Source organism: Kitasatospora sp. NPDC043949 (assembly GCF_056435365.1).
Genome location: NZ_JBWKEQ010000010.1, coordinates 112710 through 169761 on the forward strand (window position 1 = coordinate 112710; position 57052 = coordinate 169761).

48 protein-coding genes and 1 pseudogene (2 of these 49 only partly in view) are annotated in these 57052 nt (G+C 73.3%); 22 read left to right on the forward strand and 27 right to left on the reverse strand.

Going from position 1 to position 57052, the window contains the following annotated elements; all coding sequences use genetic code 11:
- From AC07AL_RS11120 to AC07AL_RS11150, 7 genes are all read right to left on the reverse strand, one after another.
- Positions 1-1579: the 5' portion of an ABC transporter family substrate-binding protein gene (locus tag AC07AL_RS11120; RefSeq protein WP_400809828.1), read on the reverse strand. Its footprint begins 269 nt before the window's first position; 1579 of the gene's 1848 nt are visible here — the first part of the coding sequence; the start codon lies at positions 1577-1579; the stop codon falls past the left edge of the window.
- Positions 1580-1671: 92 nt separating this feature from the next.
- Entirely contained in the window at positions 1672-4281 is a 2610-nt protein-coding gene (locus tag AC07AL_RS11125; protein WP_478317343.1) for a SpoIIE family protein phosphatase, read from the reverse strand.
- Positions 4282-4535: 254 nt separating this feature from the next.
- Entirely contained in the window at positions 4536-7289 is a 2754-nt protein-coding gene (locus tag AC07AL_RS11130; RefSeq protein ID WP_363585428.1) for a SpoIIE family protein phosphatase, read from the reverse strand.
- A 179-nt stretch (positions 7290-7468) separates the two neighbouring features.
- Entirely contained in the window at positions 7469-7885 is a 417-nt protein-coding gene (locus AC07AL_RS11135; protein WP_363585429.1) for an NUDIX domain-containing protein, read from the reverse strand.
- A gap of 10 nt (positions 7886-7895) precedes the next feature.
- The gene (locus AC07AL_RS11140; protein WP_363585430.1) at positions 7896-8078 is read right to left on the reverse strand and encodes an SPOR domain-containing protein; all 183 of its coding nucleotides are present in this window, start codon (positions 8076-8078) and stop codon (positions 7896-7898) included.
- 145 nt (positions 8079-8223) lie between these two features.
- Positions 8224-9660, reverse strand: coding sequence for a DUF4190 domain-containing protein (locus AC07AL_RS11145; protein ID WP_478317344.1), 1437 nt, complete (start codon positions 9658-9660; stop codon positions 8224-8226).
- 220 nt (positions 9661-9880) lie between these two features.
- Positions 9881-10699: a methyltransferase domain-containing protein gene (locus AC07AL_RS11150; protein WP_478317345.1), complete on the reverse strand. Its 819-nt coding sequence runs from the start codon at positions 10697-10699 to the stop codon at positions 9881-9883.
- Between the two features lie 159 nt (positions 10700-10858).
- Between AC07AL_RS11150 and AC07AL_RS11155 the strand changes: the two are divergent.
- From AC07AL_RS11155 to AC07AL_RS11165, 3 genes and pseudogenes are all read left to right on the forward strand, one after another.
- Positions 10859-12006 (forward strand): annotated as a pseudogene (locus AC07AL_RS11155) (dihydrofolate reductase family protein).
- Between the two features lie 57 nt (positions 12007-12063).
- Positions 12064-12729 (forward strand): HAD-IA family hydrolase, encoded by a 666-nt coding sequence (locus AC07AL_RS11160; RefSeq protein WP_478317346.1) that lies wholly within the window; start codon positions 12064-12066, stop codon positions 12727-12729.
- A gap of 58 nt (positions 12730-12787) precedes the next feature.
- A complete protein-coding gene (locus AC07AL_RS11165; RefSeq protein WP_478317347.1) occupies positions 12788-13063 on the forward strand; it encodes a type II toxin-antitoxin system Phd/YefM family antitoxin in 276 nt (91 codons plus the stop codon).
- Here AC07AL_RS11165 and ychF read toward each other — a convergent pair.
- Positions 13053-14126 carry a redox-regulated ATPase YchF gene (gene ychF, locus AC07AL_RS11170; RefSeq protein WP_363621373.1) on the reverse strand — a complete coding sequence of 358 codons (1074 nt, stop codon included), beginning with the start codon at positions 14124-14126 and terminating at the stop codon, positions 13053-13055. The two genes, AC07AL_RS11165 and ychF, sit on opposite strands and share 11 nt — an antisense overlap.
- A gap of 254 nt (positions 14127-14380) precedes the next feature.
- On the opposite strand from ychF, the gene AC07AL_RS11175 reads away from it, so the two are divergent.
- A complete protein-coding gene (locus AC07AL_RS11175; protein WP_363621372.1) occupies positions 14381-15016 on the forward strand; it encodes a DUF6542 domain-containing protein in 636 nt (211 codons plus the stop codon).
- A 22-nt stretch (positions 15017-15038) separates the two neighbouring features.
- Here AC07AL_RS11175 and ppgK read toward each other — a convergent pair whose 3' ends face one another.
- Both ppgK and AC07AL_RS11185 read right to left on the reverse strand, forming a co-directional pair.
- Complete coding sequence (gene ppgK / locus AC07AL_RS11180) at positions 15039-15785, reverse strand: polyphosphate--glucose phosphotransferase (protein ID WP_478317348.1); 747 nt, start codon at positions 15783-15785, stop codon at positions 15039-15041.
- 156 nt (positions 15786-15941) lie between these two features.
- Complete coding sequence (locus tag AC07AL_RS11185; RefSeq protein ID WP_363585438.1) at positions 15942-16916, reverse strand: 4-hydroxy-3-methylbut-2-enyl diphosphate reductase; 975 nt, start codon at positions 16914-16916, stop codon at positions 15942-15944.
- Between the two features lie 87 nt (positions 16917-17003).
- Between AC07AL_RS11185 and AC07AL_RS11190 the strand changes: the two genes are divergently transcribed.
- Positions 17004-18368: an APC family permease gene (locus AC07AL_RS11190; protein ID WP_363629570.1), complete on the forward strand. Its 1365-nt coding sequence runs from the start codon at positions 17004-17006 to the stop codon at positions 18366-18368.
- A 53-nt stretch (positions 18369-18421) separates the two neighbouring features.
- Entirely contained in the window at positions 18422-19642 is a 1221-nt protein-coding gene (gene xseA, locus AC07AL_RS11195; protein ID WP_478317349.1) for an exodeoxyribonuclease VII large subunit, read from the forward strand.
- Here xseA and AC07AL_RS11200 read toward each other — a convergent pair.
- Positions 19563-20165, reverse strand: a complete 603-nt coding sequence (locus AC07AL_RS11200) for a GNAT family N-acetyltransferase (RefSeq protein ID WP_478317350.1) — start codon at positions 20163-20165, stop codon at positions 19563-19565. The two genes, xseA and AC07AL_RS11200, sit on opposite strands and share 80 nt — an antisense overlap.
- Before the next feature lie 163 nt (positions 20166-20328).
- Here AC07AL_RS11200 and AC07AL_RS11205 point away from each other — a divergent pair, with 163 nt between their 5' ends.
- Positions 20329-20586 (forward strand): exodeoxyribonuclease VII small subunit, encoded by a 258-nt coding sequence (locus tag AC07AL_RS11205; protein ID WP_363585442.1) that lies wholly within the window; start codon positions 20329-20331, stop codon positions 20584-20586.
- Positions 20587-20699: 113 nt separating this feature from the next.
- Positions 20700-21302, forward strand: a complete 603-nt coding sequence (locus AC07AL_RS11210; protein WP_363585443.1) for a malonic semialdehyde reductase — start codon at positions 20700-20702, stop codon at positions 21300-21302.
- 153 nt (positions 21303-21455) lie between these two features.
- Here AC07AL_RS11210 and AC07AL_RS11215 read toward each other — a convergent pair whose 3' ends face one another.
- Positions 21456-22010, reverse strand: a complete 555-nt coding sequence (locus AC07AL_RS11215) for a DUF4245 domain-containing protein (protein WP_363629574.1) — start codon at positions 22008-22010, stop codon at positions 21456-21458.
- 197 nt (positions 22011-22207) lie between these two features.
- On the opposite strand from AC07AL_RS11215, the gene glpX reads away from it, so the two are divergent.
- The gene (gene glpX, locus AC07AL_RS11220) at positions 22208-23248 is read left to right on the forward strand and encodes a class II fructose-bisphosphatase (RefSeq protein WP_063347979.1); all 1041 of its coding nucleotides are present in this window, start codon (positions 22208-22210) and stop codon (positions 23246-23248) included.
- Between the two features lie 87 nt (positions 23249-23335).
- Here glpX and AC07AL_RS11225 read toward each other — a convergent pair whose 3' ends face one another.
- Complete coding sequence (locus AC07AL_RS11225) at positions 23336-23719, reverse strand: WhiB family transcriptional regulator (protein ID WP_371522692.1); 384 nt, start codon at positions 23717-23719, stop codon at positions 23336-23338.
- Between the two features lie 313 nt (positions 23720-24032).
- On the reverse strand, positions 24033-24758 hold the full coding sequence (locus AC07AL_RS11230; protein ID WP_400809888.1) for a DUF1707 SHOCT-like domain-containing protein: 726 nt from the start codon (positions 24756-24758) through the stop codon (positions 24033-24035).
- 205 nt (positions 24759-24963) lie between these two features.
- On the opposite strand from AC07AL_RS11230, the gene AC07AL_RS11235 reads away from it, so the two are divergent.
- The gene (locus AC07AL_RS11235) at positions 24964-26631 is read left to right on the forward strand and encodes a fumarate hydratase (protein ID WP_063347981.1); all 1668 of its coding nucleotides are present in this window, start codon (positions 24964-24966) and stop codon (positions 26629-26631) included.
- 66 nt (positions 26632-26697) lie between these two features.
- On the opposite strand, the gene AC07AL_RS11240 is transcribed toward AC07AL_RS11235, so the two are convergent.
- Positions 26698-27456, reverse strand: coding sequence for a GntR family transcriptional regulator (locus AC07AL_RS11240; RefSeq protein ID WP_363585445.1), 759 nt, complete (start codon positions 27454-27456; stop codon positions 26698-26700).
- Positions 27457-27653: 197 nt separating this feature from the next.
- Here AC07AL_RS11240 and AC07AL_RS11245 point away from each other — a divergent pair, with 197 nt between their 5' ends.
- On the forward strand, positions 27654-27872 hold the full coding sequence (locus AC07AL_RS11245; RefSeq protein ID WP_363585446.1) for a hypothetical protein: 219 nt from the start codon (positions 27654-27656) through the stop codon (positions 27870-27872).
- Positions 27873-28118: 246 nt separating this feature from the next.
- Here the strand turns inward: AC07AL_RS11245 and AC07AL_RS11250 are convergent, their stop codons facing one another.
- Positions 28119-28403, reverse strand: coding sequence for a hypothetical protein (locus AC07AL_RS11250; protein WP_363585447.1), 285 nt, complete (start codon positions 28401-28403; stop codon positions 28119-28121).
- A gap of 215 nt (positions 28404-28618) precedes the next feature.
- On the opposite strand from AC07AL_RS11250, the gene AC07AL_RS11255 reads away from it, so the two are divergent.
- The 3 genes from AC07AL_RS11255 (at position 28619) to AC07AL_RS11265 (ending at position 34771) form a co-directional block, all read left to right on the forward strand.
- Positions 28619-31594, forward strand: a complete 2976-nt coding sequence (locus tag AC07AL_RS11255) for an AfsR/SARP family transcriptional regulator (protein ID WP_363629578.1) — start codon at positions 28619-28621, stop codon at positions 31592-31594.
- A gap of 472 nt (positions 31595-32066) precedes the next feature.
- Entirely contained in the window at positions 32067-32831 is a 765-nt protein-coding gene (locus AC07AL_RS11260) for a class I SAM-dependent methyltransferase (protein WP_363585449.1), read from the forward strand.
- A gap of 80 nt (positions 32832-32911) precedes the next feature.
- Positions 32912-34771 (forward strand): ATP-binding SpoIIE family protein phosphatase, encoded by a 1860-nt coding sequence (locus AC07AL_RS11265; protein ID WP_478317351.1) that lies wholly within the window; start codon positions 32912-32914, stop codon positions 34769-34771.
- Between the two features lie 94 nt (positions 34772-34865).
- Here AC07AL_RS11265 and AC07AL_RS11270 read toward each other — a convergent pair whose 3' ends face one another.
- On the reverse strand, positions 34866-37046 hold the full coding sequence (locus AC07AL_RS11270) for an MMPL family transporter (RefSeq protein WP_478317352.1): 2181 nt from the start codon (positions 37044-37046) through the stop codon (positions 34866-34868).
- Positions 37047-37201: 155 nt separating this feature from the next.
- Between AC07AL_RS11270 and AC07AL_RS11275 the strand changes: the two genes are divergently transcribed.
- A complete protein-coding gene (locus AC07AL_RS11275) occupies positions 37202-37825 on the forward strand; it encodes a TetR/AcrR family transcriptional regulator (protein WP_363585452.1) in 624 nt (207 codons plus the stop codon).
- A 20-nt stretch (positions 37826-37845) separates the two neighbouring features.
- On the opposite strand, the gene AC07AL_RS11280 is transcribed toward AC07AL_RS11275, so the two are convergent.
- Entirely contained in the window at positions 37846-38871 is a 1026-nt protein-coding gene (locus AC07AL_RS11280) for a LysR substrate-binding domain-containing protein (protein WP_363585453.1), read from the reverse strand.
- Between the two features lie 117 nt (positions 38872-38988).
- Between AC07AL_RS11280 and AC07AL_RS11285 the strand changes: the two genes are divergently transcribed.
- The gene (locus AC07AL_RS11285; RefSeq protein ID WP_063347991.1) at positions 38989-39540 is read left to right on the forward strand and encodes a peroxiredoxin; all 552 of its coding nucleotides are present in this window, start codon (positions 38989-38991) and stop codon (positions 39538-39540) included.
- A 3-nt stretch (positions 39541-39543) separates the two neighbouring features.
- Positions 39544-40086: an alkyl hydroperoxide reductase gene (locus AC07AL_RS11290; RefSeq protein ID WP_363629586.1), complete on the forward strand. Its 543-nt coding sequence runs from the start codon at positions 39544-39546 to the stop codon at positions 40084-40086.
- 75 nt (positions 40087-40161) lie between these two features.
- Here the strand turns inward: AC07AL_RS11290 and AC07AL_RS11295 are convergent, their stop codons facing one another.
- The 4 genes from AC07AL_RS11295 to AC07AL_RS11310 form a co-directional block, all read right to left on the reverse strand.
- Positions 40162-41553, reverse strand: coding sequence for an AI-2E family transporter (locus tag AC07AL_RS11295; protein WP_363585454.1), 1392 nt, complete (start codon positions 41551-41553; stop codon positions 40162-40164).
- A gap of 473 nt (positions 41554-42026) precedes the next feature.
- Positions 42027-42767 carry an aggregation-promoting factor C-terminal-like domain-containing protein gene (locus AC07AL_RS11300; RefSeq protein WP_400328322.1) on the reverse strand — a complete coding sequence of 247 codons (741 nt, stop codon included), beginning with the start codon at positions 42765-42767 and terminating at the stop codon, positions 42027-42029.
- A 451-nt stretch (positions 42768-43218) separates the two neighbouring features.
- A complete protein-coding gene (locus tag AC07AL_RS11305; RefSeq protein WP_063347994.1) occupies positions 43219-44553 on the reverse strand; it encodes a PhoH family protein in 1335 nt (444 codons plus the stop codon).
- A gap of 206 nt (positions 44554-44759) precedes the next feature.
- The gene (locus tag AC07AL_RS11310; RefSeq protein WP_208869076.1) at positions 44760-45554 is read right to left on the reverse strand and encodes an isoprenyl transferase; all 795 of its coding nucleotides are present in this window, start codon (positions 45552-45554) and stop codon (positions 44760-44762) included.
- A 443-nt stretch (positions 45555-45997) separates the two neighbouring features.
- Between AC07AL_RS11310 and AC07AL_RS11315 the strand changes: the two genes are divergently transcribed.
- Positions 45998-47617 carry a chitinase gene (locus AC07AL_RS11315; protein ID WP_400809804.1) on the forward strand — a complete coding sequence of 540 codons (1620 nt, stop codon included), beginning with the start codon at positions 45998-46000 and terminating at the stop codon, positions 47615-47617.
- A gap of 205 nt (positions 47618-47822) precedes the next feature.
- Here AC07AL_RS11315 and AC07AL_RS11320 read toward each other — a convergent pair whose 3' ends face one another.
- Positions 47823-48533 carry a prepilin peptidase gene (locus AC07AL_RS11320; RefSeq protein WP_363585480.1) on the reverse strand — a complete coding sequence of 237 codons (711 nt, stop codon included), beginning with the start codon at positions 48531-48533 and terminating at the stop codon, positions 47823-47825.
- A 99-nt stretch (positions 48534-48632) separates the two neighbouring features.
- On the opposite strand from AC07AL_RS11320, the gene AC07AL_RS11325 reads away from it, so the two are divergent.
- Together AC07AL_RS11325 and AC07AL_RS11330 are read left to right on the forward strand one after the other, a co-directional pair.
- On the forward strand, positions 48633-49352 hold the full coding sequence (locus AC07AL_RS11325) for a hypothetical protein (RefSeq protein WP_400809802.1): 720 nt from the start codon (positions 48633-48635) through the stop codon (positions 49350-49352).
- A gap of 100 nt (positions 49353-49452) precedes the next feature.
- Complete coding sequence (locus tag AC07AL_RS11330; RefSeq protein WP_350879977.1) at positions 49453-50667, forward strand: pyridoxal phosphate-dependent aminotransferase; 1215 nt, start codon at positions 49453-49455, stop codon at positions 50665-50667.
- A 219-nt stretch (positions 50668-50886) separates the two neighbouring features.
- On the opposite strand, the gene AC07AL_RS11335 is transcribed toward AC07AL_RS11330, so the two are convergent.
- Entirely contained in the window at positions 50887-52713 is a 1827-nt protein-coding gene (locus AC07AL_RS11335; RefSeq protein WP_363585457.1) for a phosphoenolpyruvate carboxykinase (GTP), read from the reverse strand.
- A gap of 276 nt (positions 52714-52989) precedes the next feature.
- Between AC07AL_RS11335 and trhA the strand changes: the two genes are divergently transcribed.
- On the forward strand, positions 52990-53694 hold the full coding sequence (gene trhA / locus AC07AL_RS11340; RefSeq protein ID WP_380345602.1) for a PAQR family membrane homeostasis protein TrhA: 705 nt from the start codon (positions 52990-52992) through the stop codon (positions 53692-53694).
- Here trhA and AC07AL_RS11345 read toward each other — a convergent pair.
- From AC07AL_RS11345 to AC07AL_RS11355, 3 genes are all read right to left on the reverse strand, one after another.
- The gene (locus AC07AL_RS11345; RefSeq protein WP_400809800.1) at positions 53665-54147 is read right to left on the reverse strand and encodes a hypothetical protein; all 483 of its coding nucleotides are present in this window, start codon (positions 54145-54147) and stop codon (positions 53665-53667) included. The genes trhA and AC07AL_RS11345 overlap by 30 nt on opposite strands.
- Before the next feature lie 326 nt (positions 54148-54473).
- Positions 54474-55322: a hypothetical protein gene (locus AC07AL_RS11350; RefSeq protein WP_363585459.1), complete on the reverse strand. Its 849-nt coding sequence runs from the start codon at positions 55320-55322 to the stop codon at positions 54474-54476.
- Positions 55323-55330: 8 nt separating this feature from the next.
- A complete protein-coding gene (locus AC07AL_RS11355) occupies positions 55331-56005 on the reverse strand; it encodes a papain-like cysteine protease family protein (RefSeq protein WP_350879985.1) in 675 nt (224 codons plus the stop codon).
- A 265-nt stretch (positions 56006-56270) separates the two neighbouring features.
- On the opposite strand from AC07AL_RS11355, the gene AC07AL_RS11360 reads away from it, so the two are divergent.
- On the forward strand, positions 56271-57052 hold the 5' portion of the coding sequence (locus AC07AL_RS11360; protein ID WP_478317363.1) for a hypothetical protein. It continues 151 nt past the right edge of the window; only the first 782 of its 933 coding nucleotides appear in the window; the start codon lies at positions 56271-56273; its stop codon lies off the right edge, out of view.

The following is a 57052-nucleotide window of genomic DNA, read 5'->3' on the forward strand; positions in this document are numbered from 1 at the left end:
CGGGCCGGGGCTTGGCGTAGACGGGCCGCTGCTCGCTCGCCGGGCTGGTGCCGGCGGGCCAGGAGAACAGGGCGAGGTCGTACTCCCCGGCGGCCAGCTGGTCCTGGACGAAGGTGTCGGCGGACGCGGTCACGGCCTTCACCTCGACACCGGACTCGCCGAGGTCGGCGGTGAGCGCGTCGGCGGTCCGCTTGGCGGTCGCGGAGCCGGCCGGGACGAGCAGGGTGAGGGTGAGCTCCTTGTCGTCCTTGGTGCGGGTGCCGCCGGTGTCGGGCCGCTTCCAGCCCGCCTCGTCGAACAGCCGGGCGGCGTCGGCCGGGCCGGCGGCCGCACTGTTGTCGCGGTAGCCGTCCTGGTCGCCGGCGAGCAGGTGGCTGCCCAGCGGGGCGCCGGGCAGGCCGAGCGGGGTGAGCGCGGCGTCGGCGATCCGCCGCCGGTCGACGGCGCGGGTCAGGGCGAGCCGCAGGGCCGGGTCGGCGAGCGGGCCGTGGGCGGAGTTGAGGGTGAGCTGGGTGAGCGAGGCGCCGACGGCCCGGTGCACGATGACGCCGTGCAGTCCCTCGGCCCGCCGCAGGGCCAGCGCCGCGGCCTCGGGTGCGGCGGGCGGGGGCGCCGCCTCGGCGGTCGGCGTATCGGAGGCGCCCGGGGTGGCGGTCGGTGTGGCGGAGGCGGTGGGCGTGGCGGAGGCGGCCGGGGCGGGCGCGGGCACCGCCTGGTCCACCGCCGCGGTGAGCGGGGCGATGTCCAGCCGGTTCTGGTCGAGCGCGTCCAGCCGGCCCTCCGGCGGCGCGGCGATGAACTCGATCCGGTCGGTCTTCGGCTGGTCCCCCCACCACCGCGGGTTGCGGGCGAGGACGACCTGCCCGCCCGCGGGGTCGTACCCGGAGACGGTGTACGGCCCGGCGCTCAGGTGCTCTCCGCCGGTCAGCGCCCGGTTGAACGCGGCCGGGGTGGCCGTCTCGGCCGCCGGGTAGAGCGGGCCGAACAGCGAGCGCCATTCGGCGTACGGGCGCCGGAAGGTCACCCGGACTTCGTGCGGGTCGGCGCCCTGGGCGATCGCGTCGATGGCGTCGTACCCGGCCGGGCGTCCGCCCTGATAGGTCGGGTCGAGGCCGGAGAGGGCGGCCCGCTGGGCGGTCAGGTCGGCGGCCGTGAGCGGGGTGCCGTCGCTCCAGACCGCGCGCGGGTTGAGCCGGTAGGTGACGACCTGCGGCTGCTGCCCGGGCGGGGTGGACTCGGCGCCGGCCAGGTAGTCCGGGTCGGGGACGAGCCGGCCGTGCCCGTCGGGCCGGAACAGCGAGGGGTAGAGGGCGTGCGCGAGCAGTGCCGAGTCGGCGGTCGCGTCACCCTGGTAGACGTTGAGCGTGGCCGGGACTCCGTCCACGGCCCAGCGCAGCCTGCCGCCGCCCCGGACGGCGGTGCGGTCCGCGGCCCGGACGTCCCCGGTGCCGGAGGTGGGGTCGGCCGAGGCCGGCGCGGGGTCGGGGGTACGGGCCGGATCCGGGCCGTCGGAGCAGCCGCCGAGGCCGGCGGCGAGCAGCAGCGCGACGGCTGCGGAGGTGAGCTGGCGGACGCGCATGGCGGCCATGGAACGCCGTCCGGGCGCCCGGGCCCGGGCCGACACGGCGAACCGCCCGCCGACTGCACCCGGACGGCCGAACCGCGACCGGCCTAGAGGCCCAGCTCGAACCAGACGATCTTGCCCTTGGGCGTCCGCCGGCTGCCCCAGCGCTCGGCCAGCAGGCTGACCAGTTGCAGGCCGCGCCCGCCCTCGTCGGTCTCCTGGGCGCGCCGCTGCCGGGGCTGGGCGTAGCCGTCGTCCCAGACCTCGCAGACCAGGCCGCGATCGCGCAGCAGCCGCAGCCGGATCTCGCCCCGGCCGTGCTTGAGCGCGTTGGTGACCAGTTCGCTGACCAGCAGCTCGGTGGTGTCCACGAGCTCCTCCAGGCCGCGGGTCAGCAGCCAGCTGCAGGCCAGCTCGCGGGCCTTGGCGACGGAGGTGGGCTCGGGCGGCAGGAACCAGTTGCCGACGGCGTCCTCGGGGAAGGCGTGCACCTTGGCCATCAGCAGGGCGATGTCGTCCTCGCCGTGGTGCGGGTTGAGCTCGCCGAGGACGTGCTCGCAGAGTTCTTCGAGGCCCTTGCCCTTGGCCGACAGCGCGGTGCGGAAGCCGCGCAGGCCCTCGTCCAGCTGGTGCTTGCGGCTCTCCACCAGGCCGTCCGTGTAGAGGCCGAGGATGGCGCCGTCCGGGAGGGTCAGCTCGACCTCCTCGAAGGGCTCGCCGCCGACGCCGAGCGGCAGGCCGGGCGGGACGTCGAGCATCCGGGCGGGCTCGCCGGGGCTGAGCAGGACGGGCGGCAGGTGGCCGGCGTTGGCGATCCAGCAGCGCCGGGTGACGGCGTCGTAGACCGCGTAGACGCAGGTGGCCAGGTAGACCTCGCGGGCCTCCTCGTCGGCGGCGGAGGTGAGCCGGCCGTACGGGGTGGGCGGGCCGGCCGGCACGGTGTCGCCGCCGAGGCCGCGGGCGATCTCGTCGAGGGCGGTGAGCACCTCGCCGGGCTCCAGGTCGAGCATGGCGAGGGTGCGGACGGCGGTGCGCAGCTGGCCCATGGCGACGGCGGCGCGCAGGCCGCGCCCCATCACGTCGCCGATGACCAGGGCGGTGCGGTTGCCGGGCAGCGGGATGACGTCGAACCAGTCTCCGCCGACCTCGGTGTTGTTGTTGCTGGGCAGGTAGCGGCAGGCGATCTCCAGGCCGCTGGCGGCCGGGTTGCCCGGGGGCAGCAGGCTGCGCTGGAGGATCAGGGCGCGCTCGTGCTCGCGGCGGTAGAGCCGGGCGTTGTCGATGCAGACGGCGGCGCGGGCGACGAGTTCCTCGGCGATGGCGACGTCGCGGGCGTCGAAGGGCTCGCTGCCGATCGCGCGGGAGAGCTGGACGAGGCCGAGCACCTGGTCGCGGGCGACCAGCGGGACGATCAGGGTGGAGCGCAGCAGCGGGTCGGGCCCGGGCTCGGGGACGACGCTGCGGCCGGTGCGCAGCGCCCGGGCGTGCGGGGAGCGTCGCGGGTAACAGAGGGTGCCGCCGGCCTCGGCGATGGGCAGGCCGGTGACCGAGCCGAGCACCGAGGAGGCGCCGCCGATGACGCTGGAGACGGCGACCCGGCGCAGTTCGCCGCTGCCGTCGGTGAGCACGGTGTCGCCGAGCCGGCCGGCGCTGGGCACGGTCTCGCCGGAGAGCAGCGCGGTGTACAGGTCGACGGTGGCGAGGTCGCAGAACGGCGGGACGACGACGTCGAGCAGTTCCTTGGCGGTGGTCTCCAGGTCGAGGGTGGAGCCGATGTGCGCGCTGGCCTCGTTGAGCAGGGCGAGGTTGCGGCGGACGCCGTCGGCCTCGCGCTCGGCGACGTGCCGGCTGGTGACGTCGGAGACCTGCCCGGCGACGCCGATCGGCTGTCCGGCCGCGCCGTTGAGGCGGTACAGCGAGACGGCCCAGAGCCGGTTGCCCTCGCGGGTGGGGACGGCGCCGTGGAAACGCAGGTCGAAGACGGGCTCGCCGGTGGCGAGGACCTTGCGCAGGGCGGCGGTGAGGCGGTCGGCCTCGGACGGCGGGAAGAGGTCGTGCGGGGTGAGGCCTTCGAGGTCGGTGGGGGCCAGGCCCATGCCGGAGGCGAAGGCGTCGTTGACCCGCTGGAGGCGCAGCCGGTCGTCGAACAGGATGAAGCCGGTGGGCGTCTGCCCGAAGACGGCCTCGGAGGCGGCGAGGTCGGTCTCGACCCGGCGCAGCCGCCCGAGGTCGACGGCCAGGCAGGTGGCGCCGGCGGTGGGCAGGGCGCTGTCGGGCATCAGGTAGAGCTCGGCGAGGCCCTCGCCGCCGACGGCGTCCCGGTAGGGGGTGGTGCCGACCCACTCCTCGCCGGCCAGGGCGCGTTCCAGCCGGGCGCGTCCGCGCTGCCAGAGCTCGCGGGGGACGAAGGTGGTGATCGGGTCGGCGCCGACGGCGTCGGGGGCGGGGACGCCGAAGAACTCGGCGGCGCGCTCGCTCCACTGGCTGATCCGGCCGTCGGGGCCGATGGTGAAGGTGGCGACCCGGATGTAGTCGTAGATCGACCCGGGGCCGCCCGCGCCCCGCGGCTGGTCCGCGGCCCCGGGGTGGTGACCGAGGCCCACGGGGCCGGCGCCGGGCGGGTCCGCCGGCGCGGGCAGGTGCGGTGAACCGGCCTGCCCGGGCACGACAGCATGACCGCTGCTGCTCGGCGCGTTCCGCGCCGGGGTGCTGTTCAACGGACCGACCCCTCCAACCCGCGACCGTCCGGATGTCGAGAAGACCGAGTATTCATCATCGAGGGGTACGTTCACACGCCCTCAACATCACAACATCAGATCGGGCGAAGGTTTTTGTCCTACCGCCCGCGCAACCACAATGCCACGTCCGCGCCCCCTTCCGGGCTGCGCGCTCCCCCCGGCCACCTGCTGGCATATGCGGTCCCGCCCTCCTCGCCCCCGCTCGGGCTCGCGCCCCCGACCCGCTGCGCTCCCTATGACTCCTCGGGCTCACTACCCGGCAGCGCCTGCTCGAACCAGACCACCTTGCCGATGCCCTCGGCCCGGGCACCCCAGTGCAGCGCCAGGCGGCGGACCAGTTCCAGGCCCCGGCCGCCCTCGTCGGCCTCGGCCGCGTGCCGCTCCCGGGGCGGCTCGGGCAGCGGGTCGGAGATCTCGACCAGCAGCGTCTCGCCGAGCGTCAGCCGCACGCCGATGGGGGCGCTGGCGTACCGGACGGCGTTCGTGACCAGCTCGCTGACCAGCAGCTCCGCGGTGTCGGTGAGCTCCTCGACGCCCCACTCGGCGAGCGTGGAGCGGACCAGCCGGCGGGCCCGGGAGACGGCGGTGGGCTCGGCGGGCAGGGTCCAGCCGGCCGTCGGGGTACCGGCCTGGCCGTGGCCGAGCCGGGCCAGCAGCAGCGCGACGTCGTCCGGCTCGCGGCCCTGCTCCATGGTGTCGAGCACGGCCTCGCAGGCGGCCTGGATGGAGGCGTGCGGCTCCTGGAGCACGGTGACCAGCCGACCGAGGCCGACGTCGAGGTCCTTGTCCCGGGACTCGACCAGGCCGTCGGTGCAGAGGGCGAGCAGGCTGCCCTCGGGGATCTTCAGCTCGACGGATTCGAACGGGACGCCGCCGACGCCGAGCGGGGCGCCGGAGGGCAGGTCGAGGATCCGGCCGGCGCCGCCGCGCAGCGGGCCGCCGGTCCGGGTCGGCTCCCCGCCCTCCTCGCCCGGCACCACCAGGACGGGCGGGATGTGCCCGGCCTTGGCGACGGTCAGTCTGGCCGTCCCCGGGTCGAACACCGCGTAGACGCAGGTGGCGAGCAGCGCCTCGTCCGGGCCCTGGGCCAGGTCGTCGGCCAGCTCGTGGACGTGCCGCAGCAGGACGTCCGGCGGCAGGTCGAGGGCGGCCAGCACCCGGACGGCGGTGCGCAGCCGCCCCATGGTGGCGGCGGCCCGCAGGCCGTGGCCCATCACGTCGCCGACCACCAGCGCGGTGCGGTCGCCGGGCAGCGGGATGACGTCGAACCAGTCGCCGCCGACCTCGGCGCCGCTGCTGCCGGGCACGTACCGGTAGGCGACCTCGACGCCGGTGGGCTGCGGGACCTGCTGCGGGAGCAGGGTGCGCTGGAGGGTGAGCGCGGCGGTGCGCTCGCGGGCGTACAGCCGGGCGTTGTCCAGCGAGCTGCCGGCCCGGTCAGCCAGCTCGACGGTGAAGGCCAGGTCGTCCCGGTCGAAGCCCTCCCGGTAGCCGCCCCGGCTGACCAGCAGCAGACCGATCACGATGCCGCGGGCGCGCAGCGGGACGACCAGCATGGAGTGCACGCCCAGGTCGTGGGCGGCCTGCGTCTTCGGGTCGCCGGGGTACGTCACGTCGTCGAGCTGGTCCGCGCCGGAGAGCAGTTCGGGGACGCCGGTGCGCAGCACCCGGCCGCAGGCGGAGTCCTCGGCGAAGGTGATCCGGGCGCCGCGGCGGAGCATCACCTCGACCTCGGGGCCGTCCTGGACGGAGGCGGTGCCGAGCTGGAGCAGCGAGGTGCGGCGGTCGTGGCCGTGCCGGGGCAGGTCGTCACCGTGCGCGACGGCCTGCAGCAGGATCACCGCGGAGTGGTCGGTGAGCCGGGGGACGACGGAGCTGGCGAGCTCCTGGGCGATCCGGGCGGCGTCGAGCAGGTCGCCGACCCGGGAGCCGAACTCGTTGAGCAGCGAGAGCCGGCGCCGGGCGTGCTCGACCTTGGCGACGGCGCGGTAGCGCTCGGTCACGTCCATCACGGTGCCGGAGATGCCGAGCACCCGGCCGGAGCGGTCGGTCATCCGACTGTAGGAGATCGAGCGGTAGCCGGAGCGGGCGGTGACCGGGGAGGCGAGGGTGACGTCGATGACCGGCTCGCCGGTGGCCAGCACCTGGCGCTGGATCGCGGTGACCTCGTCGGCGGCCCGCTCGGGCAGGGTCTCGCCGGTGGTCCGGCCGACGTGGTCCGCCAGGGCGACGCCGTTCATCTCGGCCAGGGTCTGGTTGACGGCGGTGTAGCGCAGCTCGGTGTCCATGATCGCGATGCCCAGCGGGGACTGCTCGAACAGCGCGTCACGGACGGCGAGGTCGCGCTCGACGGCCCGGACGGCGGCCGCCTCGGCCATGTTGACCTGGAGGAACGGGGTGCCGTCGCCGTCCACCAGGAGGGAGATCCTGGCGTCCACCGCGATCGGCACGCCGTCCCGGTCGCGCAGTTCGGCGTTGCCGGCCCAGCGGCCGTGGCGCAGGGTGTCCTGGATCGCGGCCCGGATCCGGCCGACCTGCTCCTGGTCGGGGATCAGCTCGTCGATCCGGCGGCCGACCAGCAGCTCGTTCGGCCAGCCGAGCAGTTCCTCGGCGGCCGGGCTCCAGAGCACCACCCGGCCCGCGGTGTCCAGGATCGCGATGGCGACCTTCAGCATGTCGAGCAGGCTGCCCTCGGCCGGCCCGCCGGGGCCGTACGGGGCGTCGGACGGCCCACCGGGGAACGGCCGGGCGGGCCGGCTGCGCAGGCCGGGCTGGGGGCCCGGGTCGGAGACCGGGACGGCCAGGGTCGGCGCCGGCTGGTCGGGCCGCGGGGCTTCGGGGGCATCGGCGGCGTCCCGCCGACGGCGGCCGGCCGGTGGCTGCGGGGCGGCGGGCCGGGCGCCCCGGCGCAGCCGGGCGCGGGCGGCTGCGCTCCCCGCGGCGCCTGTCCGCGGTGCTCCTCCGCCGCCGTTCCCGGTACTCGACACCGACGGGGCCTCCGGCTCTGGTCGGGATCGGCGTCGCCGGCTGGGACGGCTCACCGATGGTGACGAATAGTGCCGAAAAGTGACATACCCAGCAGAACCCAGGCTATCCCGGCCGCCGGGTCGTCTTGTCTGATTGACCTACCCCGTACCCCGCGCGTCGCACACCGGCTCAGGCCGCCCTATGCATGGAGCAACCGGGCGACGTGCGGCAGGACGTCGCGGTCGTGCTCGATCCAGTCGACGCTGTCCAGCTCGGCCGGACCGAGCCAGCGCAGCTCGTCGTGGTCCTCCAGCGGACGGGGGTCGCCGGCCAGCAGCTCGGCCGCCCAGAAGCGCAGCTCCAGACCCGGCCGGACGCTCCACGCGCCCGGCAGCCGCTCCAGCGCCCGCGCCCGGACACCCAGCTCCTCCAGCAGCTCCCGCTCCAGCGCCTGCGCCTCGGTCTCGCCGGGTTCGGCCTTCCCGCCCGGGAACTCCCAGCGCCCAGCCACCGCCGCGGGCGCGCTGCGCCGGGCGGCGAGCACCCGGCCCCCGTGGATGAGGGCGCCGCCGACGACGATCCGGGGCTCGACGGGGTTCTCGCTCGCCTTGTCCATGGGCCCGACCTTAGGTCCTGTCCGGCCCCGCGCCGTCCGCAGCGGCGGCCTCGGCCTCGACCCAGTACAGCTGCTTGTGGCCGCGGGCCTCGAACTCGACCGCCAGCCGCTCCGCCGCGACGCGGTCGAGCCCGGCCGCGACCAGGAAGCGGTTGCCGTTGTCGTCCTGCCGCATCACCCGAAAGGCGCTCATGGCGGGGAGCGTATCCCCGGCCTGCGTGGGGGTCGGGCCGGGGATCCGCCCCCACGACGCTACGGGCGGCTCGCTACCGGGAGGTACGGGTGCGGTTAACGGCGGGTAACCCGGCCGCGCCCGGCGGCCCGGACCCGTCGGCAGCTCAGACCTGGAGGTCGGGCACCTGCTCGCCGGTGGACAGGCCGAGCCCGCGCCGGATCTCGATGCTGAGCGGCACCGACTTGGTCACCAGCGCCCGGGCCCGCCGGACGTCGCCCTCCAGGTCGTCGCCGGAGGCCGCCGCGTCCCAGGCGGTGGCGGCCGCCTCCTGGGCCGCCGCCAGCTTGCGGACCGCCGGCTTGACCTCGGCCGGCCACGCCGCCGACGCCTTGTTCAGCGCCGCGGCCTCCGCGTGGGAGGCGGTGGACATCCGCCGGGCCCAGGTCCGGTACTCGGACGACGCGTCCGCGAAGCCCTTGCTCGGCTGCTCCGCGTAGGCGTCGTTGAAGCCCCGGACGGCCTCCAGGTAGGCCAGCTGGGCGGGGTTCAGGCTGCCCCGGTCGGTGCGGACCGTCCCCAGGTGCTCGCCGTCGCGGTCCTCGAACGCGCAGGTGACGTAGCGGTCACCGGACCTCCAGTTGCCCCGGGTCGGGTAGAGGTAGACGTCGTCCATGCCGTCCGGGATCGCCCACTGGTCGAGGGCGTAGTCGTCGAGCACCGTGCGGCACAGTTCGGCGGCCCGCAGGCGGACCGTCGCCTCGCCCGGGTAGGACGGGCCGTCGCCCGCCGGGATCCGGGCGGTGCCGGCCACCTCGCCGTGGTGCGGGGCCGAGCACGGCACCCGGCGGACCCAGTAGAGCGTCTCGTCGCCGCCGTCGGGGTCGGCCCGGCTGCCGTTGTCGGGGGTGTTGTAGCAGTCCCCGGACTTCAGCGCGGCCCACGGGACGGACCCGGCCGGAGCCTTCGTGGACTGGCCGAACCGGCCGCCATCGGGGGACTCGAAGGTCGAACCGGCCACGACGAGCGACAGCAGCACCGTGCCGACCACGCCGAGCACCAGCCCGGTCACCGCCATGCCGAAGCCGCGCTCCTTGCGGCGGTTGATCTGGACCAGCGCGATGATGCCGAACACCAGGGCCACCGGCGCCGCCACGACCAGGCCGGTCACCAGGGCGGCGACCGCGAAGCCGTTGGTGACGGGGGCGGGCCGGGGGTAGGGGAAGCCGGGCTGGAGGCCGGACTGCGCGGCGGGCGGCACCGACGCCCAGCCGCCGGCGGGCAGCGGCGGGGGCGGGGGCTGCGGCGGGGCCTGCGACGGGGACTGCGACGGCAGGGGCGCGGCCCACGGGTTGGCGGGCGCGGGCGGGAGGGGCGGGGCGGGCGCGGACGGGGCGGCGGGGCCGGGCTGTCCGGGTACCGCGACCGGCTCGGGCTGCCCGGCCTGCGCCTGCTGCTCCGGCTGGTCCGGCTGGTCCGCCCGCTCCGACTGCCCCGCCCGCTCGGCCCGCTTCGCCGGCGCGGCCCCGTGGGCCGGTGTGCGGGGATCGGCCGCGGGCGACTCCGGCCCCGGCGCGGGCGGTTCGGACGCAGGCTTGGACACGTGGACTCCCCCGGCCCGCCGGTACGGGCATCGACTCGGCAGCTCGACTCGTCGGCTCGCCCCCTCCAGCAACGGGCCGGACGGGCCCGAACGGCCCCGGTACGAGCGGACGCGCGACTTTACCCGATCTTTCCGAACGCCCGCGCGACCGTTTCGCCCGCCCCGCCGCCCATCCCGCCGCCCGGCCTCGCCCTCGGCCCGTCGCCGGCCCGGCCCCCGGTCAGCCGCGCGCCAGGATCTCGCCGTGCAGCATGGAGAACCAGCCGTCCCCGGCGGCGCTCCACTCCTGCCAGCCGGCCGCGATGCGCGCCAGTTCGGCCTGGTCCGCGAAGCCCCGCTCCACCGCCGTCCGGCCGATGGCGGAGCCGGTCACCCGGTCCGCCCACATCCCGCCCCACCAGGCGCGCTGCTCGGGCGTCGCGTACGTCCAGGTGGTGGCGGTCGCGGCGATGTCGGTGAAGCCCGCCGCCCGCGCCCAGGACAGCAGCCGCCGCCCGGCGTCCGGCTCACCGCCGTTGGCGCAGGCGATCCGCTCGTACAGCTCCAGCCAGCGGTCCAGCGCGGGCGCCTCGGGGAACCAGGTCATCGACGCGTAGTCGACGTCCCGGGCCGCGACCACACCGCCCGGCGCCGCGACCCGGCGCATCTCGCGCAGCGCGGCCACCGGGTCGGCCACGTGCTGCAACACCTGGTGAGCGTGCACCACGTCGAACTCGCCCTCTCGAAAGGGCAGTTCGTGGACATCGGCGACCTCGAACACGACGTTGGACAGGCCCCGGCCGGCCACGTACGCGGCGGCCTGCTCCAGCACCTCGGCGGAGGTGTCCACGGCCACCACGCGACCGCCCGGGCCGACCAGCTCGGCCAGGTCGGCGGTGATCGTGCCGGGCCCGCAGCCGATGTCCAGCAGCGCCTGCCCGGGGCGCAGTTCGGGCAGCAGGTAGGCGGCCGAGTCGGCCGCCGTCCGGGAGCGGTGCGAGCGCAGCACGGCCTCCTGGTAGCCGTGGGTGTAGACGGTGGCGGGCTGCTGTCCGGTCATGGTGTCCCCCTGGGGAGTGGTCGGTTTCCGCGACGCCTTCGACGCTAGTGGACATTCCGCATTCCGAGAAGATTTGTCTCACCTGTCGATCACCCCGCGACCGCGCCACCCCCGGCGGCCGTACCGTGGGGCGCACCCGAGAGAACGGTCCCCCCGCCCATGCCCGGCCAGCGCCCCTTCGTCCTGCTGAGCGCCGCGATGTCCCTCGACGGCCACCTCGACGACGCCTCCCCCGACCGCCTGCTGCTCTCCAACCGGGCCGACTTCGACCGGGTCGACGCCGAACGCGCGGCCGCCGACGCCGTCCTGGTCGGCGGCAACACGCTGCGCGCCGACAATCCGCGCCTGCTGGTCAACGACCCCGCACGCCGGGCCGCCCGGCTCGCGGACGGCCGCGCCGAGTACCCGCTGAAGGTGACGCTCAGCGCGAGCGGCGCGCTCGACGCCGACCTGCGCTTCTGGCACACCGGCGGCGCCCGGCTCGCCTACACCACGGACGCCGGCGCGACCGTGCTGCGGCCCCGCCTGGACGGGCTGGCCGAGGTGGTCGCGCTCGGCGGCGCGGTGGACCTCGGCGCGGTGCTGGACGACCTGGGCGCGCGCGGGGTGCGCCGGCTGATGGTCGAGGGCGGCGGCGGCGTGCACACCCAGTTCCTGGCCCAGGGCCTGGCGGACGAGCTCCAGCTGGCGGTCGCCCCGCTGCTGGTCGGCCAGGCCGAGGCGCCGCGGTTCGTCCGCCCGGCCGCGTTCCCGGGCGGCCCGGCCCGGCGGATGCGCCTGCTGGAGGCACGTACGGTGGACGACGTCGTCCTGCTCAGGTACGCCCCGAAGGAGCCCGCCCCGTGACCGGAGCCCGTCCCGTGACCGCCGACCTCGACCACCTGCGCCGGGCCGTCGAACTCTCCCGCCGCTGCCCGCCGTCCGCGACGGCCTTCTCGGTCGGCGCGGTGATCGTCGGCGCCGACGGCGAGGTGCTGGCGGAGGGCTACAGCCGGGAGGGCGACGCGCACGACCACGCCGAGGAGGCGGCCCTCGGCAAGCTGCCGACCGGCGACCCGCGGCTGCGCGGGGCGACCGTCTACAGCTCGCTCGAACCGTGCGGACAGCGCGCCTCGCGGCCGGCGCCGTGCGCCCGGCTGCTGATCGCGGCGGGCGTGCCGCGGGTGGTGGTGGCCTGGCGCGAGCCGGACCTGTTCGTCACCGACTGCCAGGGCACGGCCCTGCTGGCGGCGGCCGGGGTCGAGGTGGTGGAGCTGCCGGAGCTCGCCGAGGCGGCCCGCGCGGTCAACGCCCACCTGCTCGGCTGATCTTTTGTATCATCGGGGAACAAAGAGCTCGTCCTTCCTTGCCCGAGGAGCAGCCCCATGCCCGCCACACCCCTCCAGCTGACCGCTCGCGCCCTCCTCCTGGACATGGACGGCACCCTGGTCAACTCCGACGCCGTGGTGGAGCGCTGCTGGCACCGCTGGGCCGAGCAGCACGGACTCGACCCCGTCGCCGTGCTGGCCGTCGCCCACGGCCGCCAGGGCCACGCGACGATGGCCGAACTGCTGCCCGACCGCCCGGTGGAACTCAACCTCGCCGACAACCGGCGGATGCTCGCCGCCGAGCGCGCCGACACCGACGGCGTCGTCCCGATCCCCGGCGCGGGCACCTTCCTCGCCACCCTGGACGGCCTGCCGCACGCCCTGGTCACCTCCGCCGACGAACCGCTCGCCCGGGTCCGGATGGGCGCCGCCGGCCTGCCGATGCCGCCCGTCCTGGTGACCGCCGAGTCCGTCGGCGCCAGCAAGCCCGACCCGGAGGGCTTCCTCAAGGGCGCCGCCGCCCTCGGCTTCGCCCCCGCCGACTGCCTCGCCTTCGAGGACTCCGACGCCGGCATCACGGCCGCCCGCGCCGCCGGCATCCGCGTCGTCGGCATCGGCCCCCGCGCCGCCGCCCACCGGCCGGACGCCCACGCCGACACCCTCGACGACATCACCGTGACCACCGCACCGGACGGCACCCTGACCGTCACCGTCCGCCCCTGACCGGGGCGGCGACCCGGTCACCCTTGTCACCGCACGAGTCAGACGTAGGAGTCGAGCCATGAAGACGACGACCTACTCGGACTCCCGCGCGCACTACGCCGAGGTACTGAACGCGGTCACGGACGACCGCGAGGAGATCGTGATCACTCGCGCCGGACACGAACCGGTGGTCACAGTCTCACTGGAGGACTACCAGCCCCTCAAGGAGACCGCCTACCTGCTGCGCAGCCGCACGGTGACACGGAAGGGGCCGGGCTCGACAGAGCCCGGCCCCTTCCGGTCCGCACATTCGACCAACCGGTCAACTCGCGGCAAGCAGACGGCTACACGTTGAAGCGGAACTCCACCACGTCGCCGTCCTGCATGATGTATTCCTTGCCCTCGATGCGGGCCTTGCCCTTGGAGCGGGCCTCGGCGATGGAGCCGGTCTCGACCAGGTCGGCGAAGGAGATCACCTCGGCCTTGATGAAGCCCTTCTGGAAGTCGGTGTGGATGACTCCGGCGGCCTCGGGGGCGGTGGCGCCCTTCTTGATGGTCCAGGCGCGGGTCTCCTTGGGGCCTGCGGTGAGGTAGGTCTGCAGGCCGAGGGTGTCGAAGCCGACCCGGGCGAGGGTGGCGAGGCCGGGCTCCTCCTGGCCCATCGACTGGAGCAGCTCCAGGGCCTCGGCGTCGTCGAGCTCGATCAGCTCGGACTCGATCTTGGCGTTGAGGAAGATCGCCTCGGCCGGGGCGACCAGCTCGCGCTGGACGTTCTTGAAGTCCTCGTCGGCCAGCTCGGCCTCGTCCACGTTGAAGACGTAGAGGAAGGGCTTCGCGGTCAGCAGGTGGAGGTCGCGGATCGGGGTGGTGTCGAAGCCGGCCTCGAAGAGGGTCTTGCCGGTCTCCAGGACCGCCTGCGCGGCCTCGGCGGCGGCCAGCACGGGGGCGGTCTCCTTCTTCAGGCGCGCCTCCTTCTGGAGCCGCGGCAGGACCTTCTCGACGGTCTGGAGGTCGGCCAGGATCAGCTCGGTGTGGATGGTCTCGATGTCGTCCTTGGGCGACACCTTGCCGTCCACGTGCACCACGTCCGGGTCGGTGAAGGCGCGCACGACCTGGCAGATCGCGTCCGACTCGCGGATGTTGGCGAGGAACTTGTTGCCCAGTCCCTCGCCCTCGCTGGCGCCGCGCACGATGCCGGCGATGTCGACGAAGTCGACGGTGGCCGGGAGGATCCGCTGGGAGCCGAAGATCTCGGCGAGCTTGGCCAGCCGCGTGTCCGGGACGCCGACGACGCCGACGTTCGGCTCGATGGTGGCGAACGGGTAGTTGGCCGCCAGCACGTCGTTCTTGGTCAGGGCGTTGAACAGGGTCGACTTGCCGACGTTCGGCAGGCCGACGATTCCGATCGTGAGCGACATGAAGCGCAGTCCCGTGGGCTTGGAGGAGTTGGGTCGGCACCGTGCGGGCCGACCCCCAAGTCTACGGGCAGCGCCTCACGCCCCGGTCGCCGCCGGGAGGGGCGCCAGGAACTCCGGCCGGCCGCCCGGGCGGCCGGGCCGGACAGGTCAGGCCGGTGAACGACGATCACATCAACACTCCGCCAGGAGACACGGGGCAAGACCTGAACGGTCCATTACACAGTGTGGCGATGATCGGACCGTACGTTGGGCGGGTGGAGCAGAGCATCCGTACCCAGCCGCCAGGGCCCAGACGCCGACCGCCGAACGGCGCGGCCGGGGCCGCCGTCCCCGGGCCCGGCCGGGCTCCCGAGACCGCCGGAGCCCCCGCCGCCGCCCCCGCCGCCCGGCTACGCCCGGTAGCCGGGCCACCCGCCGCCACCACCGCCCGCCCGGCCACCCCCAGGCTGCGGTTGCGGCTGCCGCTGCGCGGACGCGCCGAGGCCCCGCTGTACGGGCGGCGCCGGACCGGACGGCCGACCCGGCTGACCGCCATCGGCACGGGCGTGGCCGCCGTGCTGGCGACCCTCGCCGTCGCGGGCCTGGACCGGCTGCTGTTCGACGGCCTCGGCTGGCTGTTCGGCCTCGGCTACCTGGCCGTCTGCTTCCAGCTGGCCGTCCGGGTGCGCTACGTCGACCTGCTGGCCGCACCGATCAGCGGGCCGATCGCCTTCGCGCTGGCGCTGCTGCTGCTCGGGCCGGTCACCTCCTCGGGCGTCACCGCCCAGGTGGTGGCGCTGGCGACCGGGCTGGCGCTGCGGGCCGGCTGGCTGTTCTCCGGCACCGGGCTGGCCGCGCTGATCGTGCTCGCCCGGTTCGTGGCCCAGCGCCGGATCCAGCGCTCCCGCTGAGCGGTGCCTCGGGCGGGCGGCCTCAGCCCGCCGCCCGGGCCGCCGCCATGGCGGCGCCGACGATGCCCGCGTCGTTGCGCAGCTCGGCCGGCACCACCCGCGCCTCCCGCTCCCGCAGCAGCGGCAGGAACTTCTCGTGCTTGCGGCTCACCCCGCCGCCGATCACGACCAGCTGCGGCGAGAACAGCATCTCGACCAGGTCCAGGTACTCGTCGACCCGCCCGGCCCACTGCTCCCAGGTCAGCCCGTGCCGTTCCTTGGCGGCCGAGGAGGCCCGGCGCTCGGCGTCCTTGCCGCGCAGTTCCAGGTGGCCCAGCTCGGTGTTGGGCACCAGCACGCCGTCCACGAAGAGCGCGCTGCCGATGCCGGTGCCGAAGGTGAGCACCAGCATCACACCCGACTGGTCGCGCCCGGCGCCGTGCACGGTCTCGGCGAGCCCGGCCGCGTCGGCGTCGTTGAGCACGGTCGCGGGCAGGTCGAGCGCCTCGCGGAACAGGCCCGCGGCGTCCAGGCCGATCCAGCCCTTGTCCACGTTGGCGGCGGTTCTGGTCCGGCCGCCGACCACCACGCCGGGGAAGGTGAGCCCGACCGGGCCCTGGTGGTCGAACTGGCGGACCACCTCGCGGACGGCGGCGACCACGGCCTCGGGGGCGGACGGCTGCGGGGTGAGCACCTTGTACCGCTCCTGGGCCAGCACGCCCCGGGCGAGGTCGACCGGGGCGCCCTTGATGCCCGAACCGCCGATGTCCACGCCGAATACCGCCGCCATCACGTCCACCCTCCGCCGGGGCCGCGGACCGCTTGTCCACAGCCTGTGCACAAAACTACGAGAGGGCACGGGTGGACGCACAGCAGAAAACCCGGCAACCCCGAGGGGGTGCCGGGCTCTGCGCGAAAGGACCCGGGAGCGGTCCCGGGACCGGCCCTACAGCTTGCCCGCCGCCTCGGCGCGCAGGTCGCGGCGCAGCTCCTTGGGCAGCGAGAAGGTCAGGTGCTCCTCGGCGGTCTTGACCGTCTCGACCGTGTCGTAGCCGCGCGCGGCCAGCCACTCCAGCACGCCCTCGACCAGGATCTCCGGGACGGAGGCGCCGCTGGTCAGGCCGACCGTGCCGACGCCCTCCAGCCAGGCCTCCTGGAGCTCCTCGGCGAAGTCCACCAGGTGGGCGGCCTTGGCGCCGTACTCCAGGCCGACCTCGACCAGGCGGACGGAGTTGGAGGAGTTCTTGGAGCCGACCACGATCAGCAGGTCGGTCTCGGGGGCCATCTGCTTGACCGCGACCTGGCGGTTCTGGGTGGCGTAGCAGATGTCGTCGCTGGGCGGGCTGACCAGCGCCGGGAAGCGCTTCTTCAGCTCGCCGACGGTGGCCATGGTCTCGTCCACCGACAGGGTGGTCTGGGACAGCCAGACGACCCTGGACTCGTCCCGGACCCGCACGTTGGCGACGTCCTCGGCGCCGTCCACCAGGTGGATCCGGTCCGGGGCCTCGCCCATCGTCCCGACGACCTCCTCGTGGCCCTCGTGGCCCACCAGCAGGATGTCGAAGCCCTCGTCGGCGAAGCGCACGGCCTCCTTGTGCACCTTGGTGACCAGCGGGCAGGTGGCGTCGATGGTGGCCAGCCGGCCGGCCTTCGCCTCGTCGTGGACGGACGGCGCGACGCCGTGCGCGGAGAAGACCACGATCGAGCCCTCGGGCACCTCCTCCGTCTCGTCGACGAAGATCGCGCCCTTCTTCTCCAGGGTCTGCACCACGTACTTGTTGTGGACGATCTGCTTGCGGACGTAGATGGGCGCCCCGTACTGCTCCAGGGCCTTCTCCACGGCGATCACGGCGCGGTCTACACCCGCGCAGTAGCCCCGGGGGGCGGCGAGCAGGACACGGCGCGGCGCGGTGTTGGACATGGCTCCATCGTACGGGCGGCGCCGAGCCGCGCCGACGGGAGGCGCTTTCCGGACAGACCCGGTCGCCGGTGCTCAAATGTGGTGTCTATGAGCTCTGCGAACGGGCAAACGGAACCGGGCGGCCTGCGCCGCAGCCTGAGCGTCCGCGACCTGATGGTCTACGGCCTGCTGTTCATCGCCCCGATGGCGCCGGTCGGCGTGTTCGGCGTCCTGGACGCCAGGAGCCACGGCGCCGTCGCCACCGTCTACCTGGCCGCGACCGTCGCGATGGGCTTCACCGCCTTCTCGTACGCCCAGATGGTGCGCGCGGTGCCGCAGACCGGCTCGGTTTTCGCCTACGCGCGGGCCGGGCTGGGCGAGGGGCCCGGGTTCATCGCCGGCTGGATGGCGATGCTCGACTACCTGCTGATCCCGGCGGTCGCCTACCTGTTCTCCGGGATCGCGCTGAACTCGCTGGTGCCCGGGGTCTCCCGCTGGGTCTGGACGGCGCTCGCGGTGGTGCTGACCACCGCGCTCAACCTGATCGGCGTACGGACGGCGGCCGTGGTCGGTTTCGCGGTGCTCGCCCTGGAGATCGCGGTGCTGGCGGTGTTCGTCGCCGCGGCCGTGGTGGCGCTGCTCCAGGGCGGCGCCCGGCGCGGCTGGGACACCCCGTTCACCGCCGTCGGCACCTTCTCGCTGACCGCGGTGATCTCGGCCGTGTCCGTCGCGGTGCTCTCCTACCTGGGCTTCGACGCGATCGCCACCTTCGTCGAGGAGGCGGTCGGCGCCTCGGCGGCGGTGGCCCGGGCCGTGCTCTGGTGCCTGGCACTGGCCGGGGTGCTGTTCGTCGCCCAGACCTACCTGGCCGCACTGCTGGAACCCCTGGGCCCGCAGCAGCTGGCGGCCGACCCGGCGGCGCAGGGCTCGGCCTTCTACGACACGGTGGAGAGCGGGGTCGGGCACTGGCTGCACGTCCTGGTGGCGGCCAGCAAGGCGATCGGCGCGGCCTTCGCGGCGCTGGCCGGGCAGGCGGCGGCCGGGCGGCTGGTCTACGCGATGGGCCGGGAGGGGCGGCTGCCGCGCGTCCTCGGCACGGTCGACCCGGCCACCGCGGTGCCGCGCCGGGCGCTGCTGGCGGCCGCGGTGATCACGATGGCCGCGGCGGTCTGGGCGGCCGACCGGGACGACGGGCTGGACCAGCTGACCTCGGTGGTCAACGTCGGCGCGCTGACCGCCTTCGCGCTGCTGCACGCCTCGGTGATCGGCTGGTACACGGTGCGGCACGGCTCCCGGGACCGGGTGCGGCACCTGCTCGTCCCGGCCCTGGGGATCGTGGTGATCGCGGCGGTGGTCTACGAGGCCTCGACGACCGCGCAGCTCGTCGGGCTGATCTGGCTGGCGGTCGGGCTGGTGGTGCTGGGCGTCCAGGGCTCCCCCGCTCCGGGCGGCCCTGTCGGCGGGCGCCGCTAGCCTCGCGTACACGGCCGACACCAGCTCCCCGGACAGGCCCTAACCTCGTACGCATGGCCAACACCAGCTCCCCCGAAGCCCCGATCCCGGTCGGCAAGGTCTCCGCGCTGATCGGTGGCTGGATCGACCGGCTCGGCGCGGTCTGGGTGGAGGGGCAGATCACCCAGCTCAGCCGCCGGCCGGGGGCGGGCGTGGTGTTCCTGACCCTGCGCGACCCGCAGGCGGACGTGTCGCTCACGGTGACCTGCTTCCGCTCGGTGTTCGACCAGGTCGCGGAGGTGGTGCAGGAGGGCGCGCGGGTCGTCGTGCACGCCAAGCCGGAGTGGTACGCGGCGCGCGGGCAGCTGTCGCTGCGGGCCTCGGAGATCCGGCCGGTCGGGCTGGGCGAGCTGCTGGCCCGGCTGGAGCAGCTGAAGCGGCGGCTCGCCGGGGAGGGCCTGTTCGCGGCCGAGCGCAAGCGCCCGCTGCCGTTCCTGCCGCAGTGCGTCGGGCTGGTCACCGGGCGCGGCTCGGCGGCCGAGCGGGACGTGCTGGAGAACGCCCGGCGGCGCTGGCCGGCCGTCCGCTTCGAGGTGCGCAACGTCCCGGTGCAGGGGGTCAGCGCGGTGGAGCGGGTGAGCGCGGCCGTCCGGGAGCTGGACGAGCACCCCGAGGTGGACGTGATCATCGTGGCCCGCGGCGGCGGCAGCGTCGAGGACCTGCTGCCGTTCTCGGACGAGGGGCTGGTGCGGCTGGTCGCGGCCGCCCGTACGCCGGTGGTCAGCGCGATCGGCCACGAGCCGGACCAGCCGCTGCTGGACTTCGTCGCCGACCTGCGCGCCTCCACCCCGACCGACGCCGCCAAACGGGTGGTTCCGGACGTCGGCGAGGAGCTGGCCAAGGTCCGCCTGCTGCGGGACCGTGCCCGGCGGCACGTCCTCGGCCGGGTCGAGCGCGAGCAGCACGGGCTGGACGGCGTGCGCAGCCGCCCCGCGCTGGCCGCTCCGCACCGGATGCTGGACGGGCGCGGCCAGGAGGTGACCGCGCTGCTGGAGCGGGCCCGGCGCACCCTGCGGCACCGGCTGGACCACGCGCAGAGCGACCTCGGGCACACCCTCGCCCGGGTGGTCGCGCTGTCCCCGGCGGCCACCCTGGAGCGCGGCTACGCGGTGCTCCAGCGGACGGACGGCACGGTGGTGACCGACCCGGCGCAGGTCACGGTCGGCGAGGGGCTGCGCGCCCGGGTCGCGGGCGGGGCCTTCGACGTCGCGGTGGCGGACGGCCAGGGCTCGTAGGAACGCCCGGCGTCGCGGTGGCGAACGGCCAGGGCTCGTAGGAGCGCTGCCGGGAGAGTGCGCGGGAGTGCTCGCCGAAGCCGAGGCTGCGGTAGAGCGCCTCGCCGCCACTGCTGGCGTGCAGGTCGATCCGGCCGACCCGCTGGTCGTCGAACCAGTCCAGCAGCGCCTCGGTGCAGGCCCGGGCGTAGCCGCGCAGCCGGTGGCCGGGGTCGGTGCAGATGTTGAAGACGAAGCCGAACCGGCCGTCCGGGTTTCCCGGCGCGGGCAGCCGGTGCTCCAGCGTGCCGACCGCGCAGGCGGCGAGCCGGCCGGGCCGCCGCGGATCGTCCACCACGAAGGACGGCATGGTCAGTTCCCCGGCCGGGGCGGCGAGGCGCTCGCGCAGTATCCGCTCGGCGGTGGCCTGCCAGGGCCCCGGCCCGGTCAGGCCGGCCATGCCGGGCATCGCCTCGAACATCAGGTTGCGCAGCCGGACGAGCTCGGGGGCGTCGGCCGGGGTGGCGGGTCGGACCGTGATCATGCGGCGGAGGGTAGCGCCGCCGGCCGGCCGGTTGCATCCGTTTTCGCCGCTGCCTCCACCGCTGCCTCCACCCGCCGCCTTCGCCCTGCCGCTTTCACCCCGCCACGGCCGTTGCGTCGGTGCTGCGCGGGCGCTGTCGGCTCCAGCCCCTACGCTGGCACGCATGGCAGAGCAGCAGGAGCAGCAGGACGCGGCGGCACCGACCCCGGACGACGCGCTGGGCTACGAGCACGCCCGGGACGCGCTGCTGGAGGTGGTCCGGCAGCTGGAGAACGGCGGGACGTCGCTGGAGGAGTCGCTGGCGCTGTGGGAGCGCGGCGAGCAGCTGGCGAAGGTGTGCCAGCGCTGGCTGGACGGCGCCCGGGCCCGGCTGGACGCGGCGCTGGCCGCCGAGGAGGACGGGGCCGCGGGCGGGCAGTGACGCGGCTCACAGTAGGCCGGGGAATCGTTGAAACTTCATCCATGTTGAGATGGTGTGACCGGCCACGGCCGGTCAATCCGACGAACCCCCTCCCGCATGAGGTGCAGACAAGCATGACCACCGACGCCCTGGTACTCGACGCCGCCGCTCAGGACCTGCTGTTCCGCGAGGCCCGCACCGCGAACACCTTCACCGACGAGCCGGTGACCGAGGAGCAGGTCCAGGCCATCTACGAGCTGGTCAAGTACGGCCCGACCGCCTTCAACCAGCAGCCGCTGCGCGTCGTCCTGGTCCGCTCGACCGAGGGCCGCGAGCGCCTCGTCCAGCACCTGGCGGACGGCAACAAGGCCAAGACCAGCACCGCCCCGCTGGTCGCCATCCTCGCCGCGGACAACGAGTTCCACGAGGAGCTGCCGACCCAGTTCCCGCACTTCCCGCAGGCGAAGGACGTGTTCTTCTCCGAGCGCACCGTCCGCGAGCGCTCCGCCTCGCTGAACGGCGCGCTGCAGGCCGCCTACTTCATCATCGGCGTGCGCGCCGCCGGCCTGGCCGCCGGCCCGATGACCGGCTACGACGCCGAGGGCATCAACAAGGAGTTCTTCGGCGACGGCGAGCACTCGGTGCTGGCCGTGGTCAACATCGGCAAGCCGGGCGACGACGCGTGGTTCCCGCGCTCGCCGCGCCTGGAGTACGACCAGGTCGTCACCACGGTCTGATCCGCCGCACGCGCGAGGGCCCGCACCGGTTCGTCCGGTGCGGGCCCTCTCCGTATGCGCACGGGGGCGTTCGGGGTCGTACGGGCGCGTCCGCGGGGCGTTCGCGGGGGCGTACGGAGCCGTTCCCCCCGGGGGTGACCCGGGGGGCACGGGCTACTTGAGCGCCTGGGCCAGCTCGGCCAGTTCCTCGTAGGAGGCGGTGCCGGTGAGCACGGTGGTCGCGTCACCGGTCTGCACGGTCAGGGCGCGGGACTTCTCGCCCTGCACCCGCTCCCAGGTGCGCCCGGCGACCTCCGAAGTGCCGTCCGGCTTGCCGCCCGCGATCTTGTCGGCCAGCAGCGCGTCGCGCGGGACGTCGCTCTGCTCGACCGCCGCGTACTGGCCGGACGGCGTGACGAAGCCCAGGTGCCAGGCGTTGCCCTTGCCCTTGCTGATCGCGGCCGGCTGGTAGCCGACCGAGGTGGCCCGCCACTGGTCGGACAGCCCGTCCGGGGAGAGCAGCGGGTACGGCGCGCCGCGCTTCGCGGAGGCCGCCGCCACCTTGTACTCGACCACGTGCACCGGGTCGCTGTTCGCGTCGTGCGGAAGGAACAGGTACCCGATCCAGACCACGGCGCCGACCGCCAGCATCGACAGGACCATGTCCCGTACGGTCTCCCGGCCCCTCATGCGTTTGCTCTCTCCAGCCACCCCCACATGGTGACTCATCCCTACGGCGGTACGGCCACCCGGGGTGCCCGCGTACGGGTGAAGCGGGACGAACCGACCTGGTCGGGCGCCGGGTGGCGACCCGCGCCACAGACAGTCATCTCATAGGCAGATACGATCGCAGGACCCTCACCACGGCGTTCGACCAGGCAGTAGTCGGGCGCTTACTGGCCGTCGCGTACAGAGAGGTAACGACGATGACCACGCAGTACCCGAACCACCTTCCCAGCGCCCTGGAGGTCGCGCCCGAGGCTCCGGACCGGAACCTCGCGCTCGAACTCGTCCGGGTCACCGAGGCGGCCGCGATGGCCGCCGGCCGGTGGGTCGGCCGTGGCGACAAGAACGGCGCGGACGGCGCCGCCGTCAAGGCGATGCGCACCCTCGTCTCGACCGTCTCGATGAACGGCGTGGTCGTCATCGGGGAGGGCGAGAAGGACGAAGCCCCGATGCTCTACAACGGCGAGCGGGTCGGCGACGGCACCGGCGCCGAGTGCGACGTCGCGGTCGACCCGGTCGACGGCACCACGCTCACCGCCAAGGGCATGAACAACGCCGTCGCCGTCCTGGCCGTCGCCGACCGCGGCACCATGTTCGACCCCAGCGCCGTGTTCTACATGGACAAGCTGGTGGCCGGCCCCGAGGCCGCCGAGTTCGTCGACATCACCGCCCCCGCGGCCGTCAACATCCGCCGGGTCGCCAAGGCCAAGGGCAGCGCCGTCGAGGACGTCACCGTCGTCGTCCTCGACCGCCCGCGCCACGACGGCCTGGTCCGGGAGATCCGCGAAGCGGGCGCCCGGATCAAGTTCATCTCCGACGGCGACGTGGCCGGCGCCATCATGGCCGCCCGCGAGGGCACCGGCGTCGACCTGCTGATGGGCATCGGCGGCACCCCCGAGGGCATCATCGCGGCCTGCGCCATGAAGTGCATGGGCGGCGTCATCCAGGGCCGGCTGTGGCCCAAGGACGACGCCGAGCGGCAGAAGGCCCTCGACGCAGGCCACGACCTGGACCGGGTGCTCACCACCGACGACCTGGTCAGCGGCGAGAACGTGTTCTTCGTCGCCACCGGCATCACCGACGGCGAGCTGCTGCGCGGCGTGCACTACCGCCAGGAGACCGCCACCACCAGCTCGCTGGTGATGCGCTCCAAGAGCGGCACGATCCGCGAGATCAACTCCGTCCACAAGCTGTCGAAGCTGCGGGCCTACAGCGCGATCGACTTCGACCGCGCCAACTGACACCGGGCGACCGCACCCGCGGCCTCGGCGGAATCCCCCTCCGCCGAGGCCGCGGCGCGTCCGGCCCGGGGCGCACCAGGAGCCCCGTCAGCCCGCTATCCGCCGCTGCCCCGCGACCACCCGGGTCGCCTCGCGCAGCTCCGACTCCCGGCGGCGGCGACGGGCCAGCACCACCCGGCGCTCGGCGGCCGTCAGCCCGCCCCAGACCCCGTACGGCTCCGGCTGCGCCAGCGCGTGCTCGCGGCACTCCAGCAGCACCGGACACCGGGCGCACACCTGCTTCGCCTGCTCCTCGCGCGACAGCCGGGCCGCCGTCGGCTCCTTCGAGGGCGCGAAGAACAGCCCCACCTCGTCCCGCCGGCAGGCCGCGCCGGTGTGCCAGGGGCTGTCCTCGCCCGAGGACGCGCCCTGGGCGGCGGTCTGGGGGCCCTGGCCGCCCGGGGGGTGCGGCTGCGGACTGCGCTCCAGCAACTGCGCGGCGGCGACGGGCGAGGTGGTGCGGGACTCGATCGGATGCAGCACGGCCGTACTCCTGACGAGACTCTCGGACACGGGGAAGCTCGCTCCCCTGCCCGGCTGCGAGCCCCCGCTGTCCAACCCCGAGTCGGCCGCTGGGCCGCCTCCGGTGCGCAGCCGTACAAGAAGCGATGTGCGGAAGGAACTACCCCGCCCGCCCGCGATTCATGCACACTGCACGCAATCGACTACGGAGCGCACCGGAGACAACGCGGAACGCCCGGCCGGGAGTTGATCCCCGGCCGGGCGTTCGACCCGCCAACCCCGACTACTCGGTGCCGAGTTGCTTGCGCACCCACTCCTTGAGCTTCTTGCCCCGGCGCGGCTTGGCCTCGCAACCGCCGAACACCGCGACGCCCTTGACCCGGACCACCGGCGCGTACGGGTCCGCCGCCGTCTGCTCCTTGACGTCGAATCCGCCGAAGATGCCGACGCCGCCGCCGTGCAGGCTCACGTTCTCCGGCACCCGGATCTCGACGCCGCCGAACAGCGCCGTCACCTCGATCTCCACCTCGGGCGACTCGAAGACGGCGTCGGTCAGGTCGATCTCCACCCCGCCGAACGCCGCGAACGCCTTCAGGTGCGACCCCACCCGCCAGCGGCCCTTGCGGGACGAGCCGCCGAAGATCGCCACCATCGACGGCGACTCCTGGCGGGCGGGCGGCAGCGCCGGCGTCACCGCCCGCGGCGCCGGGGCCTCCAGCGGCGGCTTCTCGAACGACAGCGGCCGGTGGCCCGGCAGGTCCCTGGTCAGCGGCACCAGATCGCCGAAGGTCTTGGCGGCGTACGCGGCCCCGATCCGGTCCGCGTGCTCGTCCGCGTCCAGCCGGCCCTCGGCGTAGGCGTCCCGCAGCAGCTCCGCGATCCGCTCGCGGTCGGCGTCCGACACCCGCATCTCCGCCTGCGCCACCGGGGCGTGCGACGGCTGGGTCTTCTGCTCCGGCAGCGGCCGGAGTTGCGGCTGCGGCTCGGGCCGGCTCTCGGGCTTGGTCATCGGTACGGGCGCCGGCACGGACGGCTGCCCCGGATCGTCCTGCGACGGCGAGTTGTCCACGGCCCAAGACTAGTCGCTCGTACGTGCGGCCGAGTGAGCCCGGTCACGCAGGCTGCCCTGTCCGCGTGCGACGCGGAGCCGGGTCCTACCCTTGAGGGTGCTTCGCCGACGCAGCCGGACCACTGGAAACCTAAGGACCGCCCCCATGGCTCCCACGCCAGACTTCGAGTACAGCGACCTGCTCCCCCTGGGCGCTGACCCGACCCCGTACCGCAAGCTGACCTCCGAGGGTGTCTCCACCTTCGAGGCCGGCGGTCGCACCTTCCTCCAGGTCGAGCCCGAGGCGCTGCGGCTGCTCACCGCCGAGGCGATGCACGACATCTCGCACTACCTGCGCCCCGCCCACCTCGCCCAGCTGCGCCGCATCCTGGACGACCCGGAGGCCAGCCCGAACGACCGCTTCGTCGCGCTCGACCTGCTGAAGAACGTCAACATCTCGGCCGGCGGCATCCTGCCGATGTGCCAGGACACCGGCACCGCCATCGTCATGGGCAAGCGCGGCCAGAACGTGCTCACCGAGGGCGGCGACGAGTCGGCCATCGCGCGCGGCGTCTTCGACGCGTACACCAAGCTCAACCTGCGCTACTCCCAGATGGCCCCGGTGACCATGTGGGACGAGAAGAACACCGGCAACAACCTGCCGGCCCAGATCGAGCTGTACGCCACCGACGGCGGCGCGTACAAGTTCCTCTTCATGGCCAAGGGCGGCGGCTCCGCCAACAAGTCCTACCTGTACCAGGAGACCAAGGCCATCCTGAACGAGGCGAGCATGCTCTCGTTCCTGGAGCAGAAGATCCGCTCCCTCGGCACCGCCGCCTGCCCGCCGTACCACCTGGCGATCGTGATCGGCGGCACCAGCGCCGAGTTCGCGCTCAAGACCGCCAAGTACGCGTCCGCGCACTACCTGGACAACCTGCCGACCTCCGGCGACGCCAAGACCGGCCACGGCTTCCGCGACCTGGAGCTGGAGGCGAAGGTCACCGAGCTGACCCAGAAGATCGGCATCGGCGCCCAGTTCGGCGGCAAGTACTTCTGCCACGACGTGCGGGTCGTCCGCCTGCCGCGCCACGGCGCCTCGCTGCCGGTCGCCATGGCCGTCTCCTGCTCCGCCGACCGCCAGGCGCTCGGCAAGATCACCGCCGAGGGCGTCTTCCTGGAGCAGTTGGAGACCGATCCGGCCAAGTACCTGCCGGACACCACCGACGAGCACCTGGACGACGACGTCGTGCGCGTCGACCTCGACCAGCCGATGTCCGCGATCCGCGCCGAGCTGTCCAAGTACCCGGTCAAGACCCGGCTCTCGCTCACCGGCACCCTGGTCGTCGCCCGCGACATCGCCCACGCCAAGATCAAGGAGCGCCTGGACGCCGGCGAGGGCATGCCCAAGTACCTCCAGGACCACCCCGTCTACTACGCCGGCCCGGCCAAGACCCCCGAGGGCTACGCCTCCGGCTCCTTCGGCCCCACCACCGCCGGCCGGATGGACTCCTACGTCGACCAGTTCCAGGCCGCCGGCGGCTCCATGGTCATGCTCGCCAAGGGCAACCGCAGCAAGCAGGTCACCGACGCCTGCGCCGCCCACGGCGGCTTCTACCTCGGCTCCATCGGCGGCCCCGCCGCCCGTCTCGCCCAGGACTGCATCAAGAAGGTCGAGGTCCTGGAGTACGCCGAGCTCGGCATGGAGGCCGTCTGGCGCATCGAGGTCGAGGACTTCCCGGCCTTCATCGTGGTCGACGACAAGGGCAACGACTTCTTCCGCGAGACCACCGAGGGCCCGCTGATCACCAGCCTCCGGGTCCGCTCCAAGGAGTAGCCGCGCCGCGTTCGTCGACCGCCCCGGCCGCGTCCGTCGCGACCGGGGCGGCCGCGTTGCGCGTGCTCACGCGTCGAAGTCGTACTCCAGGACGTAGGAGGCGGCGTCGAGGATCATCTCGTTGAGCTCGACGACCTGGCCGTCGTCGGCGAAGGCGGTACGGCAGATCAGGATGACCGGGGTGCCCGCCGACAGCTCCAGGCGGGCGGCCTCGTCCGCGCCGGGCATCCGGGAGCGGACCTCCTCGCGGAAGTGGACGGGCTTCGCGCCGATCTCGGCCAGCCGGGCGTAGGTGCCGCCCGGGCCGGTGTCCTCGCGGGTGATGGCCGTACCGGCGACCAGGCCGGCTGGCAGGTAGGAGGTCGACAGCAGCACCGGCTTGCCGTCCAGCACGAAGCGGCGGTGCCGTACGCACATCGACGCGCCCGGATCCACTCCCAGCACCCGGGCGACGTGCTCCGGCGCGCCCCGTTCGGTGACGGACACCTGGTCGACCACCAGCAGGCGGTTGTCGATGTCCGCCGACCATATGGACCGGCCCGAGCCCCACTGCCCCTGCGCCAGCCGCTGGATCCCGCGCCGGCGCAGCGGCCGGAAGTCCCGGACGAAGACCCCCGCTCCCCGGCGCGCCTCGGCGATGCCCTCGCTCTGCAGCACGCCGAGCGCCTGGCGGGCGGTCATCCGGGCCACGCCGTACTCGTCCATGAGGTCGTTCTCGCCCGGCAGCCGGTCACCCGCGCGGTACCGGCCGTCGTCGATGGCCGCCTTCAGCGTGTCGGCGATCCGTTGGTACTTGGGCTGTTTGTCGCCACTGCTGCCGGTCATCGCCGCTCCCTCTCCCTCGGACAAATCGTAGGCGCGCCCACGGCCGACGGTAAGCCGATACGACCATTGACATCTCTAGAGATATTAGCTTCTCTAGAGATGCTGGGTAGTCGCCGAGCACCACACACACGGACAGCGACCAGGGCGCGGCCCCCACCCGGCGCCGCACCCGCACCAGAACAGCGAGGAGCAGTGCGGTGAGCACCCGTCAGCGCGACTCCGCGGCCTACCGGCCGCACGTGGGTGAACTCGTCCTCGACCGGAGGACCGGACGCACCGGCATCTACATGGACACCATCGGCGGGGAGCACTACCTGCGCCCCGAGGGCGGCGGCCGCGAATGGACCGCCGAACCCGGACGGGTCTCGCCCGTTCCCAGGCCCCGCGATTCAGCCGAATACGATCTTCCGCGCTAATTGCGGCAAAAAGCACGCAAACAGCAACATTCCCACCCGCAATCCCCCCGAGTGAATCCGGAATTCCGGAACGCCCCGCACCCACCGTCGGGCACGTTACGGATATCACCGGTCACCATGAGTGCATCACGGGCGGGATTCGGCCACCGGGCGGGCACCGGTGCCGAATGGAGCACGCCCAAAACCCACAGCGCCCCCGTGCCCGGACCGGGACACGGGGGGCACGGGGCCTTCGGCCGGACCGGCTTACGGGTGGCCGGAGATCATGCCTTCCGGCTCGTACCGCTTGCCCGGCCCGCCCGTGGCCGGCGCGACGGGCTCCACCACGTGCGCGGCCTCGTCCCCGAACAGGTCGTTCTCTATCGCCGCCTTCTGCGCGTCGGACGGCGCGGTGTACTCGGTCGTGTTCGAGGACGCGGCCACCGCGCCCTCGACAGCCTCGCCCGCCTCCACAGCGACGGCCGGGACATCCGTCGTCGCCGCGTTCTCGGGCGCCGAAGCCACCGGGGTCTCGCTCTGGTCGTTGGCCATTGGGCGGCCGCCTTTCGGTCATCAAATGTGTCTCGCCCGACCTCCGTGGCACGGGCGTGCGGACAGTATCGTAGGGTTGATTAAATGTCCGATAAACATCGCGCGGCTTGCGCTGCCGCCCGGCAGAGTCGGGCGTCCGCCTAAGCTGAAGCACCACGGCGGACCGCCGAGCGCCCTTTCACGGAATCGACACCACAGGCCATCGGGGGACTTTCATGGAGTTTCGGGAGACGCCGCAGACCCCTGCGCTGCGCTTCCAAGTCCTCGGTCCGGTCCAGGCCTGGCTCGACGGCAAGCCCCTTTCCCTCGGATCTCCCCAGCAACAGGCAGTTCTGACCACCCTTCTGCTGCATTCCGGACGCCCGGTCACCACGCAGGACCTGGTCGACGCACTCTGGGGCGAGCGGCACCCGGCCCAGGCGGTGGCGGCACTGCGCACCTACGTCTCCCGCCTGCGCTCCGTCATCGAGCCCCGGCGGGAGGTACGCCGGCCCTCCGAACTGCTGATCTCGGTCGCCGACGGCTACGCGCTGCGCATCCCCGGCGAGGCCCTCGACCTGACGGTCTTCGAACGGCTCTGCGCCGAGGCCGCGGCCGCCCGGGCCTCGGGCGACAAGCACGAGGCGCACCGGCTGCTGGCGCGGGCGCTGGACCTGTTCAGCGGCCGGCCGCTCACCGGCATCCCCGGCCCCTACGCCGACACCCAGCGGCTGCGGCTCGCCGAACGGCAGGTGGCCGCCGCCGAGGAGCTGTGCGCCGTCGCCCTCGACATCGGCCTGCACGCCGAGATCGTCGGCGAGCTGAACGGCCTGACGGCCGAACACCCGCTGCGCGAGCGCCTGAGCGAGCTGCTGATGCTGGCGCTGTACCGCTGCGGGCGCCAGGCCGAGGCGCTCGGCGTCTACACCGACACCCGCAAGCTGCTGATCGAGGAGCTCGGGGTCGAACCCGGAGCCGGCCTGTCCGCGATGCACGCCCGCATCCTGGCGGCGGACCCGACACTCGCCCTCCCGGCCGTACCCACCCCGGCGAGCCGTGAGGACGGTCCGGCCGCTCCCCCGGCGCCCGCCCAACTCCCGGCCGACGTATCGGACTTCAGCGGCCGAACCGACCTGGTGAGCGACCTCTCGACGGTCCTGATGAACGCCACCGGCCAGGCCGTGGTGGTGACTTCGCTGGCCGGTATCGGCGGGGTCGGGAAGACCACCCTCGCCGTCCACGTCGCCCACCGCGTCCGCGGCGAGTTCCCGGACGGGCAGCTGTACGTCGACCTGCGCGGCGCCGGCACCTCGCCGGCCGACCCGGTGGCCGTCCTGGGCGACTTCCTGCACGCGCTCGGCGTCACCGACAGCCCCGACTCGCTCGAACAGCGCGCCGCCCTCTACCGGTCGCTGCTCGCCAGTCGGCGGATGCTCATCCTGCTCGACAACGCGCGCGACGCCGAGCAGATCCGACCGCTGATCCCCGGCGTCTCCGGCTGCGCCGTGCTCGCCACCAGCCGCTCCCGGCTGGCCGGCATCCCGGGTGCACAGTTGTTCGACGTCGAGGAGCTGACCCCGAACGAAGCGCTGGCGCTGTTCTCGGCCATCGTCGGCGAGCAGCGGGTCGCCGCCGAACCGGAGGCGGCCATGCAGGTGGTCACCGCCTGCGGGTTCCTGCCGCTCGCCGTCCGCATCGCCGCCGCCCGGCTGGCCAGCCGTCCGCGCTGGAGCGTCTCCGACCTGGCCAGACGGTTAGCCGACCAGCGGCGGCGACTGGACGAACTCCAGCTCGGCAACCTCGCCGTGGAGACCACCATCGGACTCGGCTACGGGCAGCTCTCGACGGACGAGGCCCGTGCCTTTCGGCTGCTCGCCCTGATCGACTCCCCGGACATCCCGCTGCCCGCCGCCGCGGCGCTGCTCGGCGCGAACGAGTACACCGCCGAGGACCTCGCCGAGGCGCTGGTCGAGGCGAACATGCTGGAGTGCTTCACCCCCGGCCGCTACCGCTACCACGACCTGCTCCGGCTCTACGCCCAACGGCAGAACGAGCGGATCGGGGACACCACGGAGCAGGAGCGGGCGGTGCTGCGCCTGCTCGACCTGCTGATCCCGACCGTCCGCAACGCGGCCCAGGTGATCGAGCCCGACGACCAGCTCCCGGAACCGCTCAACCCCCTGGGCTCGTCAGGCCTGGATCTGCCGACGAGCCGGGACGCCCGGCAGTGGCTGCGGACGGAGATCACCTTCCTGCTCAGCGCCGTCGAGGCGGCCGTGCGAGGACCGGACTTCGTGCTGCGCCCGGCCGTCGACCTGCTGATCGTCCTGAACAGCCTGGTCAGGGATCCCACGCACGGCTCGCGGATGCGCCGGTTCCTGGTGACCGCCGAGCGCAACGCCGCCGCCTACGGAGACGCTGCCGCCCTGGCCCGGGTGCACTTCGCCTTCGGCACGCTGCAGTCGATCACCAATGACTTCCAGGGCGCCGAACAGTCGCTCCGCAAGAGCCTGACCCTCCAGCGCTCCGACGACATGACGATCCTGCGGTCGGCGGCGAGCAACGACCTGGGGATCATCCTCAGCCTGACGAACCGCCCCGCCGAAGCCATCCCGCTCTTCGAGCAGGCCCTCGGCATCAGCCGGGTGGTCCGCGTTCCGATCAACGAGGCCCGGCTGCTCGGCAACATGGCGCGGGCACAGCTCAAGCTGGGCGACACCGAGACCGCTGTCCGCTCGGTCATCGAGGCGGTGGCGACGGCCCGGACGTCGAGGAACGGTCCCTGCCTCGCCGACACCCTGTACCAGACCGGTGTGGTGCTCGCCTCCACCGACGAGCCGAGGGCGGCGGTGGGCTACCTGCGAGAGGCTCACCAGCTGTTCCAGGCCCAGCAGAATCCGCTCTGGGAGGGCTACACCCTCGCCCGCCTGGCCTCCGCCCTGCTCGCCGCCGGACAACACGCCGAGGCGGCCGAAGCGGCCGACGAGTCGCTCGTGATCGCCCAGGAACTGGACTCCGCCTACTGCCAGGGCCTCGCGAACGCCACCCTCGGCGAGTCGCTGCTCGCCCTGGCCCAGCCGGCCCGCGGACTCGCCTGCCTGCGCGAGGCGCACGCGATCTTCACGCGGCTCGGTGTGCCGGAGGCCTCCCCCGTGGCGGACCTCATCTCCCAACAGCACACCGAGCCTCCCCCATCTTCCCCAGCGCCGTAGGTCTCCGCCCCCCCGGCAGAGCCCCTACCCCCGTTGTGCGCGTCGGCGCCCCCGCAGCCCCCCGGCTGCGGGAGCGCCCTCAACGCTTCCCCGGCGCTGGACTCCACTCTGCACCCCGGCGATTGACGTTCGATAAACGCCCGACGGCCGGCCCTCGCCCCGGCGAAACCGCAGGTCAGCCGTTCCACCACGGCGCGCCATGCGGCGCGCGCAGCCCGCGCGCACCACCCCCGCCCGCACCGTCGTGCTTCCGCAACCCCGTCCACACCGGCCCAAGCATGACGAGTTGGCTGGAAAGGGACCCCATGGCGCAGAGATCACGCATATTCTCAGATGCCAGTACACACACGAGTGTCTGCCGGCAACGTGTGGGCCGGCGAGGCAGGACGGGCGCCGGGGCGGACGGCATCCCGCTCCCGTGCGGCCGCGTGCAGCCGGCCGGAGGCCACGGGTGGAAGGGTGCCTCTCAATCGTGACGACCGGACAGATATCCGACTCGTTCCCCGTCGACGAGGACGCGGGAGACGACGGGCCCGACGTGCGGCGGCGCCGGGCGGCGCGTGCCCTGCAAGCCGTCGCCTTCGACACCATCGGCGCCGGGTACGGCGAGGCGTTCCCGGCCAAGGACGGGCAGCTGGCCTGCGGACGGCAGCTGCTGGCCGAGCTCGAACCCGGCGCGCGGGTGCTGGACGTGGGCTGCGGCACCGGGGACCCGACGGTCAGGCAGCTGGTCGCGGGCGGGCTGCGGGTGACCGGGATAGACCTCTCGGACGTGATGCTCTCGCTGGCCCGGCAGGCCCGGTTCCCGGGCGAACACCCGCCGGAGTTCCATCGGATCGACCTGTTCGATCTGGCCACCGAGCGCGCCGGGCAGGTCTGGAACGCCCCCGGGCTGGGGCCGCTGGGCAAGGACGGGTTCGCCGCCGTCACCGCGTTCTTCTCCCTGATCCTGCTGCCGCAGGACGAGATCCCGACCGTGCTCGCGCGGCTGCGCGAACTCCTCCGGCCGGGCGGACTGCTGGCGCTCGGTATGGTCGAGGCGGATCTGGATCACGTTCCGCTTCCGTTCCTTGGCAGAGAGCTGCGGATCAGTGGGTATCTGAGGGAGGATCTGGAGCGGGTTCTCGTCACGGCGGGCTTCGCCGTCGAGGAGTGCTCGGGGCATCCGTACGCGCCGGCCAGCACCACGCTACCGCCGGAGGAACAGCTGTTCCTGTGCTGTCGACGCGTCGGCTGACCCACCGCACGGCAGCAGGGCCCGCCAGCAGGACACCGCAGACCACCACAGAGACCACACCGAATCCAGGACAGGCAGCCGTGCGCGACCAGCTCAAGACCGAGGCCGGACAGCCGGCTGCCGTCCCGGGCCAGCGCGGCCTGCCCCTGGCACCGGCACCGGCACACCAACCGACCGCGCGCCCGGAGCGCGAGGACGTGGCGGGCCGGCTCGGCTACCTCGACCTGGCCACCCGGCGGATCAACAGCGCGCTCGACCTGTCCGCGACGCTGCGCAACATCGGCCGGGTACTCGTTCCCACGCTGGCCGACGCCGCCGTGGTCCACCTGCGCGATCCGCTGCCCAACGTCGAGCGCGAGCCCGGCTTCCCGGACGAGCTGCGGATCCACCACAGCACCGGCACCCGGATCGGGCGACGCGGCCGGCCGAGCGGCGCGGACGACCGGCACCGCTCCCGGTACGGCTCCCGCTCCACCGCCGACACCGGCCCCGCCACCCCGGTGACCCGCGGCGGGGCGCTCGCGCACGCCCTGCTGAGCCGCCGCCCCGCCGAGTCCGCGGTGCTCGGCACGCCCGGCGCCGAACGCACCGAGGCGCTGCTGCGCGAGCTGTACGGCACCCGCGGGCTGGCCCGCCTGGCCGCGGGCACGTCGGTGCTGGCCCTGCCGCTGCGCGGCCGCAAGGCCGTGCTCGGCCTGCTGGTGCTGATCCGCCGCCCTCCTGAACGCACCGGCCGGCCCGCCTTCGACGCCGCCGACACCGCGACCGCCGCGCACCTCGCCACCCAGGCGGGGCTGGCGGTGGACACCGCCCTGCGGTACGCCCGCGAGTGGGAGATAGCCAACGAACTCCAGCGCAGCATGCTGCCGTTGCGCCTGCCGCAGCCGCACGGCGTCCGCCTCGCCCAGCGCTACCTGCCGGGCGAGCGCGGCGCGCAGGTCGGCGGCGACTGGTACGACGCCGTGCCACTGCCCGGCAACCGGGTCGCCCTGATCGTCGGCGACGTGATGGGCCACTCGCTCACCTCGGCCGCCATCATGGGCCAACTGCGCACCAGCGCCCAGACCTTGGCCGCCCTCGACCTTCCGCCGCACGAGGTGCTCTACCACCTGGACGAGCAGGCCCAACGGCTCGGCCGCGAACAGCACCTGGCGACCTGCGTGTACGCGGTGTACGACCCGATCGCCAACCGGGTGGTGCTGGCCAACGCCGGGCACGTCCCGCCCGTCCTGGTCCGGCCGGACGGCACCGCCGAGTTGGTGGAGCTGGACTCCGGGGCCCCGATCGGGGTCGGCGGGGTGGACTTCAACTCGGTCGAACTTCCCGCCCCGCCCGGCTCGGCCCTGCTGCTGTTCACCGACGGCCTGGTGGAGACCCGCAGCCGCCCGATCAGCGACGGCCTGGAGGTCCTCCGCGCCCGGATCGCCGCCGCCCGCTGGCAGTCCCCCGAGCAGCTGTGCCAGGAGGCGCTGCGGATCCTGCCGCCCGGCGACCGCGGCGACGACATCGCCCTGCTGGGCGCGTGCTTCGACGGCATCCCGGCCGGGGACGTCGCGCACTGGTACCTCCAGCCGCGCAACGAGACGCCCGGCCGGGCCCGCCGGCTGGCCGCCCACACGCTGCGCCGCTGGGGGCTCGGCGAGCTCAGCGAGGCGACCGAGCTGATGATCAGCGAGCTGGTGACCAACGCCGTCCAGCACGCGACCCGCCCGGTCACCCTGAGCCTGGTGCGCACCACTCGGCTGCGCTGCGAGGTCGGCGACGACAGCCCGCTGCTGCCGCGGCCGTGCCGTACCGGGCTGGAGGACGAACGCGGTCGCGGCCTGCAGATAGTGGCCCGGTGCGCGGACCGCTGGGGCGCCACCCGGCTGGGCACCGGCAAGGTGGTCTGGTTCGAGCAGCGACTGCCCCAACCGCCCGTCGAGCAGCGGCTACCGTAACCACCCGTAACCACCCGCAGCCGCCCGTCGAGCAGCGGCTGCCGCGGCGCGCGGGCGCCCGACGGGAGCGGCCCGCCGAGCGCCCGGGAGCGGTTCAGACCCCGGCCGGCTCCTTCACCGGATGCTGCTCCAGCCGCGCGATCAGCTGCTCGCCCTCCATGTCGACCCGCGGCACGACCTTCTCCAGCCTCTTCGGGAACCACCAGGCGGCCTTGCCGAACAGCGCCATCGCGGCCGGCACCAGCGCCATCCGCACCACGAAGGCGTCCACCAGCACGCCCACCGCGAGGGCGAAGCCGATCGGCTGCACGATCGGGTCGTGGCCGAAGACGAACGAGCCGAACACCGACACCATGATCAGCGCCGCCGCCGTGACCACCCGGGCGCCGCCGCGCACCCCGGCCACCACGGCGTCCCGCGGCGCCTTCCCGTGGACGTACTGCTCCTTCATCCCGGAGACCAGGAACAGCTCGTAGTCCATCGCCAGCCCGAACAGCACGCCGATCAGCAGGATCGGCACGAAGCTCACCACCGGCCCGACCTTCGGCACGTCGATCAGGCCGTCCAGCCAGCCCCACTGGTAGACCGCGACCACCGCGCCGAGCGAGGCGGTGATGCTGAGCAGGAAGCCGGCCACCGCCTTGAGCGGGACGAGCACCGAGCGGAACGCCAGCGCCAGCAGCACCACCGCGATGCCGACGATCACCGCGAGGAACGGCGGCAGTGCCTGGCCGAGCTTGGTGGAGACGTCGATGTTGGCGGCGGTGGTACCGGTGACGGCGATGTCCGCGCCGGTCGAGGTCTTGAGCGGCGCGCGCTGGTCGCGGATCTCGTTGACCAGTGTCCTGGTGCCGGCGTCGTCCGGTCCGGTCTGCGGGATGACGGTGAGCAGGGCGGTGCGCCCGGCCTGGTCGACTGCCGGGGGCAGCAGTGTCCGCACGCCCGGCAGGGTCTGCAGCCTGGCCGCCACCCCCTGCACCGCCTGCTCCGGCTGCGGCACGCCCCCGGCGTCCACGACGACCACCAGTGGCGCGTTGAAGCCCGGCCCGAAGCTCTCGCCGACCAGGTCGTAGGCCTTGCGCGCATCGGTGCCGGCGGCCTGCGAGCCGCCGCCCGGCAGGCCGAGCCGGAGGCTCGCGGCGGGCACCGCGAGCAGGCCCAGTCCGGCCAGTCCGACGAGCAGCACGGCCAGCGGGCGGCGGACCACGAACCGGCCCCAGCGCTCGCCCAGGGTGGTCCGGCTGCCGGTGCGCAGCGCCCGCTTCCAGACCGGCAGCCGGTCGATGGCGCGGCCGGCGAAGCCGAGCAGTGCGGGCAGCAGCGTGATCGCGACCAGGACGGCCACCACGACGGCGCCGGAGGCGGCCAGGCCCATCACGGTCAGGAAGGGGACGCCGGCGACGGCGAGCCCGGCGAGCGCCACGACCACGGTGAGGCCGGCGAAGACGACGGCGCTGCCGGCGGTGGCGGTGGCGCGGGCGGCGGCCTCGTCCGGCTCCAGGCCCTCGTCCAGGTGGCGGCGGTGCCGGGAGAGGATGAACAGCGCGTAGTCGATGCCGACGGCGAGACCGACCATCAGGGCCAGCACCGGCGCGGTGGTGATGATCTCGAACGAGCCGGACAGCGCCATGATCGCGGCCATCGCCACACCGACCCCGACCATCGCGGTCAGCAGCGGCAGCCCGGCGGCGACCAACGAGCCGAGGGTGATCACCAGGACCACCCCGGCGACGGCCAGACCGATCGCCTCGCCGCCGTCGACCTGCGCCATCCGGTTGTACGCGTCACCGCCGAAGGCGACGTCCAGCCCGGCCGCGCGGGCCGGTTCGGCGGCGGCCTTGACGGCCTCGCGCTGCTGGTCGGTGACGTCGGCGAGCTTGTGGTCGAAGGAGACCAGGGCGATCGCGACCCGGCCGTCCGGTGAGACGGCGTGGGTGGCGTACGGGTCGGGCACGGCGGCCACGCCGGGGACGGCGGTGATCCGGGCGACCGCCTCGCTGACCGCCCTGCCCGCCTCGGGCGTGGTGGCGCCGCCGGGCGCGGGGGCCGCGAAGACGACCTGGGCGGAGCCGTGGCCCTGCTCCGGGAAGGTGTCCTTGATCCGGTCCAGGGTGGTCTGCGCCTCGGTGCCCGGCACCTTGAACTCGTCGCTGGTCTTGCCGGCGAAGGCACCCGCGGCCCCGCCGATCGCGATCAGCACCGCGATCCAGACCGCCAGCACCGCCCGCCGTCTCCGGAAGCAGTAGCGGCCCAGTCGGTAGAGGTGCGTGGCCATGGGTGACCCCTCGGTCAGGTCGTCGGGCAGGCAGGTGCCTGAACAGGTCGCGGTCCACCGTACGCGCAATATTGTCAGGCGACAAAGTTGGTCGACAGAATCAAGTGACGGAATCATTCGACGCAGTTATCCGACCATGGCGATACCCTGGCTGGATGGCTCATGTCCCCGCCTCCGAACGCCGACCGCAACTGGTCCAGGCCGCCCTCGACCTGATGACCCGGGAGGGGGTCGCCGCCGGCAGCACCCGGGCGATCGCGGCCGAGCTGGGCGTGGCGCAGGCGACGGTGCACTACACCTTCGGCACCAAGAAGGACCTCTACCGGGCCGTCGTCGAGCAGCTGACCGCCGAGTTCATCGGCCACGTCCGCGCCGCCTACCCGGGCGACGGCTCCTTCGGCGAACAGGTCGCCACGCTGGTCCACGCGCTCTGGGAGAGCTCGACCGGCGCGGACGGGCGCTGCGCGCTGCTGGGCGAGTTCGCGGCGCTGGCGATGCGCGACCCGGACCTACAGGAGATCATGCGGGCGCTCCAGCACGGGATCGAACGCACCGCGGCGGAGATGCTCACGACCCTCGCCGAGGCGCACGGCCTCGAACTGGCCATGCCCGCCGAGGAGATCGCCGTCCACTTCCTCACCGGCTTCGACGGTCTCACCGACCGCTACCTGGCCCTGCGCGCGCCCGGCGAGCAGCCCGACCACGGCACCCTGCGGGCCCTGGACCTGCTGGTGGCCACCACGGTCGGGCTCTGCCTCGGCGCCCCGGCGAAGCCGTGAGGCCGTAGGACCGCAGGCCGCTAGGAGGCGATCCGGACCGGGAGTTCGGCCAGCACCTCGCGCAGCGCGGCCGCGAAGCGCTCGTACTCGGTGCTGCGGGCCGAGCCCGGGCGGGTGGCCAGCCCGATCCGGCGGCCGGGGGCCGGGGCGGCGAAGCGGACGGCGGCCAGCCGGTCGGTGCGGCCGGCCTCGACGTCCAGCGCGGTGGCGGGCAGCAGCGTCACCCCGAGGCCGCCGGCGACCAGTTGGACCAGGGTGGACAGGCCGGCCGCGCGGGTGGTGGAGCCCCCGGGATCGGCACCGACCTCACGGCAGATGTCGAGGGCCTGGTCGCGCAGGCAGTGGCCCTCCTCCAGCAGCAGCACGTCCAGGTCGAGCAGCACGTCGCGCGGGACGTCGATCCGCCCGGCGAGCGGGTGCTCGGGCGGGGTGACCAGGACGAAGTCCTCGTCGAACAGCGGGATGTCGCGGGTCGGCGAGGTACCGCCGGCCGGGAGCGCGAGCAGCAGGACGTCCAGCCGCCCGGCGGCCAGCCCCTCCAGCAGCGCGGGGGTGCGCTCCTCGTGGACGTGCAGCTCCAGCTCCGGGAAGCGGTCGCGGACCAGCCGCAGCACGGTGGGCAGCAGGTAGGGCGCGACGGTCGGGATGACGCCGAGGTGCAGCGGCCCGGTGAACGGGCGGCGGGCGGCCTCGACCTCCTCGGTGAGGGCTTGCAGCGAGGCGAGCACCCGGCGTGCGTGCTCGCGCACGCGCTCACCCAGGGGGGTGATAATCACCCTGCGCGTCGTACGCTCGACCAGCTGCGCGCCCAGCGACTCCTCCAGTGCCGCGACCGCCCCGGACAGGGCCGGCTGGCTGGTCCCGGTGGCGGCGGCGGCCTCCCGGAAGTGCCGGTGCTCGGCGACCGCGAGGAAGGCCTTGAGCTGGGCGACGGTCGGCGCCCGGGGGCTGCGGACTGTGGCGCTCGCCACAGCGGCCTCGGGTTTGGCGGCGGCGACCCTGCGGGGGCGGGGCCGCGACGTGGGCGGTTCGGTACTGATAGCCATCTCCGATCAGACACATCAAGTGTAGCTATTTCCCTGATCAGTCCACGATGTGGAAACGTAGGGCGTGTCCGGAATCCGGACAAAACTCCCCTCAGTCTCACTTCAGGAGAAGCGAACGTGCTCACGATCGGTGACAAGTTCCCCGAGTTCGAACTCAACGCCTGCGTCGACCTGGACGCCGCGAACGCCTTCGCCGAGATCAACCACAAGTCCTACGAGGGCAAGTGGAAGATCGTCTTCTTCTGGCCGATGGACTTCACCTTCGTCTGCCCGACCGAGATCGCCGCGTTCGGCAAGCTGAACGACGAGTTCGCGGACCGCGACGCCCAGATCCTCGGCGTCTCCGGCGACTCCGAGTTCGTGCACCACGCCTGGCGCAAGGACCACAAGGACCTGCGCGACCTGCCCTTCCCGATGCTGGCCGACGTCAAGCACGACCTGATGCGCGCCTGCGGCGTCGAGGGCGCCGACGGCACCGCCCAGCGCGCGGTGTTCATCGTCGACCCCAACAACGAGATCCAGTTCGTCATGGTGACCGCCGGCTCCGTCGGCCGTAACCCCAAGGAGGTCCTGCGGGTGCTGGACGCCCTGCAGACCGACGAGCTGTGCCCGTGCAACTGGACCAAGGGCGAGGACACCCTCGACGCCCAGGCCCTGCTGGCGGGCTGACCCATGGCCCTCGACGACCTGAAGGCCGCCCTCCCGGACTACGCCAAGGACCTCAAGCTCAACCTGGGCTCGGTCATCGGCAACTCCGACCTCCCCGCCCAGCAGCTCTGGGGCACCGTGCTGTCCTGCGCGATGGCCACCCGCAGCGCCGCCCTGCTGCGTGAGCTGGAGCCCGAGGCCAAGGCCAACCTCTCCCCGGAGGCGTACACCGCCGCCAAGGGCGCGGCCGCGATCATGGGGATGAACAACGTCTACTACCGGACGCTGCACCTGCTCTCCGACAAGGAGTACAGCACGATGCGGGCCGGTCTGCGGATGAACATCATCGGCACCCCGGGCGTCGAGAAGGTCGACTTCGAGCTCTGGTGCTTCGCCGTCTCGGCCATCAACGGCTGCGGCCAGTGCCTCGACTCGCACGAGGCCGTGCTGCGCAAGGCCGGCGTCGAGCGCGAGGTCGTCCAGGCCTCGATGAAGATCGCCGCCGTCCTCCAGGCCGTGGCGGGCGTCCTCGACTCCGAGGCCGCCCTCGCCGCCGCCGGCGCCTGACGGACCCCGCACCAACGCCGACGGGCCCTCCCGGACACCACGTCCGGGAGGGCCCGTCGGCGTTGCGCTTCGGCCTCAGCCGTCCCCGGCCGGGGCGGCGGAGGTCCGGCCCGCGGCCTCGCGGGCGGCCTCCATGGCGGTGAAGACGGCCTGGCCGGCCTCGTTGCGGCGGCGCAGGTGGGTGATCACGGTGTTGGTGACGGCGATCAGCGGGACGGCCACCACCGCACCGCCGATGCCGCCGATGATGCCGCCGGCCGCGACGCCGAGGACGACGCCCAGCGGGTGCACCCGGACGGCCCGGCCGAGGATCAGCGGCTGCAGGATGTGGCTCTCGATCTGCATCACCGCGACCAGCACGATCAGCACCATCAGCGCCGTCCACGGCCCCTCGGTGACCAGGGCGATCAGCATCGCGACCGTGCCGGTGACGAGTGCGCCGACCAGCGGGACGAAGGCGCCCAGGAAGATGATCACGGCCAGCGGCATCGCCATCGGCACGCCCAGCAGGTCGATGCCGATGCCGATGCAGACCGCGTCGATGAAGGCCACGCAGACGGTGCCGCGCACGTACGCGGTGAGCGTCGCCCAGGCCTTCGGGCCGGCTCCGGCCATGGCGAAGCGGGAGTGCCGGGGCAGTCCGCGCAACGCCCAGTTCCAGATCCGCGCGCCGTCGTAGAGGAAGAAGAAGGTGGTGAAGAAGGCCAGCGCCACGGCGGTCAGCACCTCGACGGCGATCTGCGCGCCGGTCAGGCTGGCCGAGGTGATCTGGTCGGTGTTGGTGGTGATCGCCTTGCCGATCTGGTCGGCGTAGTCGTTGATCTGCTGCTGGGTCAGGTGCAGCGGCCCGGTGCTCAGCCAGTCCCGCAGTTGGTCGACGCCGTCCTTCACCTTGCTGGTGACCGTCGACAGGTTGGTGGACACCTGCCAGACCACGAACCAGCCGACCAGCCCGATTCCGGCCAGACCGCTCAGGAACACCCCGCCCGCCGCCAGCGAGCGCGGCACCCCGTGCCGGCGCAGCCAGGAGACCGTCGGCTCCAGCAGCGCGGAGATCAGCAGCGAGGCCAGCACCGCGAAGGCGACCAGCCGCAGCATGTCGACGATGTAGAAGACGACGTAGAGCGCGCCGCCGAGCAGCAGCAGCCGCCAGGTCGACTCGGCGGCCACCCGCAGCCCCCAGGGCACGGCCTCGGCCGGGGTGGCCGGCCGGCCGGGGTGGTACTCCCGCGCCAGGCCGGGCGGTGCGGCCGGCGCGGGGGCCGCCGGGGCGGCGGCCGGTACAGCGGCGGGTTCGACCCGCGGGGCCGGCACCGGATCGGGCGCCTCGGCCAGTGCGGGGACGGCGAGCTCGTGCGGGTCGGCCGCCATCGCGGCACGCCGGCGCCGTTCGATCACGGCGGCCGCGCTCGCCACCACGGCCATGCCCTTGGCCACGGCCTTGAAGGCCTTTCCGCCCCGCGCCATCCTCGCTACCACCGCTCCCCTGCTGAGCCGCCGTGCCCGGCGGTACGCCGTGGGTCCCGCCACGGCCGTCAGGGATGACGCTACCCGGCGGCGGCCCGGCGAGTCCGGCCCCCGCCGGGTTCGGCTCGAACAACCTCGCCATCAAACCGGGGCAAACCGTCAGGTTTCAGATGGTTTCGGACCGGGATCGCTGGGGAGGAGTCGAAACGAGGCCCCCGGGGAGAGCGAGGCCTCGGACCACGGACCAACTGCCGGCGGACCGGCCGGTGCGGGAAGCGACCAGGACCCCTTCCCGCGCCCCGCGTCCGCACCGGGTCCGCACCGCCCGCAGGCGCACTGGTCAGCGCAGCCCGGGCGGCGCGGCCCGACCCGGCTCCCGATGGGCGGGAACGCGACGGCCCCCGGTCGCTCGTCGGGCGGGACGAGCGGCCGGGGGCCGTACGGGAGAGTCCACCGCCGGGCGGTGGCGGCTCCTAGTACCAGTTGTGGGACTGCCAGAACGACCAGGCGCCACAGGGGCTGCCGTAGCGGCTGTTCATGTAGCCCAGACCCCACTTGATCTGGGTGGCCGGGTTGGTGCGCCAGTCGGCACCGGCCGAGGCCATCTTGGTGCCGGGCAGCGCCTGGACCAGGCCGTACGCGCCGGAACTCCGGTTGGTCGCGGTGTAGTCCCAGCCGCTCTCGCGCTTCACGATCTGGCTGAAGCACTGGAACTGGGCGTCGTCACCGACGACCTGCCGGGCGATGTCCTGGACGGATCCGGGGCTGACCGAGACCGGCGGGGCGCTGTTGTCGGTGGCGGCCATCGCCGAACGCGCCTTGGAACGGTTGGCAGCGGCCTCGTCGGCCTTGCGCTTGTCCTCGGCGGCCTTGGCAGCCTTGTCCGCATCGGCCTTGGCCTGGGCATCGGCCTTCGCCTGGGCGTCCGCGGCGGCCTTCTGGCGCGCGGCCTCCTCGGCGGCCTTCTGCTCGGCGGCGGCCTTGGCCGCGGCGTCGGCGGAGGCCTGCTGGGCGGATGCCTGCTGGCCGATGTTGTCACTGATGGTCTGCGCCTGGGCGCCAGAGGGGACTTCGGCAAGCAGGGTCGCGCCCGCGACGTCGACCGTCTGCGTCGTCTTGCCCTCGCTGCCCGAGGCCACACCCACGACGGCACCGACAGCGGTGACGGCGGTGGCGGAGGCCACAGCGACTCCCCGGACCGAGATCCGAGTCACATGGATTCCTTCCAGCATCGCCCACGCGTGACCGTGCGGGCGCAACATGCCCCTTGGCACTGACCTCCGCAGGTGCTCTGGTCACGGGAGGTGCTGGCCCGGCGTCCGGCCGAGGTGAGGCGACCGGGCGTTGGAATCGGGCGGCGTACGGCTCATCGGTCTTCAATTGTGCGTCCACCGACCGGAGTTGGTGGACCATCCGGGCCCGGACTCGTGGAGTCCGGAAGCCCTGCCACGCCGTACGCGGGGCCTGACAGAACCCTCACCATGCCGCACCGGACGCTGTCGACGCAATTCCCGTTCGCGTGGCGCACGTCACATTCACCGCACGGGAGTTCCCCGGGCGGAAAGCACTCGATGTGATGAAAGGGGTGAGGGCCCGCCCCGTCAGGAGCGGGCCCCGCACCAAGAGTTGACCGTATTGTCCGACTATGTCCTGGTCAGGGACGAATCACGGGTGGATGTCCTCCAGCATCTCCGTGACCAGCGCCGCGATCGGCGAACGCTCCGAGCGGGTGAGCGTGATGTGCGCGAAGAGCGGATGCCCCTTCAGCTTCTCCACCACCGCCACCACGCCGTCGTACCGGCCCACCCGGAGGTTGTCGCGCTGCGCCACGTCGTGGGTGAGCACCACCCGCGAACCCTGGCCGATCCGGGACAGCACCGTCAGCAGGACGTTCCGCTCCAGCGACTGGGCCTCGTCCACGATCACGAAGGCGTCGTGCAGCGAGCGGCCCCGGATGTGGGTCAGCGGCAGCACCTCCAGCATCCCCCGGGAGATCACCTCCTCGATCACGTCCGGGGTGGTGACGGCGGAGAGGGTGTCGAAGACCGCCTGCGCCCAGGGGCTCATCTTCTCCGTCTCGGAGCCCGGCAGGTAGCCGAGCTCCTGCCCGCCGACCGCGTACAGCGGCCGGAAGACCATCACCTTGCGGTGCTGCCCCCGCTCCAGCACCGCCTCCAGCCCCGCGCACAGCGCCAGCGCGGACTTGCCGGTGCCCGCCCGGCCGCCCATCGAGACGATGCCGACGTCCGGATCGAGCAGCAGGTCCAGCGCCACCCGCTGCTCGGCGCTGCGCCCGCGCAGTCCGAACGCCTCGCGCTCGCCGCGCACCAGCCGGACCCGGCCGTCGCCGGTCACCCGGCCGAGCGCCCGGCCGCGCTCCGAGGTGAGCACCAGCCCGGTGTGCACGGGCAGCTCGTCCGCCCCCTCGACGTCCACCGCGGCGTCGTGGCCGGCCGCGAACAGCGCGTCCACCTGCTCCGCCGGGACGTGCAGCTCGGACATCCCCGTCCAGCCGGAGGTGATGGCGAGCTCGGCCCGGTACTCCTCGGCGAGCAGGCCCACCGAGCTGGCCTTGATCCGCAGCGGCAGGTCCTTGGAGACGACCGTGACGTCGTACCCCTCGGCCTGGAGGTTCCGGGCGACCGCGAGGATCCGCGAGTCCGCCTCGCCGCCGCCGACCCGGTAGCCGGCCGGCAGTATCGACAGGTCGGAGTGGTTGAGCTCGACCCTGATGGTGCCGCCGAGCTCGCCGACCGGGATCGGCTCGTCGAGCCGGCCGTGGCGGATGCGGTAGTCGTCGAGCAGTCGCAGCGCCTGGCGGGCGAAGTAGCCCAGCTCCGGGTGGTGCCGCTTGGCCTCCAGCTCGGTGACGACCACCACCGGCAGGACGACCTCGTGCTCCTCGAAGCGGGTCATGGCGAGCGGGTCCGCCAGGAGCACGCTGGTGTCGAGAACGTACGTGCGCCGGTCTGGCGTCCGGCGGCTCTTGGAACTGACCACTAGGCCTCCAGAGCGGATGACCCTGCGTCATCCGCGGCAAGCCGGCCCCCGCTGCCCCGGTGGCCTCGGGACCGGACTGCCTGGAGTATTCCCAGGCGAGGGGCGGTGCATTCGCGCCCCCGGCGAACTGACGGATCATTGCCGGTGAACGTTTGGCCTCACGAGGGCTCCGGGTAGGCCAGCCCTACGGCGGTCACTTCACCCGTTCAGAGGCCCAGTCGCCGGTTGCGCTGCTCGAACGCCCGCAGCGCCCGCAGGAAGTCGACCTTGCGGAAGGCCGGCCAGTACGCCTCGCAGAAGTAGAACTCGCTGTGCGCGCTCTGCCAGAGCAGGAAACCGGACAGGCGCTGCTCGCCCGAGGTGCGGATGATCAGGTCCGGGTCGGGCTGGTTGCGGGTGTAGAGGTGCTCGGCGATGTGCTCGACGTCGAGGATCTCGGCCAGTTCCTCGATCGAGGTGCCGCGCCCGGCGTGCTCCTGGAGCAGCGAGCGGACGGCGTCGGCGATCTCGTGCCGGCCCCCGTAGCCGACCGCGACGTTGACCGTGATGCCGTCGATGTCGGCGGTCTCCTCGGCGGCCCGCTTGAGCACGTCGGCGGTGTGCTGCGGGAGCAGGTCCAGTGCGCCGACCGGGTGGACCTTCCAGCGGCGGGCGGCGGCCAGCCCGGTGACGGCGTCCTCGATGATGCCCAGCAGCGGGACGAGCTCGTCGGCGGGGCGGTCGAGGTTGTCGGTGGAGAGCATCCAGAGGGTGACGACCTTGACGTGGGTCTCGTCGCACCAGCCGAGGAACTCGCTGATCTTGTCGGCGCCGCGCTGGTGGCCGTACACGGTGGTGCCCCCGGCGGCCTTCGCCCAGCGGCGGTTGCCGTCCAGGATCACGCCGATGTGGTGCGGGGTGCGGGCGAGGTGGACCTCGACCCGGCGGCCGTAGAGCCCGTACATCCCGCCCAGCAGGGTACGCAGACCCGGCGTCCGTTCGGCGACATCGCGCAGACCCATGATTCCCGGCCCCTCCGTGCTCGTTCAGCTGGTGCGTCAACGCCCCGGCGCAGCCTACTCCGGCGGGCAGGCACACGGTAAAGCCGCAGGTAGCGGTCTGGTCACGGTCCTGTACGGAGTCCGCCCCGGCGGGCGTGTCGCGGGCCTTGCCCGACGGCTCCGACGGCGGACACGGAACGGTCTCCGAATCCTTAAGGAATCCGTAAGCCGACTGTCCAATGCTTGACGACCGGCAATGGTCTAGTCCAGCTTTTGATCCAAGGCGGAACGAACCCCACGGCCCCGCCCCACCCCCACGCACCACCGTGCACCACCATGCACCGCCGCGGTCGCCCACCCCCAGGTACGACGACCCCACGCACCACGACGGACCTCCCCTCCCCCACACGCGGCCGCCGCGCCCCCCACCGCGGCGGCCGCTCCCTCCCCAGGAGCGTCACCCCATGGCCCGTACGCTGAACCAGCCCGCGCACAAGCGCCGGCGCAGCCCCCTCCCGGCCGTCGCGGCCGGCGCCACCGCCCTCGCCCTGGCCGGCGGCGGCCTGGCCCTCTTCGCCGGCGGCGCCAGCGCGGCCGTCGGCAACCTGGTCACCAACGGCGGCTTCGACAGCGGGCTGGGCGGCTGGAACTGCGCCGGCGCGGCGACCACCGTCTCCTCCCCGGCCCACTCCGGCACCGGCGCGCTACAGGCCACCCCGGGCGCCGGCGACACCGCCGAGTGCACCCAGACCATCAGCGTGCTGCCCAACACCAGCTACACGCTGAGCGCCTGGGTCCAGGGCCCGTACGTCTACCTCGGCGCGCGCGGCACCGGCGGCACCGACCCGTCCAGCTGGTCGAACCAGAACAGCTGGAACCAGCTGTCCTCCACCTTCACCACCGGCGCGAACGCCACCAGCGTCACCGTCTACCTGCACGGCTGGTACGGCCAGAGCGCCTACCTCGCCGACGACGTGAGCCTGATCGGCCCCGGCGGCCCCTCCACCCCGAGCCCGACCGCCACCGCCACCCCGTCACCGACCGCCACGGCCACCGCGACCTCCTCCCCCACCGCGACCGGCACGCCGACGGCCACCGCGACCCCGACCCCGACCGCCACCGCGACCGCGACCGCGACGCCGACCCCCACGGCCACCGCGACCGCCACCACCCCGCCGGTCACCGGCCTGCCCGCGCACGCGGTCACCGGCTACTGGCAGAACTTCGACAACGGCTCGACCCCGCAGCGCCTCGGCGACGTGCAGAGCGCCTACGACATCATCGCGGTGTCCTTCGCCGACGCCGTGCCCACCCAGACCGGCGCGATCAGCTTCACCCTCGACCCCGGCCTGTCCAAGGCCCTCGGCGGCTACAGCGACGCACAGTTCCGCGCCGACATCAAGGCCAAGCAGGCGGCCGGCAAGAAGGTCGTCCTCTCCATCGGCGGCCAGAACGGCGCGATCACCGTCGGCGACGCCACCGCCGGCAACAACTTCGCCAACAGCGCCTACGCGATCATCAAGGACTACGGCTTCGACGGCATCGACGTCGACCTGGAGAACGGCGTCCAGGCCGGCCCGCTCGGCAACGCGCTGCACACCCTCCAGGCCAAGGTCGGCCCCGGCTTCATCCTGACCATGGCGCCCGAGACGATCGGGATGTACAGCACCGCCGGCGCCTACTTCCAGCTGGCGCTGAACACCAAGGACATCCTCACCGTCGTCAACACCCAGTTCTACAACTCGGGCGGCATGAACGGCTGCGACGGCAAGGTCTACAACCAGGGCACCATCGACTTCATCACCTCGCAGGTCTGCACCCACATCCAGGGCGGCCTGCGGCCCGACCAGGTCGGCATCGGCGTCCCCGCCTCCGCCAAGGCGGCCGGCGGCGGCTACGTCTCGCCGACCGTGGTGAACAACGCGCTGGACTGCCTGGCCACCGGCAACAACTGCGGCAGCTTCGTCCCGCCGGCCAAGTGGCCGACCATCCGCGGTGCGATGACCTGGTCCACCAACTGGGACGCCAACAACGGCAACGCGTTCTCCAACGCGGTCGGCCCGTTCGTCCACAAGATGCCGTAACCCCCCACCGCCAATCCCCCACCGGCGCGCCGCTCCTTGAGGGTGGGGCCTGCGCGCCGGCGGCGGGGCCCGCCGTACCCGACCCGGTACGGCGGGCCCTCCCGCGTCCGGGCCCGGTAGCGCCAGGTCCGGTCCGGCCCCCGGGCCCAGGCACCACCTGTGGCGTCGCGGTGGCACGGGAAGTCCGGCCTCCCGGGCCCGGGGGCTACCGGGCCAGCACCGCCAGCAGCGCGCCGAGCAGCAGGAACGGTCCGACCGGGACGTCGAGCCCGCGCACCGGGCGCCGGCGGGCCAGCGCGACGGCGGCCCGCAGGATCGCCCAGAGCCCGGCGAGCACCACCGCGGCGAACAACCCGGCGACCGCCACCGGCCAGCCGTACCAGCCGAGCAGCCCGCCCAGGGCGAACCCCAGCGGCGAGTCACCCGGGCCCAACGCGCCGATCCAGACCGCCAGTTCGAGCAGGGCCCCGACCGCGAGGGCCACCAGCAGGCAGCGCAGCAGCACCCCCGGGCGCCCCGCGGCCAGCGCCGCCACCGCCAGCAGGGGGGCCACCCCGCCGACCAGCGGCAGGGTCAGCCGGTACGGCAGCCGGCGCACCCGGGCGTCGACGAAGCCGAGCACCACGCCGAGCCCGGCCGCCCAGCCCAGCGCCGCGGCCGACGGCCCGTCCGCCGCGTACGCCAGCCCGGCGGCGACCACGGCCGCCACCAGCTCCACCGACCAGGCGCCCGCGCCCAACCGCTCCCGGCAGCCCGGACAGCGTCCGGTGGGCGGCAGCAGTCGCACCTCGCGCCCGCACAACGGGCAGGCACCGCACCAGGGTTCGCCCTCCGGCACGGCGAACCGGGCGACCAGCCCGCGCAGCAGCGGAGCCACCAGAAATGCGGCCAGCACCGCGCCGACTGCGGCTAGCATCACCGGCGCACCCCCTTTTCGATCAACGCCTGCACGCCCGTGCGGCACCCGGGAACCGGGCGGGGCGCACCGACCACATCATCCAACGGGGGAACGACCATGACGAAGACCCAGTCCATCCGGAGAATCGCGGCCGGCCTGCCGGCGGCGGCGCTCGTCCTGGCGCTGTCGGCCTGCGGGCCGGACAACGCCGACCCGGCGGCCGTCCCGAGCGCCCCGGCCGCGCCGCCCACCGGCACCGCCGGGGCCTCCACGGCTCCCGGCACCCCGACCGGCTCCCCGACCGGCTCCGCGGCCTCGACCGCCCCGGCCACCCCGACCGCCCCGGCCGGACCGCAGCCGTCCGTCACCGCCGGCGGCAACAACGTCGCCCAGGTCAGCTACGACCGCCCGCTGCCGCTCGGCAGCGCCGGCCGCTACGTCGGCAAGAGCTCGGTGGTGGACGCCGCCGCGGTCTCGATCGTCAAGGGCACCGCCGCGGAGATCGCCCCGCTCAACCTCCCGTCGACGAGCACCGGCGGCAAGACGCCGTACTACGTCACCGTCTCCTTCACCAACCGCACCGGCGCCCCGCTGGCCGAGGACGCCTACATGATGCGGGTCTGGGTGAAGCCCAAGGACCACTCGGCGGGCGCGCTGCCGGCCGCGACCCTGCAGAAGGCGATCCCGCAGTGCGACACCCGGTCGCTGGTCACGCTCGCGGACGGGCAGTCCGTCAAGCTGTGTGCCGTCTATCTCGTCCCGAACGAGACCCCGCCCAGCTTCCTCACGTACGGGAACATCCTGGACACCGCGCCCCTGGTTTGGAAGGTCGGCTGACACCCCCGCCTGCCGATCCAAGGAGGCCGCTCCGGGCGGTTCGGTGCGCGTCCCGGGACGCGCACCGAAGTGCCCGGAGGTGCCCCTAAAGTAGGCAGGCATGCAGGTCATCCAGTCCAGCAAGCTCGCCAATGTCTGCTACGACATCCGCGGCCCGGTACTCGACGAGGCGATGCGGCTGGAGGAACAGGGCCACCGCATCCTCAAGCTCAACACCGGCAACCCCGCCGTCTTCGGCTTCGAGGCGCCGCCGGAGATCCTCCAGGACATCCTGCGCAACCTCTCGACCGCGCACGGGTACGGCGACTCCAAGGGCCTGCTCGCCGCCCGCCGCGCGGTGGTCATGCACTACGAGGACCGCGGCCTGCACGGGCTGAGCGTCGAGGACGTCTTCCTCGGCAACGGCGTCTCCGAGCTGATCCAGCTGGCCATGACCGCGCTGCTGGACGACGGCGACGAGGTGCTCGTCCCGGCGCCCGACTACCCGCTGTGGACCGCCTCGGTCTCGCTGGCCGGCGGCACCGCGGTGCACTACCGCTGCGACGAGCAGGCCGAGTGGTACCCGGACCTCGCCGACATCGAGGCCAAGGTCACCGACCGGACCCGGGCCATCGTGGTGATCAACCCGAACAACCCGACCGGCGCGGTCTACCCGCGCGAGGTGCTGGAGGGCATCGTCGAGATCGCCCGCCGGCACCGGCTGGTGGTCTACGCGGACGAGATCTACGACAAGATCCTCTACGACGACGCCGAGCACGTCCCGCTGGCCACCCTGGCGCCCGACCTCTTCTGCGTCACCTTCAACGGCCTGTCCAAGGCGTACCGGGTCGCGGGTTTCCGCTCCGGCTGGATGGTGCTCTCCGGCGACCGGCAGCGGGCCCACAGCTATATCGAGGGCCTGGCCGTGCTGGCCTCGATGCGGCTGTGCGCCAACATGCCCGCCCAGCACGCGGTGGCCGCCGCGCTCGGCGGCCGGCAGTCGATCCGCGACCTGGTGCTGCCCGGCGGGCGGCTGCTCGCCTCGCGCGACGCGGCGTACCGGCTGCTCAACGAGATCCCGGGGGTCAGCTGCGTCAAGCCCAAGGGCGCGCTGTACGCGTTCCCGCGGCTGGATCCGAAGGTCTACAAGATCAAGGACGACGCCCAGATGGTGCTGGACCTGCTGCGCTCCCAGCGCATCCTGCTGGTCCAGGGCACCGGCTTCAACTGGCCCGAGCCGGACCACTTCCGGCTGGTCACGCTGCCCCGGGCGGAGGAGATCACCGACGCGGTGACCAGGATCGGCGACTTCCTGAGCGGCTACACCCAGCCGTAGCCCCGGAACGGCCGCACCCAGCCGTGGCCCCCGCGCCCGGCGCCCGACACCCTGACACCCGGCACCCGGCACCCGGGGAAAGCACTACGGCCGGAGTCCCGGCCCGGGCGGTCTCCTTGGTCGGGGAAAGACCGCCCAGGGGAACTCCGGCCGTCCTGTCACTCGACGGGCGCGCGGTTCGTGCCGCGCGACCGCCTCTCGCTCTGCTGAGGCTCAGGCTCAGCCGAGGCGCGCGACGAGGCTCCGGTACTCGTCCCACAGCTCCTTCGGGGTGTGGTCGCCGAACAGCTCCAGGTGGGCCGGCACCAGCGCGGCCTCCTGGCGCCAGATGTCGGCGTCCACGGTGAAGAGCAGGTCGAGATCCTCCTGGGACAGCTTCAGGTCGCCGAGGTCGAAGCCGTCGACGGTCGGCAGCACGCCGATCGGGGTCTCGACGCCCTCGCCGGTGCCCTCCAGGCGCTCGACGATCCACTTGAGGACGCGGCTGTTCTCGCCGTAGCCCGGCCAGACGAACGCGCCCTCGGCGTTCTTGCGGAACCAGTTGACGTAGTAGATCTTCGGCAGCTTCGCGGCGTCCGCCTGGGCGCCGACCTTCAGCCAGTGGGCGAAGTAGTCGCCCATGTTGTAGCCGCAGAACGGCAGCATCGCGAACGGGTCGCGGCGCAGCTCGCCGACGGTGCCCTCGGCGGCGGCGGTCTTCTCGGACGCGATGTTGGCGCCGAGGAAGACGCCGTGCTGCCAGGTGAAGGACTCGGTCACCAGCGGGACGGCGGTGGCGCGGCGGCCGCCGAACAGGATCGCCGAGATCGGCACGCCCGACTGGTCCTCCCACTCGGGGGCGATGGTCGGGCACTGCGCGGCCGGGACGGCGAAGCGGGCGTTCGGGTGGGCGGCCGGGGTGCCGGACTCGGGGGTCCAGTCGTTGCCGCGCCAGTCGGTGAGGTGCGCCGGGGGCTCCTCGGTCAGGCCCTCCCACCACACGTCGCCGTCGTCGGTCAGCGCGACGTTGGTGAAGACCGTGTTGCCCCACAGGGTGTCGATGGCGTTGGCGTTGGTGTCCACGCCGGTGCCGGGGGCGACACCGAAGAAACCGGCCTCGGGGTTGATCGCGTAGAGCTGGCCGTCGGCGCCGAAGCGCATCCAGGCGATGTCGTCGCCGATCGTCTCGACCTTCCAGCCCGGGACGGTCGGCTGGAGCATGGCCAGGTTGGTCTTGCCGCAGGCCGACGGGAAGGCGGCGGCGACGTACTTGACCTCGCCGGACGGCGGGGTGAGCTTCAGGATCAGCATGTGCTCGGCCAGCCAGCCCTCGTCACGGGCCATGGTCGAGGCGATGCGCAGCGCGTAGCACTTCTTGCCGAGCAGGGCGTTGCCGCCGTAGCCGGAGCCGAAGGACCAGATCTCCCGGGTCTCCGGGAAGTGCGAGATGTACTTGGTGCTGTTGCACGGCCACGGCACGTCCGCCTGGCCCTCGGCCAGCGGGGCGCCGACGGTGTGCACGGCCTTGACGAAGTCGCCGTCCTCGCCGAGCTGGTCCAGCACCGCCTTGCCCATGCGGGTCATCACGCGCATCGACACGGCGACGTAGGCGGAGTCGGTGATCTCGACGCCGTACGCGGCCAGCGGGGAACCGACCGGGCCCATCGAGAAGGGCACGACGTACATCGTGCGGCCCTTCATCGCGCCGCGGAACAGTCCCTTCTCGCCCTGGAAGACCTCCCGCATCTCGGCCGGGGCCTTCCAGTTGTTGGTCGGACCGGCGTCCTTCTCCTGCTCGGAGCAGATGTAGGTGCGGTCCTCCACGCGCGCCACGTCCGTCGGGTCCGAGGCGGCGTAGTAGGAGTTGGGGCGCTTTTCCTCGTTGAGCTTCTTGAAGGTGCCCTGAGCCACCAGCAGGTCCGCGAGGCGCTGGTACTCCTCGTCGGAGCCGTCGCACCACTCGACGCGGTCCGGCTGGGTGAGCTCGGCGATCTCGTTCACCCACGCGAGCAGGCGCTGGTGGCGGGTGGGCGCGGAGGCGCTGAGAGCAGAGATCTCGTACGACACGATCGCTCCGTTTCACACCATCTCGGCGAGGAGGTGGCGTAGCGGGGGTCTGAGGGTGCTTGCAGCGTAGCTCCGGCTCCAACGCCAAACTGCGGCACAGCGTCGAAATTGACTTATCTTTTACTACAGTAAGTACGATTACCGGCCAGTAATAGGTCGTCCACATCCCGGCCCGGACATCCTCGCGGACACCTCGAATACTCCAAAACGTCCAAGAGTGATGATCACCACTTTCCTACGCGTCAGTAACCTACGGCCCCGTAGGTAGCGGGTAGCATGCTGCGCATGACTGCTGAGCTCGTCGAGAGCACGGAGAACGAGGGCGCGGAGAACGAGGCCTCGGGACGCAAGCCGAAGTGGCGCGGCTGGCTGCACGCCGGGATGTTCCCCGCCACCGTCGCCGCCGGGATCGTGCTGATCTGCCTGGCCGACTCCACCCCCGCCAAGATCGCCTGCGCGATCTACTCGATCAGCGCCTGGCTGTTGTTCGGGGTCAGCGCGGTCTACCACCGCTTCGACTGGGGCCCGCGCGGGGACGCCGTGCTGCGGCGGCTGGACCACGCGAACATCTTCCTGATCATCGCGGGCACCTACACGCCGTTCACGATCCTGCTGCTCAAGGGCGCCGACCAGCAGGTGCTGCTCTGGGTGGCCTGGGGCGGCGCGCTGGCCGGAATAGCGTTCCGGGTGTTCTGGGTCGGCGCGCCGCGCTGGCTGTACACACCGGTGTACATCGCGCTCGGCTGGGCCGCCGCCTTCTTCCTGCCGGACTTCCTGCACGCCGGCGGCGTCGCCGTCCTGGTGCTGATGATCGTCGGCGGGGTGCTCTACAGCATCGGCGGCGTGGTGTACGGGCTCAAGCGGCCCAATCCGTCACCGCGCTGGTTCGGCTTCCACGAGGTGTTCCACGCCTTCACCCTGGGCGCGTTCATCGTGCAGTACGTCGGGGTCTCACTGGTGGCGTACAGCGCGGCCGGCTGAACCCGGCGCGCCACGGCGGGCGGCCGCGCGGTCCACGGACCGGGCGACCGCCCGCTCCGCCGTCCAGGGGCGCTCGTACGGCGCCCGGCCCTGCGGGCGGCGCGGGTACGGCGGGTGGTCCGCCACGTCGGCCTCCGGCCACGGCTCCACCGCAGGCCCGGCGGTGCGGCCGCGCGCCTGCCGGGCGTCCAGCGCCTCGCGGGCCCGGCGGCAGCGCTCGCAGTGCGCGGCGTCCGGGGTGACGGCCGACGGCCGGTGCCCCCGCGGGGCGGTCGGCCGGTGGAGCGCCCGCCAGCGGCGGCCCACGTAGACCATGAGCAGCAGCACCTCGACCCCGGCGACGACCAGGACCAGCATCGCCCCGTTGATCAGGTAGGCCGCGACCACGGCGAGCGCGGACGCCACCACCACCGCCGCACCCCACACCTGGGCGTTCGACTCCCTGCCGGCCATTCGACTCCCCTTTCCCGGCGCCGGGCTCGTGGTCGGCTCCGGCCGCCCCACCCCTTCTCCGCTCTCGGCACGCGTCAGTCAGCACTGACCGATTGCCACATGGTATCTACCGTCCGTCACCCGGAGCTGCCCCCGGGCGGCGAACGACAGATCAACGTTGCGTCAATTCCTTGTGCGGAAGCATTACTTCCAGGACACATCACGCAGCGCGCCCGCTCGACTACGGGCTGGCGTGCCGGGGCCGCACGCAGCACGGCGGGGCCCGGCTGTGTCAGCCGGACCCCGCCGCATCCCACGTGTGGCGCGCACGTCGCGCCCGAGAGGCCCTACCCCCGTCGGACACCCGCCCTGCGCCGCACGGCCGCACCCGCGCCCACGAGCGCGGTGACGCCCAGGGCCGCGGCCGCCGTCACGGCCGGCAGCGCCGAACCGCCGCCCGCCGCCCGTTCCCGGTCGGCCGCCAGCTGGTAGCCGCCGCCCTTGCCCTCCCGGTCGTACGCCGAGCCGGGCAGCTTGTCCCCGTACCGCTGGTGCACCAGCTTCTGGTACGCGGCCAGCGACACCCCGCCCGCGCCCACCGAGCGCCGGGCCTCGTCGTCCAGCGGCAGCACCCGGCCGTCGCGCAGCACGTACCAGGCGTTCACCTGCGGCTCGCGGAACGCCGTACCGCCACCGCCACCGGCCGCCTTCGCCGCGTAGTCGCTCTCGTCACCGCCGGAGGCGATGTTGACCACCCGCCAGGAGTCACCCTGCCGGATCGTCCACACCGAGGCCGTCTGCCCGTCCGCCGCGACCACCTTGCTCGCGGTGAACTCGGCCGTCGCCACCGGCGCACCCGGGGCGCCGGCCACGAAACCCGCGTCCAGGGTGTACACCGGCACGGTGTCGCCGGCCAGCCGCGGCGCGGCCGCGCTCGCCGCCTGCGCCTCCTGCGCCGCACCGATGGTCAGCTGCTGGGTCGGCGGGACGCCCTTGCGGGCGAAGAAGTGGCCCACCTTGTCGAGGACGGCCTGGTCCTGGACCACGCCACGGGCCTTCGCCAGATCCGCGACGGGCACCGGCACCGGGGCGCCGGCCGGCCCGTCCGCGTGCGCGGCCGGGGCCAGCGCCAGCCCGAGGCCGGCGGCGAGCAGGGCGGTGACGGCGGCCCGACGGGCCTTTCCGAGGTCAGTCATGGTCGCCCTCACGCGCCGATCCGGTACAGGGAGTGGGTCCACGAGAACGTGTTGTTGTTCACGTAGTAGTTGTAGTCCGCCCAGTTGTAGCGGTAGTTGGACGGCCACGGGTCGCCCCAGTACACCCAGTTGCTGCTGGTGTCGTAGCCGTAGACGACGTGCATGTGCCCGCCGCCGGAACTCCACTGGATCCGGGTCTCGATCGGCCGGTTCGCGTCCACCTCGGTCTGCACGGTGTTGTAGCGCAGGTAGCCGGTGACGTACGAACCCGGGTTGATGCCGACCCAGTCCAGCCCGTTCTGCACATCGGCCAGCGAGGCCTGGCTGTTGGGGCAGCTGGAGTTGACCGAACGGCCGAACGCGGCGTTGCAGAACTGGTTCTGGCTGTAGTTGTAGCCGAACCAGGTGGCGATGGTGTTCCCGCTCGCCGCCCAGCACCAGTTGGTCTGCTGTTGCTGCTGCATGGTGATGTTGAGCTTCTTGAACGTGCCGGCCAGATCGGCCGTGCTGCCGGGCGCGGCAGCCTGGCGAACCTGCGCCGGGGCACGGTCCTGGACGGGAGCGAGATCCTGGGCGGGGGCGGCGAGCGCCGGAGTGGCCGCCACCGCGGTCAACGCCGGGCCCAGCACGCCGAGGGCGAGCAGCGAGACCGCGCGGCGCAGCCGTATCCGTGGAACTGGCATGGGGGAAATGCCTCCTTGCACAAGCGGAGCGAGGTGCTGTGTGGGGGCGCGGTCCGGATCGCGCCATGAGCATCCCGCCGCCCCCGGAAGCCGGTCAACGGCCCCCAGGACCATCACAGTTCAGGTGTGAACGACCGGCCACGGGTGTGAACGCCACCCCGAAAACCCCCGCGTGGCACGCCAGGACCGGTGACAAACCGCCGCCCTGATGTGAATATTCACGGTCAAACACGGTCTGCCCGCGCCCGTCCCCCAGGAGGCCGTCATCCACCGCACCGACCAGGCCGACCTCACCGCCGCCCTCCGCACCGGCCCCTTCCACCTCGCCCTGCGCACCGCCATCGCCACCCGCGGCCTCGCCCTCCACCGCATCCGACGCCACCTCGCCCTGCGCGGCGTCCACGTCGGACTCACCAGCCTCAGCTACTGGCAACAAGGCCGCCGCCGCCCCGAACGCCCCGAATCCCTCCGCGCCGTCACCGCCCTCGAAGACGTCCTCGACCTCCCCGAACACTCCCTCACCCGCCTGCTCGGCCCCCGCCGCGCCGCCGACACCACCCCCGCCGGCCCACCCGTACGCCCCTACCGCGACCTCATCTCCCCCGCCACCGCCGTCGACGACCTGCTCGCCACCATCGCCGGCCCCCGCGACACCGGCCTGCACACCATCACCCACATCGAACGCATCCGCCTCGGCCCCGACCGCCAACTCGCCCGTCGCGACTCCCAACACGCCCTCCGCGCCCACCGCGACGGCATCGACCGCTACCTCGCGCTCTACCAGGGCGACCCCGGCAGCGACATCACCCGCGTCGGCGTCCGCGCCGAAGAGAACTGCCGCCCCGGCCGCATCCGCCGCGACCAGACCCACCACCTGCTCGTCGCCGAACTCCTCCTCGACCGCCGCCTACGCGCCGGCGACACCCACCTCCTCGGCTACGGCTTCGACGACGCCCCCTCCCCCGACCCCAGCTGCGAATACGTCCGCGGCTTCAACTCCGGCGCCGGCCAGTACGTCCTCCAGATCACCTTCCACCCCGCCGCCCT

What these genes read in the sequence shown, in the direction of transcription:
- trhA (WP_380345602.1), top strand. Translation starts at nt 52,990, where the DNA reads ATGCTGCGCATGACTGCTGAGCTCGTCGAGAGCACGGAGAACGAGGGC.
- AC07AL_RS11250 (WP_363585447.1), bottom strand. Translation starts at nt 28,403, where the DNA reads ATGGCCAACGACCAGAGCGAGACCCCGGTGGCTTCGGCGCCCGAGAAC.
- AC07AL_RS11310 (WP_208869076.1), bottom strand. Translation starts at nt 45,554, where the DNA reads ATGGGTCTGCGCGATGTCGCCGAACGGACGCCGGGTCTGCGTACCCTG.
- AC07AL_RS11345 (WP_400809800.1), bottom strand. Translation starts at nt 54,147, where the DNA reads ATGGCCGGCAGGGAGTCGAACGCCCAGGTGTGGGGTGCGGCGGTGGTG.
- AC07AL_RS11330 (WP_350879977.1), top strand. Translation starts at nt 49,453, where the DNA reads ATGCAGGTCATCCAGTCCAGCAAGCTCGCCAATGTCTGCTACGACATC.
- AC07AL_RS11215 (WP_363629574.1), bottom strand. Translation starts at nt 22,010, where the DNA reads ATGAGTCACCATGTGGGGGTGGCTGGAGAGAGCAAACGCATGAGGGGC.
- ychF (WP_363621373.1), bottom strand. Translation starts at nt 14,126, where the DNA reads ATGTCGCTCACGATCGGAATCGTCGGCCTGCCGAACGTCGGCAAGTCG.
- AC07AL_RS11235 (WP_063347981.1), top strand. Translation starts at nt 24,964, where the DNA reads ATGGCTCCCACGCCAGACTTCGAGTACAGCGACCTGCTCCCCCTGGGC.
- AC07AL_RS11295 (WP_363585454.1), bottom strand. Translation starts at nt 41,553, where the DNA reads ATGGCGCGGGGCGGAAAGGCCTTCAAGGCCGTGGCCAAGGGCATGGCC.
- AC07AL_RS11185 (WP_363585438.1), bottom strand. Translation starts at nt 16,916, where the DNA reads ATGTCCAACACCGCGCCGCGCCGTGTCCTGCTCGCCGCCCCCCGGGGC.
- AC07AL_RS11315 (WP_400809804.1), top strand. Translation starts at nt 45,998, where the DNA reads ATGGCCCGTACGCTGAACCAGCCCGCGCACAAGCGCCGGCGCAGCCCC.
- ppgK (WP_478317348.1), bottom strand. Translation starts at nt 15,785, where the DNA reads ATGGCGGCGGTATTCGGCGTGGACATCGGCGGTTCGGGCATCAAGGGC.
- AC07AL_RS11270 (WP_478317352.1), bottom strand. Translation starts at nt 37,046, where the DNA reads ATGGCCACGCACCTCTACCGACTGGGCCGCTACTGCTTCCGGAGACGG.
- AC07AL_RS11200 (WP_478317350.1), bottom strand. Translation starts at nt 20,165, where the DNA reads ATGATCACGGTCCGACCCGCCACCCCGGCCGACGCCCCCGAGCTCGTC.
- AC07AL_RS11290 (WP_363629586.1), top strand. Translation starts at nt 39,544, where the DNA reads ATGGCCCTCGACGACCTGAAGGCCGCCCTCCCGGACTACGCCAAGGAC.
- glpX (WP_063347979.1), top strand. Translation starts at nt 22,208, where the DNA reads ATGACCACGCAGTACCCGAACCACCTTCCCAGCGCCCTGGAGGTCGCG.
- AC07AL_RS11320 (WP_363585480.1), bottom strand. Translation starts at nt 48,533, where the DNA reads ATGCTAGCCGCAGTCGGCGCGGTGCTGGCCGCATTTCTGGTGGCTCCG.
- AC07AL_RS11205 (WP_363585442.1), top strand. Translation starts at nt 20,329, where the DNA reads ATGGCAGAGCAGCAGGAGCAGCAGGACGCGGCGGCACCGACCCCGGAC.
- AC07AL_RS11160 (WP_478317346.1), top strand. Translation starts at nt 12,064, where the DNA reads ATGCCCGCCACACCCCTCCAGCTGACCGCTCGCGCCCTCCTCCTGGAC.
- AC07AL_RS11350 (WP_363585459.1), bottom strand. Translation starts at nt 55,322, where the DNA reads ATGACTGACCTCGGAAAGGCCCGTCGGGCCGCCGTCACCGCCCTGCTC.
- AC07AL_RS11240 (WP_363585445.1), bottom strand. Translation starts at nt 27,456, where the DNA reads ATGACCGGCAGCAGTGGCGACAAACAGCCCAAGTACCAACGGATCGCC.
- AC07AL_RS11135 (WP_363585429.1), bottom strand. Translation starts at nt 7,885, where the DNA reads ATGGACAAGGCGAGCGAGAACCCCGTCGAGCCCCGGATCGTCGTCGGC.
- xseA (WP_478317349.1), top strand. Translation starts at nt 18,422, where the DNA reads ATGGCCAACACCAGCTCCCCCGAAGCCCCGATCCCGGTCGGCAAGGTC.
- AC07AL_RS11190 (WP_363629570.1), top strand. Translation starts at nt 17,004, where the DNA reads ATGAGCTCTGCGAACGGGCAAACGGAACCGGGCGGCCTGCGCCGCAGC.
- AC07AL_RS11355 (WP_350879985.1), bottom strand. Translation starts at nt 56,005, where the DNA reads ATGCCAGTTCCACGGATACGGCTGCGCCGCGCGGTCTCGCTGCTCGCC.
- AC07AL_RS11325 (WP_400809802.1), top strand. Translation starts at nt 48,633, where the DNA reads ATGACGAAGACCCAGTCCATCCGGAGAATCGCGGCCGGCCTGCCGGCG.
- AC07AL_RS11210 (WP_363585443.1), top strand. Translation starts at nt 20,700, where the DNA reads ATGACCACCGACGCCCTGGTACTCGACGCCGCCGCTCAGGACCTGCTG.
- AC07AL_RS11280 (WP_363585453.1), bottom strand. Translation starts at nt 38,871, where the DNA reads ATGGCTATCAGTACCGAACCGCCCACGTCGCGGCCCCGCCCCCGCAGG.
- AC07AL_RS11150 (WP_478317345.1), bottom strand. Translation starts at nt 10,699, where the DNA reads ATGACCGGACAGCAGCCCGCCACCGTCTACACCCACGGCTACCAGGAG.
- AC07AL_RS11275 (WP_363585452.1), top strand. Translation starts at nt 37,202, where the DNA reads ATGGCTCATGTCCCCGCCTCCGAACGCCGACCGCAACTGGTCCAGGCC.
- AC07AL_RS11255 (WP_363629578.1), top strand. Translation starts at nt 28,619, where the DNA reads ATGGAGTTTCGGGAGACGCCGCAGACCCCTGCGCTGCGCTTCCAAGTC.
- AC07AL_RS11230 (WP_400809888.1), bottom strand. Translation starts at nt 24,758, where the DNA reads ATGACCAAGCCCGAGAGCCGGCCCGAGCCGCAGCCGCAACTCCGGCCG.
- AC07AL_RS11140 (WP_363585430.1), bottom strand. Translation starts at nt 8,078, where the DNA reads ATGAGCGCCTTTCGGGTGATGCGGCAGGACGACAACGGCAACCGCTTC.
- AC07AL_RS11165 (WP_478317347.1), top strand. Translation starts at nt 12,788, where the DNA reads ATGAAGACGACGACCTACTCGGACTCCCGCGCGCACTACGCCGAGGTA.